This window comes from Streptomyces sp. AMJ-169, assembly GCF_055597585.1.
This window is the reverse complement of sequence record NZ_JBVLTJ010000007.1, coordinates 400,828-458,160: the sequence shown is the minus strand read 5'-3', so window position 1 is coordinate 458,160 and position 57,333 is coordinate 400,828. Positions and strand designations below refer to the sequence as shown.

Sequence of the window (57,333 nt, the reverse complement as noted above, 5' to 3'; positions counted from 1 at the left end):
GACGGTGGGTGCTGAACGGGCGTTGGAGTGGGGGTTGGTGGACCGTGTCGGCTGAGGACACGCCCTCTTTGTGAAGTGGGTCGGCTGAGGCCGCGCCCTCTTTTTGAAGTGCCCCTCGCGTCAGCTCCCGTACGCCGCCATGGATATCGAGGGCTCCCTTCATCAACTCCCGTACACCTCCGCAGCCCCCGCCACCCGCCCCAGCAACTCCCGGACCGCCGCGCCCACTTCCCCCACCTCCCACCGCCGCCCCCGCTCCACCCGAGGCCCGTGCCGCCAGCCGTCCGCGACGCTGATCACCCCGCCCTCCACCTCGAACACCCGCCCGCTGACCTCCCCCGAACTGGCCGACGCCAGCCACACCACCAGCGGGGACACATTGCCGGGGTGCATCGCGTCGAACCCCTCCTCCGGCGCCCGCATCCGCTCCGCGAACACCGCCTCGGTCATCGCCGTCCGCGCGGCCGGGGCGATGGCGTTGACGGTGACGCCGTACCGCGCCAGCTCGGCCGCCGCGACGAGCGTGAGCGCGGTGATACCGGCCTTGGCGGCGGCGTAGTTGCCCTGCCCGACGCTGCCCATCAGCCCTGCCCCGGAACTGGTGTTGACGATCCGCGCTGCCAACGGGCGGCCCTGCTTGGCCCGTTCGCGCCAGTAGGCGGCGGCGTGCCGGAGCGGCGCCGCGTGTCCTTTGAGGTCGACCCGCAGGACGAGGTCCCAGTCCTCCTCGGACATGGACACCAGCATCCGGTCCCGGTTGACCCCGGCGTTGTTGACCAGCGCGTCGAGCGCCCCGAACTCCTCAACCGCCCTGCGCACCAAGGCTTCCGCGTACCCCCAGTCGCTGACGTCCCCGAGGTCGGCGACGGCCGTGCCGCCGCGCGCGCTGATCTCGTCGGCGACCGCTTTCGCCGCCGCCCCCAGATCGTTGACGACAACTGCCGCTCCCTCGGCGGCCAATGCGAGCGCGTGTTCACGCCCCAGCCCTTGCCCGGCCCCCGTCACGACGGCGACTCGGTCCTGACAGATCATCACGCACCGTCCCCTTCCGAAGAGTTGAGCCCGAGCTGCCGCGCGATGAGCGCCCGGTGCCAGGCGGGCCCGCCCCAGTCCGCCGCGAGCGCCCACGCCCGCTTGGCGTACCGGTGCAGCTCGTACTCGGTGGTGTAGCCGATCGCGCCGTGGCACTGGATCGCCGCCCGTGCCGCCTTCCGTGCCGTCTCCGAGGCCAGCGACTTCGCCGCCGACGTCCGGACGTCGGCGTCGGTGGCCCCGGCCGCCTGCGCCCATCCGGCGGCCAGCACCGACGCCCGGGTGAACCGCAGCGCCACCGCGACATCCGCCAGCGCGTGCTTGACCGCCTGGAACGACCCGACGGGCGCCCCGAATTGGCGCCGCTCCCGCACATACGCGACGGTCAGCTCCAGCATGCGGGAGCTGAGCCCGACGAGGAGCCCGGACGTCGCCAGCACACCGCGCAGCCAGGCCGCGTGCGCCACCGCAGGGTCCTCGGTGAGCAGAACACCCCCTGTGCCAGGGGTGGTTATCCGGGCCAGGTCCCGGGTGCCGTCCACCGAAGTGAGCGGTTCGACGGTCAACTCCTCGCGCCGGAAGAGGACCAGACGGTTTCCTGTCGCTACGACGGCGAGGTCCGCGCGGGCCGCGAAAGGCACCGGTCCGTCCGCGAGTGACACGGTCAGCAGCGCCGACCCGCTCAACACCCCTTCCAGTAAAGGGAGTCCGGCCAGCAGCGGCGCCCCGACGGCGATCGTCTCGGCGGCCGGAACCGCCAGCCCGCTGTGCCCCAGCGTCTCCATCAGCGGAGTCAGGCAGTTCTCGTCCAGCCCCGCCCCGCCCGGCACCAGTGCCCCGAGCACCCCCGCCGACCCGAGCGCCCGCCACGCCGATCCGGCGTCCGGGAAAGGCTTCGCGAGCACCCCGGCCGCCGCCTCGGCGAGGGCCGCGTCCGCCTCGGACACGGAGAACCGCATCGACTCACCTCCTCGGCAGTCCGAGCAGCCGCTCGGCGACGATGTTCCGCTGGATCTCGTTGGTCCCGGCGTAGATCGGCCCGGCCAGCGAGAAGAGGAAACCCTTGCTCCAGGGCCCGGCCAACTCGGCCTCCGGGCCCAGCAGTTCGAGCGCCGTCTCGTGCAGCCGGACGTCCAGCTCGGACCAGAACACCTTGTTGAGACTGGACTCGGCGCCCGGCTCCCGCCCGTCGGCGACAGCCGTCACCTGCTCCAGCGTGAACCACTGATAGGCCTGCGCGTCGATCCACGCCTGGACCACCCGGTCCCGCAACTCCCCACGGGAGCGGGCGAGTTCGAGCAGCCGCTCGGCGGTGTGCAGGAACCGGCCGGGTGAGCGCAGCGTCAGCCCCCGCTCGGACCCCGTCGTCGCCATCGCGACTTGCCAGCCCTGCCCGGCCGCGCCGAGGACGTCCGCGTCCGGCACGAACACGTCGTCGAGGAACACGTCCGCGAACCCCTCGTCCCCGTCGAGCCGTTCGAAGCCCCGGACCGTCACGCCGGGCGCGTCCAGCGGCAGGAGGAAATAGGTGAGCCCGTGATGCCGCTCGGCCTGCGGATCGGTGCGGAACAGCCCGAAGAGATGGGTGCAGAACGCGCCCCGCGTCGTCCACGTCTTCTGCCCCGACAGCCGCCAGCCGCCCGGGACTTGGACGCCCCGGCTGCGGATCGCCGCCAGGTCGCTCCCGGCGCCGGGCTCCGACCAGCCCTGCGCCCACAGCTGTTCGGCCGCCGCCATCCGGGGCAGAACGCGCCGCCTCTGCTCGGGAGTTCCGTACGCGAAGAGGGTCGGGGCCAGCAGGAAGATGCCGTTCTGCGTGACGCGGGCCGGGGCGCCCGCGCGGTGGTACTCCTCCTCGAAGATCAGCCACTCCCACAGCGACGCGCCCCGGCCGCCGTACTCCTCGGGCCACGACACCGCAGACCAGCGTGCCGCGAACAGCTCGCGCTCCCAGGCGAGATGGGCCGCGAACCCCTCCCGGGTGTCCCCCGACGGCAGCGGCGGCGACGGCACATGCTCCGCAAGCCAGGCCCGCGCCTCCCGCCGGAACGCCTCCTCCTCGGGGCTCCACGTCAGATCCATCACTCACCGAGCCCGAACCGCTCCTGCCGGGCCACACCCGACAGGTTGACCTCGAACGTGAACCCCTGCTCGAAGCGGTAACTCCGCTTCACGTCCCACAGGTCGATCCCGTTGAACGCTTCCTTCGCCGCCCGGATCAGCGCCGGATGCTTCCCGGCGATCTCCCCCGCGACCTCCAACGCCCGCGCCCGCAGCCGTGGTTCGGGGACGACGTCCAACACCGAGCCGTAGCCCTGGAGTTCGGCCGCGCTCGCCGTCGCGCACGTGTACATCATCGCCCGCGCCCGCTGCGCCGGCACCAGCCGGGAGAGGTGCGTCGCCGCGCCCAGCGCGCCCCGGTCCACCTCCGGCAGCCCGAAGTAGGCGTCGTCGGCGGCGAGTACGAGATCCGCGGTGCCGGCCAGACCGACCCCGCCGCCCAGACAGAACCCGTGCACGGCCGTGACGACGGGCACCGGGCAGTCGTACACGGCGGCGAACGCGGCGGAGCAGGCGCGGTTCACCGCCACGATCGCGCTCGCGTCGGACCTCAACTCTTTGATGTCCACACCGGCGTTGAAGCCACGGCCCGCCGCGCGCAGGACGACGGCGTGTACAGCCGGGTCCCGGCCCAGGGCGGTCAGGGTCTCCGCGAGGGCCCACCAGCCCGACACCGGGATGGCGTTGACCGGAGGGCGGTCCATGACGACCTCCGCGACGCCTCGCCCGTCGACCGACGCCTTGACGAAGTCGCTGTCCATACGCGTCCTTTCACTCCGCACCGAGCCGCGCGAGCACCGACTCCGCCTCCGCGACGATCCGTTCGATCAGCTCCTTGCAGCTGGGCAGATCCTCGATCACCCCGGCGACCTGCCCGGACGCCAGCGTCCCCAGATCGATGCGGCCCTCGACCATCGACGCCCGCAGCATCACCGGGGTGTTGGCCGCCATCAGCACCTGGGACCAGCCCAGTTGATGACTCCGCCGCATGGCGAGCCCCTCGCGGACCATGTCGGCCCAGCGGACGCCGGAGGTCCGGTGAAAGCGGAAGGCGCTGCGCAGCGACCGCGCGGCCCGCCCCAACGCCCGCTCCCGCGACAGGCGTTCGGCGAGTTCCGTACGCAGCACCCGCTGCGGCACCCCGTCCAGGACGGACGTGACGACCGTCCCGTCCACGCCCCGCCGCAGGTACTCCGCCTTCACCGCCTCCGGCACCGTGCAGTCGCTCGTCAGCAGAAACCGCGTCCCCATCGCGATCCCCACGGCGCCCTGCGCGAGCGCCGCCACCAGCCCCCGCCCGTCCCGGAACCCGCCCGCCGCGATCACCGGAATGTCCACCGCGTCCACGACCTGCGGCAACAGGATCGACGTCGGCACACCCCCGGTGTGCCCGCCCCCCTCCGCGCCCTGCACGACCACCGCGTCCACGCCCCACGCCCGCACCTTCTCCGCGTGCCGCCGCGCCCCCACGGACGGGATCACGACCAGCCCGGCGTCCTTCAGCCGCCGCACCACCCGCTCGCGCGGCGCCAGCGCGAACGACGCGACCCGCACCCCCTCCGCCACCAGCAGCTCCCCGCGCTCCACCACATCCGGCGCGTCCCCGCGCAGATTCACCCCGAACGGCGCCCCGGTCCGCTCCCGCACCGCCCGTACCGCGGACCGGAGTTCGGCCCGCGACAGCGTCGCCCCGGCGAGAATCCCGAGCCCCCCGGCCTCGGCCGTCGCCGCCGTCAGCTCGGGCCCGCTGACGAACCCCATCCCCGTCTGCACGATCGGGTACCGCACCCCGACCAGCTCGCACAGCGCCGTACGCAGTGCCACAACAAGCCCTCCCCTCAAGCGCGTTGACTGCTCACGGAGACCACTTCACCGGTCATGTACGACGCGTAGCCGCTCGCGAGGAACACCACGACATTGGCCACCTCCCACGGCTCGGCCGCCCGCCCGAACGCCTCCTTGCCCGCCAGCTCCGCCAACAGCCTCGCGTCGGTGACCTTTTCGAGGAACGGATGCAGCGCCAGACTCGGCGCCACCGCGTTCACCCGGATGCCGTGCCCCGCGAGATCCAGCGCCGCGCACCGCGTCAGCGCCATCACCCCGGCCTTCGCGGCGGCGTAGTGCGCCTGCCCCTCCTGCGCCCGCCACCCCACCACCGACGCGTTGTTGACGATCACCCCCCGCCGCCCGGCGCGCACCATCCGCCGCCCGGCCGCCCGCACACACCGGAACGTCCCCGTCAGCCCGATGTCCAGCACCCGCCCCCACTCCCCGTCCGACATCTCAAGCACCGAACGCGTCCCCCCGAGCCCCGCGTTGTTCACCATCACCTCCACCCCGCCGAACTCCTCCGCGGCGTCCAGCAGTTGCTCGACCTGCTGCTCTACGGTCACATCGCAGACGACCGCCGCGACGCGCCCGGCGCCGAACTCCTCGGCCAGCGCCGCCCGCGCCGCGCCCAGCCGCCGCTCGTGCACATCCCCCAACACCACGCCCCGCGCGCCCTCTTCGAGACAGCGCCGCACGACGGCCGAGCCGATCCCCGCCCCGGCGGCGGCCGTCACCACCACGGTCCGCCCGGCCAGCAACCCATGACCGGGAACATACTCGGGCAGGTCCATCAGCCCCCCTGCTTGTCCGGAGCCGTAACGGCGCCCTACGGTAACCCACCAAGCATTTGTTTGGTATGAGCCGGAGCCGAGTTCCCGAGAGGACGAACATGGCCGACAAGACAGTGCAGTTGGAGCACTTCGCCGAGACCGTCGAGTCCGGCATGACGATCGGGATCGGCGGCTGGGGGTCCCGCCGCAAACCCATGGCCCTGGTCCGCGAACTGCTGCGCAGCGACGTCCGCGACCTCACCGTCGTCTCCTTCGGCGGCCCCGACGTCGGCCTGCTCTGCGCCGCCGGGAAGATCCGCAAGCTGGTCTACGGATTCGTCTCGCTCGACAGCATCCCCCTCGACCCCCACTTCCGCGCCGCCCGCGAGCACGGCACGATCGAGACCGCCGAGTACGACGAGGGCATGGTCGTCACCGGCCTGCGCGCGGCGGCCTCCCGCCTCTCCTTCCTCCCCACCCGCGCCGGCCTCGGCTCCGACGTCCTCACCATGAACCCCGACCTCACAACCATCAACTCCCCTTACGGCACAGAGGTGTACGTCGCGATGAAGGCGCTCCCGCTCGACGTCGCCCTCCTCCACGTCAACCGCGCCGACCCGGCCGGAAACGCCCAATACCTGGGCCCCGACCCGTACTTCGACGACCTGTTCGCCCGCGCCGCCGGCCGCACCTACGTCAGCGCCGAACGCGTCGTACCCGACCTGCTCGCCGAAGGGCCCGCCCAGACGCTGCTGATCAGCCGCATCTTCGTCACCGGTGTCATCGAGGCACCGGGCGGCGCGCACTTCACGTCGTGCGTGCCCGACCGGCCCCGGGACGAGGCGTTCCAGGCCCACTACGCGGCAGCCGCCAAGGACCCGGGCACGTGGGAGATGTTCCGCAAACGGTTCCTCGACGGCGGTGAGGCCGAGTACCGGCAGGCGGTCGCCGACTTCCACGCGGAGGAGGGGCGATGACCGCCACCCGGGCCGAAGTGTGCGCCACCGCCTGCGCCGACGCCTGGCGTGACGCCGGCGAGATCCTCGCCCACCCCGTCGGCCTGATCCCCGGCATCGGCGCCCGCCTCGCCCGCCGCACCACCGCCCCCGACCTCGTCCTCTCCGACGGCGAGGCCTACTACATGAGCGAACCCCCGCCGCTCGGCACAACTGCCGCCGAGGGAGGAGTGGTTGAAGGCTGGGTCCCCTTCGCCCGCATCTTCGAACTCCTGGAGAGCGGACGCCGGCACAGCATGATGGGGGCCAGTCAGATCGACCGCCACGGCAACCAGAACATCTCCGCGATCGGCGACTGGCGCCGCCCCGCCCGCCAGCTCATCGGCGTGCGCGGCGCCCCCGGCAACACCGCCAACCACCGCACCGACTACTGGGTGCCCCGCCACTCCGCGAAGGTGTTCGTGGAGAAGGTCGACATCGTCTGCGGCGTCGGCAACGACCGCGCCGGACAGCTGACGTTCCATCAACTAGGCCTGGTCATCACCGACTTGGCCGTCCTGGACTATGGCGACGACGGCCGGCTGCGCATCCGCTCCGTCCACCCCGGCGTCAGCGTCGACGACGTCCGCGCCCGCACCGGCTTCCCCCTCGACGCCACCGGCGTCACCGGGACCCGGCTGCCCGGACCGGCCGAACTGCGCCTGATCCGCGAGGAGATCGACCCCCAAGGGCTGCGCTACCGGGAAGTGCCCGTCACTCCGTGACGAGACCGCCGTACAGGATCGACAAGTACTGCTCGGCCACCGCCTCGTGGCGGAACTTTCCGCGCGGACGGTACCAGCGGACGCTGCACCACACCGTGTCGCGGATGAAGCGGTACGTCAGATGCGCGTCCACGTCGGCGCGGAACGCCCCTGACTCCTGGCCCGACTTGAGGACGCGCAGCCAGATCCGCTCGATCCCGCGGCCCCACTGGTCGACGTACTCGAAACCCGGGCGGGCGCCGAGCGTGCCCGACTCGTTCTGGTAGAGGGCGACGGCCTGCGGGGACTCGTGGATGACGGCGAAGGAGTGCGCGATCAGCCGGTCCAGGGCCTGCCTCGGATCGGCGGACTCCTTCTCGATCTCCGTGAAACGCGCGAGGAGCCGGCCGAGGAAACCGCGCAGGATCTCGTCCAGCATCTCCTCCTTCGAGCCGAAGTGGTGGTACAGGCTGCCCGAGAGGATGCCCGCCTCGTCCGCGATGTCCCGCACCGTCGTCTGCCGGTAGCCGCGCGTCGCGAACAGGCCCGCCGCGATCCCCAGCAGCTGCGCCCGGCGCTCCGAACTTGCTTTCGGGGCACCGTCGTTGACGGCCACCGTACGGGCGGGACGTCGTTCCGCCATGCTCGTTCCCTCCCACCCGATCTTGTGCGACGCACAGCATAACGACCCCGGCACCGACCAAGCATTTGCTCAAGTCACGCGTGCGGCGTGTGCTGAAGGAACGCCGGCCACTCCCCGCCCCCGTCCACGTTCAGCACCGCCCCCGTGACATGCGCCGCGAGCGGCGACGCCAGCAGGACGCACGCCGCGCCCACGTCCTCGGGCCGGGCGAACACCCCTCGCGGGATCGTCGCCGCCACCCGGGCGACCTGCTCCGGATCGCCGTAATGATCCATCGCCCCCGGCGTCGCGACCAGCCCGCAACTCACCGCGTTCACCCGGACTTTGGGCGCCCACTCCACGGCCAGCGAGGCCGTCAGACTCTCCAGCGCCGCCTTCGCCGCCCCGTACACGGCCGTCCCCGGACTCACCCGGCGCGCGCTGATCGACGTGATGTTGAGGACCACCCCGCCCTCCGGCTGCCCGTCGAACACCGGGAACACCGACTGGCAAACGTGCGCGGGACCAAGGAAGTTGAGCTCCATGACCTTGCGGTGCAGCCCTGGCGAGGCGGACGCGAAGGCGGCGTACGGAGCGCCCCCGGCGTTGTTCACCACCACGTCTATACGGCCGCGCCGCCCGGCCACGTCCGCGACCCACCGCCCGACCTGCTCCGGATCGCGGACGTCGACCCGCGTGAACCCCTCAGACGGAGCGGCCGGCGCGGTGCGGGCGCACACCTCGACCCGCGCGCCCGCCTTGAGGAACATCTCCGCGATCCCCGCCCCGACCCCGCGCGTCCCCCCGGTGACCAGGACGACCTTGCCCGACATGTCCAACTGGAGGGCCATGCCGCCAGGTTAGCCAGCAGCACCAAGCAAACGCTAGGTTCAGCGCGCCAGGAGCACACCCCCGAGCGAGTCAGAAGCGCACCCCCGAGCGAACCAAGAGCACCCCCGCCGGAAGCCCCCCCGCCGAAAACGCCCCCTCAGCTGATCTCCCGCTTAAGGATCTTCCCCGTAGACGTCATAGGCAACGCCTCCGCGAACTCCACCACCCTCGGGTACTTGTACGCCGCCAGCCGCTCCTTGCCCCAGCCGACCAGCTCCTCCTCGGTGACCTCGACCCCGGCCCGGCGCACGACGACGGCCTTGATCTCCTCACCGTGCGTGGTGTGCGGCACGCCGACGACCGCGACGAGCGAGACCGCCGGATGCTCCATGAGCAACTCCTCGATCTCGCGCGGGTAGACGTTGAAACCACCCCGGATGATCATGTCCTTGGCGCGGTCGACGATGTAGTACCAGCCGTCGGCGTCCTTGCGCCCCAGGTCACCGGTGTGGAACCAGCCGTCCTTGAGCACCTCGGCGGTGGCGTCGGGGCGCTTGTAGTACCCCTTCATCACGTTGTGGCCCTTGATCGCGATCTCGCCGATCGCGTCCGCGCCGCCCGTCACCTCCGAGCCGTCGCCGTCGACCAGCCGCATCCCGACGCCCGGCACCGGCACCCCGATCGACCCGGGCCGCGGCTCCTGCCCGAGCCGCGAGAACGACGCGACCGGCGAGGTCTCCGACAGCCCGTACCCCTCCAGGATCGTCACCCCGAACCGCTCCTGGAACGCCCGGTGCACCTCCTTCGGCAGCGCCGAGCCGCCCGAGACGGCGACCCGCAGATTCCGGGCCAGCCTCGTCACGTCCACCGAGTCGTCCAGCGCGCCCAGCAGCGCCCAGTACATCGTCGGGACCCCGCCGAAGAACGTCACGTCCTGCGCCAGCATCAGCCGCAGCGCCGCCGCCGGTTCGAAGCGGGGGAGCATCACGATCGTCCCGCCGTACGCGAGCGCGCCGTTCTGGATCACCGTCTGGCCGAAGGAGTGGAACAGCGGCAGCACGCACAGGAACGTGTCCGGGCGGTCCGCCGACGCGCCGAACAGCTCCGTGTCGATCGAGACGTTGTCCCGCATGTTCCGGTGCCGCAGCTCCGCGCCCTTGGGGCGGCCGGTCGTACCGGAGGTGTACAGGATGACCGCCGTGTCGTCCTCGTCGGTCCCGGCCGTCTCGAACACGGGCGCGCGGCCGGCCCACGGCAGCTCGCGCGCCGGGTCGACGATCAGCAGCTCCACCTCGGGCACCTCGCGCACGGCGGCCCGCGCGGCGTCGCCGATCGGCAGCTCGGGGGAGCCCTCGAACGCGATGAACGCCTTCGCGTCGGAGTCCTGGAGGTGGTACGCCACCTCGCGCGCCTTCAGCAGCACGTTCAGCGGGACGACCGTCGCGCCCGCCTTGAGGATGCCGTAGTAGGCGAACGTGAAGTAGGGCAGGTTCGGCATCGACAGCGCGACCTTGTCGCCCGGCCGCACGCCCCGCTCCACCAGCAGATTCGCGACCTGCGAGGCCGCCGCGTCGACCTGCGCGTACGTCAGCCGCAGCTCGCCGAAGACGATCGCGGTGCGCTCCGGATACCGTGCGGCGGAGCCTTCCAGGATGCCGGCGAGGTTGTATGCGGTCATGCCCCCGACACCGTCCACTGGTACGGCATACGGCCTCCATCGTCGCAGGAACTCGTGCACGGAACTGTGCACTTCCGGACGCTAGTTCAGCCGATCATGGTGCCGCAAGCACCCTGGGAGAAAGATTGCCCTGGTCAGAAGGGGGTTGTGGGGACAGCGGGGAGGGGCAGGGGAAGACCGCCCGGCGGGGTGAGGGGGTCGCCGGGCGGCGCCTGCTGCCGGTGGGCGGTCAGTGCGCGCCCAGGCCGCCTCCGCCGAAGGATCCGCTGCCGCCTCTGCTCCAGCGCCCGCGCTCCTTGTCGGCGGCGGTGCGGGTCTGCGAGTTCGAGAGCTGGTACGGGGTGAGGGGCCGGCCGCCCTTGGGGGTGCGCGGGACCTCGTCGGGCTCCCTGGTCTCCCGGATCTCATGGACGGCGCCGTCCGGCGGGAGATGCGGCTGCTCCTCGGGGCGCGGGCACGGGGGCTCGCGGTCCCTGATGCGTGCGCCCAGCCAGAAGGCGCCGGCCAGCATCGCCACGACGGCGATACCTACCGCGAACAGCGCCAGACTGAGCAGACCGCTCGGGGCGGCCAGCATGACGGATGCGGTGTTCATATCACCCGAATACCCCATGAAACGGATGCGAACCCTCTGAGAGGCGGGGGGCTCGCAGGGGGGCGCTGGGAGCGCTGAGGGCGCCTGAAGGCGAGGGCGCAAGGCCCGCTTCGGCCACCCGCTCACCCTCCCACGCCCCACCCCACCCGCACATTCCACCGCCCGCCCCGCCCACTGACCTCCACCCCCGTCAACGGCCCCGCATCCACCCGCCAGAACGCGCTCTCCGGCGCCCCCAGCACCCGCACGACCACCGCCCGTACGACCTCCGGTTCCACGACCGCCACCGTGCGCCCGGAGAACTCCGCCGCCGACGCCAGCCGCCCCTCGACCCGGTCGCACACCGCCCGTACCGACTCCCCGCCGTGCGGCGCCGCCCCGGGGTCGGCCAGCCAGGCGGCGAGCGCCTCCGGCTCGTGCGCGCCGACGTCCGCGAGGGTCCGGCCCCGCCAGCGCCCGGCGTCGAACCCGGCCCACTCCGGCACGTCCACCGGATCCAGGCCCAGCGCGGCGGCGGTCTCCCGGCAGCGGACGCTGGGGGAGCACCAGGCCCGCTCGGCCTGCGGTATCCCCTCCGCCGCCGCCCGCGCCGCGCGCAGCCCGGCGGGGTCGAGCGCGCAGCCGTCGTCGAAACGGGCCTCACGCAGGGCGGCCGTGAGCGCAGGGGTGACCAGGAGAAGCCGGCTCGTCACCGCGAGCCCCCTTTCTGACGGGCGGATCGACAACTGCCCCCATTCTGTCGGCCCCCACTGACAACGGCCCCCACTGGCAACGGACCCTGCGGCCGACGGACCCCGCGGCCGGCGGAAAGCGCCCCCGCCCACCACCTGCGGAGCCCCCACCCACCCCCCATTCCCAATTACTGCAACACGTTCTACCGTGTCCGCCGTCAGGCCCACCCCCTCAGGAGGCGCCGTGCACCTGGACCAGACCCCCGAACAGCTGCGCCTGCGCGCGGAGTTGCGCGCCTACTTCGCCGAACTGGTCCCCGACGACGCCTACGCGCGCCACGCCGACCCGGCCGCCGCGAAGCGCTTCTACCGAGAGACGATCCGCCGCCTGGGCACGGACGGCTGGCTCGGCGTGGGCTGGCCTAAGGAGTACGGCGGGCGGGGCCTCACCCCGGTCGAGCAGTTCGTGTTCTTCGACGAGGCCGCCCAGGCGGGCGTACCCCTGCCCCTGATGGCGCTCAACACGGTCGGCCCGACGATCATGAGCTACGGCACCGAGGAGCAGAAGGCGTACTTCCTGCCCCGGATCCTCTCCGGCGAGATCGACTTCGCGATCGGCTACAGCGAGCCGGGCGCCGGGACCGACCTCGCGGCGCTGCGGACGCGCGCCACGCGCGTGGGCGACGAGTACGTCGTCAACGGCCAGAAGATCTGGACGACGAACGGCGACACCGCGGACTGGGTGTGGCTCGCGGCCCGTACTGACCCGGACGCCCCGCCGCACAAGGGCATCACGATGCTGCTGGTGCCGACCGCCGACCCGGGCTACTCCTGCACCGTCATCCGCACCCTCGCCTCGCACGACACCACCGCCGGCTATTACGAGGACGTCCGCGTCCCCGTCACCCGCCGGGTGGGCGCCGAGAACCAGGGCTGGCGGCTGATCACCAACCAGCTCAACCACGAGCGGGTCACGCTCGCCGCGCACGGCACGATGGCGATCCGCGCGCTGCGCGACGTCCGGCGCTGGGCCGCCGGCACGGAGCTGACCGACGGCCGCCGCGTCATCGACCTCCCCTGGGTACGCCGCCGGCTCGCCCAGACCCACGTCCGCCTCGACGCCCTGAAACTCCTCAACTGGCAGATGGTCGCCGCCCTCCAGAACGGCACCCTCACCCCCCAGGACGCCTCCGCCGTCAAGGTCTACGGCTCCGAGGCCCGCCGTGACGCGTACGCCTGGCTCCTGGAGGTCGTCGCCGCCCCGGGCGCACTCCAGGAGGGCTCGGCCGGCGCCGTTCTGCACGGTGAGCTGGAGCGCGGCTACCGCTCGGCGGTGATCTTCACCTTCGGCGGGGGGAACAACGAGATCCAGCGCGAGATCATCTCGTGGATCGGCCTGGGGATGCCGAGGGTGCGGCGCTAAGGCCGGTTGCGGCCAAGTTTTTCAGTGGAAAACAAGCAAATGTAAGACATAAAGGAAACCGCAACTGGCGAGTAATGTACTGTAAGACTCAAGTAACCGTGTTAACATTCCCGGGTTCGGAGTGGCTCGCCGCAGGCTCCGATGCGCCCTCGTGGACATGGACGGAGAGTGCCGTGCCGAAACCCCACACCACTTCGGCAGGAGAACTTTCTCCGGCGTTTTCCCCTTCCCTTTGGCTCCTCCAGCGGCCCTCAAATACGTGCCTGACCTAAAAGACCGCCGAGAACCGTCTCGGCGGCGTCTACAGAAAGCATCAGGTGCGGGCTTATGGGGGGAACCGCACCCTTAGGGAGGTGAGGTAAGAAATGACCGAAACGATGGGCAGGTTATGCTCTCCGGCCGATGCGCTCCGCCCCGCGCCGGAGGAGGACAGGGTCGCCGAATTCAGGGCGAAGGTGCGGGCCGCGGGCCAGGAGTGGACCGGCAACGAGCCGGACGAACTGGTCGAGCTGCTGACCAAGGCGGCGGAAGGCGATCCGCGACTGGCCGCGATCGTGCGGGCCGGCGGCGACCTGTTGCAGGACCTCCTCGACGGACACCGGCGAAAAACCACCGCCGACGCCTCGCGTGATCTGGCGGGAGACCTCGCCGACGGTCATCCGCTGCCCCCGGACGTGCTCGAAGGACTCACCTCCCGATACCTCATCGCCGTGCTGCGGCTCGCGGACCCCGGCTGCCAGGTGGGCGAGTTACGCGCGGTGGCGGGGGAGGGCACGCTGCTGACGCACCGGGACGGCAACGTTGTCCTGTTCATGCCGGCGACCGGTCCGGGCAGCGGCGAGCGCTCGGTGGCGCGGCTGACCCAGTGGCTCGGCGGCAGGGGCTGGCTCGCGAGCGCGGAACGGGACCGGGAGAGTCTCGTCGACGGGTTCGACGAGGCGTCGTACGTGCTGCGGCTGGTGATGGCGGGGCTGCGGCCGAGCGGCGCGTACACGATCTCGGACGTGTGGGTGGAGTACGCGGTCACGGTGAACGAGCAGGCGCGCACCAGTCTGGCCGCGATGATCAGGCCGCTGCGGGCGCACAAGGCGCTGTGGGAGACGCTGGCCGCCTTCGTCGACTGCGACTACAGCAAGAACAAGACCGCCCGCAGCCTGTTCATCCACCGCAGCACGCTCGACTACCGCCTGCGGCGGATCGGGGACGTCACCGGCTGTGACCCGACCACCGGCAGAGGCGCGCAGATGCTGACCGCGGCGATGATCGCCGAGGCCTTGCAGAGCTGACCGGCCGAAGGCGTCTCACTCCCGGCCCGCCGCAGTGCTGCCGCCGGTCCGCCACAGATAGCTGCGCACCGAGACCGACGCGGCACGCATCGCCGCGCGGATGTCGTCGAGGTCCTCGCCGGCCAGCCGGCCGTGCGCCGAGGTCAGCGTGGGCAGCATCAGCCGGGCCGCCTCCAGCAGGCACTGCACCGCGTCCAGCTGCGCGCTGGCCGGCAGTCGGCTCAGGTCGTCGTACAAGGTCTGGATCAGGGCGTCCGGCTGGGCCGGTCCTCGAAGCTGCTCCACTGGTTGAGTCTCCTCCCCGGGGTACGAACAAGAACGGAATTCCGCAAAATTTGGATGGAATTCCGAGGCGGACGGAAACCGGCGGACCGCGTCGGTAAAACAGTGACAAAGAGTGAGGGCCGACTTAGGATCTTACTCCAGTGCTTCTCGCTCCGTGTTTCTCCGGTTATGGTCCCGGCCTGGCCGGCGGTAAGGAATGGATGGGTGCCATGGATATTGACCAGAACGGCCGTGAAGTGCCCCAGTCGGTCGGCGGCTGGGGTCTCAGCTCGGTCCAGGCCAGGATCCTGGAAGGGGTTGCGGCCGGCTCCTCCAGCGGCCGGCTTTCGCGGGAGCTGCATCTCAGTTCGAAGACCATCGACTATCACGTCCGCGTCATGTCCGACAAGCTCCAGGCACCGAATCGGGTCGCGTTAGTCTCACGGGCGTTCGTCCTTCAGATTCTGCGTACGGACGCCTGGCCCCCGCGCATTGTGTGCGAAGCGGATTGACGTTTCCCGCCCGTTCGCTTTACTCCGCCGATTTCCGGTCATCCCTCCACGTCCACGCCCATCTCCTCGGCGATACGGACCGCCTCGGCCAGGAGGGTCTCCACGATCTGTGACTCCGGGACCGTGCGGATCACCTCCCCCCTCACGAAGATCTGGCCCTTGCCGTTGCCGGCGGCGACGCCGAGGTCGGCCTCGCGCGCCTCGCCGGGCCCGTTGACGACACAGCCCATCACCGCCACCCGCAACGGCACCGGGAACCCCTCAAGTGCCGCGGTCACCCGCTCGGCGAGGGTGTGCACATCGACCTGGGCCCGGCCGCAGGACGGGCACGACACGATGTCGAGGCCCCGCGGCCGCAGCCCCAGCGACTCCAGGATCTGCGTACCGACCTTGACCTCCTCGACCGGAGGCGCGGAGAGCGAGACGCGGATGGTGTCGCCGATGCCCTCCGACAGCAGCGCCCCGAACGCGACCGCGGACTTGATGGTGCCCTGGAAGCGGGGGCCCGCCTCCGTCACCCCGAGGTGCAGCGGGTAGTCGCAGCGGGCGGCGAGCGCGCGGTACGCCTCGATCATCACCACCGGGTCGTTGTGCTTCACCGAGATCTTGAGGTCGGTGTAGCCGTGCTCCTCGAACAGCGAGCACTCCCACAGCGCCGACTCCACCAGCGCCTCCGGGGTCACCCCGCCGTGCTTGCGCAGCAGCCGCTTGTCCAGCGAACCGGCGTTCACCCCGATCCGGATCGGGACGTTCGCGTCCTGGGCGGCCCGGGCGATCGCGCCGACCTGGTCGTCGAACTGCCGGATGTTGCCCGGGTTGACCCGCACCGCGGCGCAGCCGGCGTCGATCGCGGCGAACACGTACTTCGGCTGGAAGTGGATGTCGGCGATCACCGGGATGCCCGACTTGCGGGCGATCGCCGGCAGCGCCGCCGCGTCGTCCGCCGACGGCACGGCGACCCGTACGATCTCGCAGCCCGCCGCGGTGAGTTCGGCGATCTGCTGGAGCGTGGCGTCGATGTCGGCGGTGGACGTCGTGGTCATCGACTGCACCGACACCCGCGCGTCGCCGCCGACCGGGACCGCGCCCACCATGATCTGGCGGGAGGTCCGGCGGGTGGCCACCGACAGCGGCGGGGCCTCGTCCTTGCGGCGTACGGGTATGCCCAGGTCTACGGTCGTCAATGTTCCTCCCCTGAGTGGACCGGCCGGCTGCCGGGATCGTCGAGGCCCGCCAACGCCGGTGCGGCGTCGAGGCCGGTCAGCAGCTCCGTCACGGCCCCGGTGACGTTCTGCGCGGTCAGCCCGCAGGCGGCGAGCACCTCGGCCCGGGAGCCGTGGCTGAGGAACCGCCTCGGGATGCCGAACTCGCGCAGCGGGGTGTGCACATCGGCGTCCCGCAGCGTCTGCGCGATCGCCGAACCGACGCCGCCCGCGCGGCTGTTGTCCTCGACCGTGATCGCGAGCCGGTGACGGCGGGCCATGTCGGCGAGCGCCGGGTTGACCGGGGTGACCCACCTCGGGTCCACCACCGTCACCCCGAAGCCCCGCGCCCGCACCCCGTCGGCGACGGTCAGCGCGAGCCCGGCCAGCGCGCCCACCGCGACGATCAGCACGTCCATCGAGCCTGACCGGCGCAGCACGTCGATCCCGTTGAACGTCGCGAGGGCCGGCAGGTCCTCCCCGGCGGGGCCCTTGGGGAACCGCAGCAGGGTCGGGCCCTCGTCCCACGCGACCGCCTCGGCCAGCAGCTCCGCCAGCCGGGCACCGTCCCTCGGCGCCGCGATCCGCAGGCCCGGCACGACCTGGAGCACCGACAGGTCCCACATGCCGTTATGGCTCGGCCCGTCGTCCCCGGTGACCCCGGACCGGTCGAGCACGAAGGTCACCGGGCGGCGGTGCAGCGCCACGTCCATCAGCAGCTGGTCCAGCGCGCGGTTGACGAACGTCGAGTAGATCGCCACCACCGGGTGCACCCCGCCCATGGACAGCCCGGCGGCCATCGTGACCGCGTGCTGCTCCGCGATGCCGACGTCGATCACCCGCTCCGGGAGCCTGCGTTGCAGCGGCAGCAGGCCGGTCGGCTCGGCCATCGCCGCGGTGATCGCCACGAGGTCGTCCCGCTGCCCGGCCAGCTCGACCAGGGCCTCGGCGAACACCGAGGTGAACGACCGGGCCGGCGTACCCAGCGGCTGCCCGGTGCGCGGGTCCGCCGGCCTGATCGCATGGCCCAGGTCCAGCTCGTTGGCCTCGGTGCGCGGATGGCCCTTGCCCTTGGCCGTGATCACGTGCACCACCACCGGCCGACCCAGCGCGTGGGCGCGACGCAGCGCGTCCTGGAGGGCCGGCACGTCGTGGCCGTCGACCGGGCCGAGGTAGGAGAGCCCGAGCTGTTCGAACACGGTCGGGGTGCGTCCGGCCCGCAGGTCGGCCAGGTGCTCGGCCAGCCCGCCGACCGTCGGCGCGTAGGACCGCTGGTTGTCGTTGAGCACGATGACGAGCGGCCGGTCCGGGCCGCCCGCGATGTTGTTGAGCGCCTCCCAGGCCATGCCGCCCGTCATCGCGCCGTCCCCGATGACCGCGACCGTCGCCCGGTCGCGTCGGCCGAGATGGGCGTCCGCCCTGGCCAGCCCGTCCGCGTAGGACAGCGCCGTCGACGCGTGGGAGTTCTCCACCAGGTCGTGCTCGGACTCCTCCCGGCTCGGATAGCCGGAGAGCCCGCCCGACTTGCGCAGCCGCCCGAACCCGTCCTGACGGCCCGTCAGGATCTTGTGTACATAGGACTGGTGCCCGGTGTCCCACAGCAACCGGTCGCGCGGGGACTCGAACACCGTGTGCAGCGCGATGGTCAGCTCCACCACACCCAGGTTGGGCCCGAGATGGCCCCCGGTGGCGGAGACCCGCTCGATCAGGAACGCGCGGATCTCCCCGGCCAGTTCACGCAGCTGACCGGCGCTCAGCTCACGCAGCCGCGCCGGGTCGCGCACGGTTTCCAGCATCGCCATGTCGAACAGCGCTCCTCAGTCTCGATCGGTCACGGCGCGTCCGCCACCCCGGTCAGCCGCGCGGGCGGGGAGAACACGATGTCCTCGGTCGCCACCCGCTCCACGGACGTGTCCGCGTACCCGAGTTCGGCGAGCCGGTCGAGCAGCTGGTCGACGAGGATCTCCGGCGCGCTCGCCCCGGCGCTCACGCCGACCGTGCGCACCCCGGCCAGCCACGCGGGGTCGAAGTGCGTGACGTCCGGCACCAGTTCGGCCCGGCCGCCGAGCCGGCGCGCCACCTCGACCATCCGGATCGAGTTGCTGGAGTTCGTCGAACCGACCACCAGCACCAGGTCGCACCGGTCCACGATGGCCCGGATGCCGTCCTGGCGGTTCTGGCTGGCGTAGCAGATGTCGTCCGTGGCGGGTCCGCGCAGGCCGGGGAAGCGGCGCCGGAGCACGGCGATGATGTCCTTGGTCTCGTCCACCGAGAGCGTGGTCTGGGTGAGGTAGGCGACCGGCGCGTCGGGCGGAAGGTCCAGCGCCTCCGCGTCGGCGACCGTCTCGATGATGACCGTCTGCTCGGGGGCGTGCCCGTAGGTGCCCTCGACCTCCTCGTGGTCCGCGTGCCCGACCAGCAGCAGCGTCAGCCCGTCGCGGGCGAACCGGCGGGCCTCCTGATGCACCTTCGCCACCAGGGGACAGGTCGCGTCGATCACGTCGAGCCCGCGGCTGTCCGCGTTCTGACGCACCCGCGGGGAGACGCCGTGCGCGGAGAAGACACACACCGCGCCCTGTGGCACCTCCTCCTCGGAGTCGACGAACCGGACCCCCCGGCGCTGGAACTCGCGCACCACATGGTGGTTGTGCACGATCTCCTTGCGGACATAGATCGGCGCGCCGTGCTGTTCCAGCGCGAGGTCGATGATGGCTATCGCCCGGCGCACGCCGGCACAGAAACTCCGCGGCTCGGCCAGCAGAACCTGCTTACCGCCACTCATTCTCACTCCGTGAGTAGAAACCGACTCCTTCTCAGGAAGTCCTTTCTGGCACTGATGCCGCTCAGCGGCTGCCAATCTGCAACGCAGTCTAATCCAGACCGTACGCCGCTCCCGCTAGGATTTTTCCTAAGCCGGGGAGGCTTTCCTTTAGGGTTTTTCCTAAGCCCGAAGATGATTACGCTCCGTCGTTGACAGCGCCTGGAGAGCTCGCTCAGGATGGAATGCGGCCCCGCATTCCGAAGCCTTGGAGGAGTGACCGTGTCAAACCTGGATGAACGTTCGAGTTCACCTCAAGCAGTCCTGGACCCTGAGGTGAAAATAGTCGGCCAGTACTACGACGACAAAACGGCAAGGCTCGTCCGCAAATACGGGCCCGGACCCAGGATTCACTATCACGTAGGTCACTACCCCGACGCGCGGACGCCGCTCGATCTCGACAGCGCGACGCCCGAGGCCATCCGCGACAGCATCCGCCGCCACCAGACGGCCCTGCTGCGCTTCGGCGCCGAGATCTGGGGCGCCGAACAGCGGCTGTCGGGCCGGATCCTGGACGTCGGCTGCGGTCTCGGCGGGGGCTCGCTCTTCTGGGCCGAGGAATTCGGCGCCGATGTCACCTCGGTCACCAACGCGCCCGAACACGCCCCGCTGGTCGAGGGGTTCGCGCAGGAGGCCGGCGTGGGCGCGAAGGTCCGCACACTCGTCTCCGACGCCATGCACCTCCCCATCGGCGGCGAACTCTACGACGCGGCCGTCGCCATCGAGAGCAGCGGATACTTCAACCGCCCGCAGTGGTTCCAGCGGCTCGCGCGCGTGCTGCGCCCGGGCGCCAGCGTGTGCATCGAGGAAGTCTTCATCACCCGCCCGCACGGGGCGGACGTGTGGGCCGAGTACTTCTACACGAAACCGGCCACGGTGCTCGACTACGCCGAAGCCGCGAAGGCCGCCGGTTTCGCATTGGTCGACGACGTCGACACCACGGCGCAGACCGCGCCCTTCTGGGACGAGAGCACCGCCTGGACGAAGGCGGTACTGGAGAACGACGACAGCCTTTCGGCGGTCGAGCGCAGGAATCTGCGGATCTCCCTGATGGCGAACCAGGCGCTGGGCACCGAATGGCGCGCGGGCGGCCTGAAGCTGGGCTTCCTGCGCTTCGAACTGAAGTGAGCGACGGGCGATCACACGGGCGCTCGGCTGGGACCGCCCAGCCGGGCGCAGTGGTTTGAGCGGCTTTCACAACGATACGGAGTTCCTCATGACCCAGTTCCCCGCTCCCATCGACGTCGCCGGCGTGTACGACGGGATCGGCCAGATCTACGGCTCCGCGTGGGGCCCCAACAAGCACTACGGCTACTGGGAGAACGACGCCGACGACAGCTCCGTCGAGGTCGCCACCGACCGGCTGACCGACATGATGATCGACGGCATCGCCGCCAAGGCCGGCCAGCGGGTCCTCGACATCGGCTGCGGCATCGGCCACCCCGCGTTCCGGCTGGTGCGCGCCACCGACGCGAACGTCCTCGGCATCTCCGTCAGCCACGTCCAGGTCGCGAAGGCCAACGAACTCGCGGCCGAGGCCGGGCTCGCCGACCGGGCGTCCTTCCAGTTCACCGACGCGATGGACATGGCCTTCCCTGACGGCTCGTTCGACGCGGCCTGGGCGTTCGAGTCGATGTGGCACATGCCCGACCGCGGCCAGGTGCTCGCCGAGACCGCCCGCGTCCTGCGCCCCGGCGGCCGGCTCGCCCTCGCCGACGTCATCGAGCGCGGCCCGGTCACCCCCGAGGGCCGCAAGGTCCTGGACCACATCTGCGCGAACTACGCGGTGAGTTCGCTGGGCACGATCGACGAGTACCGGACGGCGCTGGCCGCCAACGGGTTCGTCGACGTGGAGATCCGGGACATCAGCGACAACGTCGGCCGGACCCTCGACCTCATGGCCGACGCCGTGGAGACCGTCCGCGACAAGCTCGTCGCGCTGGTCGGCGAGGAACAGGCCGGCTCGCTCATCGACTTCATGCGGCTGTCCGCCGCCGCTCCGGAGAGCGGCTATCTGTTCCTGACCGCGGTGCGCGGCTGACCTGACGCCGCACTCGTTTCTGGCCCGCGCCATATCCCGGCGCGGGCCAAAAACATGACCCCGCCCCATCGAATCCGGCAAGCCGAAACGGCCCGCCGGTCGAAACCGGCGGGCCGTCACGCGATACCGCGACACCGAGAACCAGGTCAGCCCAGCCCCGCGGAAGCCAGCGTCCCGTCCGTGTCCCCCGACGCCACCCCGCCCCGCCGCACCCGCAGCTCGGTCAGCGCCCGCAGCGGGAACACCGGCCGGTGCCGTGGCGCCGCCCCCGGCGCCAGCTCCAGATCCGGCATCCGCGCGGCGATGGCCTGGACCGCGACCTCCAGTTCGAGGCGGGCGAACCCGGCGCCGAGGCAGAAGTGGATGCCGTGCCCGAACGCGAGATGCGAGGCGGACCCGCTGCCCGGACTGAACCCGGCCGGACACGCGTGCGCGCGGCTGTCGCGGCCCGCCGCCCCGTACAGCAGCAGCAGCCGGCTCCCCGCCGCCAGCCGGACCCCGCCGACCTCCACGTCATGAAGGGCGGTGCGGTACATGCCGGCCAGCGGACTGTCGAAGCGCAGCCCCTCCTCGACGAGGTCCCGGGTGGAGACCGTCCCGTCGACCACCTTGGCCCAGCCGTCAGGGGACCGGAGCTGCTGGAAGAAGATCGTGCCGAGCGCCTCGGCGCAGGTCATGTGCCCCGCGAAGATCAGCGTGGGGACCTGCACGGAGACCTCGTCGGGGGTGAGCGTGTTGCCGCCCTTGCCGTCGTGCAGCAGCTCACTGATCAGGTCGTCCTGCGGCGCGGCGAGCCGCTCCCGCACCAGCGAGCGGGCGAACGCCCCGAATTCCATCAGCCCGCGGGCGTATTCACGCAGCCGGTCGGGGTCGGTGTAGCTCTGCAACATCATCAGCTCGATGCGCTGCTCCGACCACAGGCGCAGGCGGTCGAGGTAGTCGTCCGGTATCCCCAGGCGCCGGCAGATCACTTCGAGGGCGTACGGGACGGCGAACTCCGTAATGAAGTCGAATTCCGGCTCGGCCGCGACCCGTTCGACGAGGCCGGCGGCGATCGTACGGACCGCGGGTTCGAACTCCCTGACCCGGGCCGGGGTGAATCCGACATTGAGCACGTCCCTGATCCGGGAGTGCTCGGGCGGGTCGAGCGAGCCGACGGCCAGCGCGCCGGCGCCGCGCCAGGTGCGCAGCATCCGGGTCACGTCCTCGGGCAACTCGACCTTGGCACGCGGATTGTGGTCACGTGCCGTGAAGTTCCGGTCGTCCCGGAGCACGGCGACCATGTCCTCGCGCCGGGTCACGCACCACGCGTCGAGCAACGGGGCGTAGAACACCGGATCCGTCTCGCCGATACCGGCCAGAAACGAATACGGGTCGTCGCGATGCACGCCGTACGGGTCGAACGACCTGTCCTCATGTAATTGCCCAGAATCAACTGACATAGCCATTCGGCCTCTCAGGCTTTCAGTGAATCGTTACCACGGCTACCGATCTCCGGTGCAGTCTAATCCAGACCTCCGGCCGTCTTCTCTAGGGTTTTTCCCAAAGCTGTTTGGGGTTTTTCCTAAGGTCGGAGTGGGGTGCGCGCCGCGTCGTTGACACGGCCGTGAGAGGTCGTTCAGGATGGCGTTCAGAAAGATCACGCTGATTTTCGGTGATGCAATTCGTGAACCCATGCGCTGAGTTCTGACCAGGAATTGGGAAGGCATGCGACCGGAGGAGATTCCCGATGAGCAGTCCGAAGTGCCGTCCGTCATGCGGCAGCAGGTCTCCGCACTGGAGCCGACCCTGGCCCGGATCTGCTCCTACCACCTAGGCTTCGCCGACGAACACGGTGACCCCAGCGCCGCGCAGGGCGGCAAGCTGACCCGCGCCTCCCTCATGACGACGGCGGCCGAAGGGGTCGGCCTGCGCCCCGAGGACGTGCGGTGCCAGGCGGCGGCGCTGGAGCTGCTGCACAACTCGACCCTGATCCACGACGACATCATCGACGCGGACGACCTGCGCCGCGGCCGTCCGGCGGCGTGGAAGGTGTTCGGCGCGAGTCTGGCGATCCTCGCCGGGGACGCGTTGCAGGCGCTCGCGCTGGAGATGGTCGTCGACGACACCGGACCCGGCCGCGCGGAGATCTCCAGCGCGTTCGCCGACGCCGTCCGGCTGGTGCTCGCGGGCCAGGCCCGTGAACTCACCGTCCGGCTGGGGGAGGGCACCGGCGTCGCGCAGTACGACCGGATCGTCGAGGAGAAGACGTCCGCGCTGCTGGAGTGCGCCCTGGTGACACCCGCGCTGCGGGCCGGCAGCCCGGAGCACGTGCTGAGCGCGCTGCGCGGCGCGGGCCGGCATCTGGGCCTCGGCTTCCAGATCCTCAACGACGTCGAGGACATCTGGGGCGACCCGGCGGTCACCGGCAAGCCCGTCCGCAGCGACATCCTGCGCCGCAACCCGAGCTTCCCGGTACTGGCGGCCCTGTCCGCCGACAGCCCGGCCGCCGCACGGCTCCGCACGCTGTGGCACGGCGACGGCACCACCGAGGCGCACCTCCAGGAGATGGCCGACCTCGTCGAGGAGACCGGCGGCCGGCGCACGGCCGAGAAACTCTCCCGCGGCCACCTCGACACGGCCCTGGAACACCTCGGCCGCGCCGCACTGACCCCGGCCGCGACCATTCAGCTGACCGCGCTGTTCGACCGCATCGTCCATCGCACGGCATGACCTGCTCCTGTACGTCGTGATCGTCCTCGACACGGCGGTCCGAACCTCGATCTCCGGCGGAGGCCGTCAGTGAGTACCCCAGCTCAATTGCCTTTCGAGCAGCCGAACGTGCTGCACGTCCCCCCAGAGCTGCGCACGCTCCAGTCCCGGGGCGCGGTCCACCGGGTGCGCACCGCCGAGGGCGGCGAGGCGTGGCTGGTCACCGGCCACGCCTGGGTGCGGCAGCTGCTCGACGACGACCGGCTCGGCCGCTCCAACCCCGACCCCGAGGCCGCGGCGAAGGACACCGGATCGGCGCTGCTCGCCAATCTGCTGGGCGACTTCGCCACCGACCACGCCCGGCTGCGCGCGCTCCTGGAACCGCACTTCTCGCCCGAGCGGATGCTGGCCCTGCGGCCCTACGTCGAGAAAGTGACCGGGCAGCTCCTGGACGCGCTGGCCGGGCAACAGCAGCCGGCCGACCTGCGCGAGGCGGTGGCGCTGTCGCTGCCGATCCAGGTGATGTGCGAGTGGCTGGGCGTGCCCCAGGAGGACAAGGACCGCTTCGGCGGCTGGACCCAGGACGCCGCCAACGTCGGCGACCCGGCCCGCTCCCGGCAGGGGCTGGGCGAACTGTTCGGCTACTGCCGGCAGCTCGTCGCCGACAAACGGCGGCATCCTGGCGACGACGTGATCTCCAGGATCTGCGCGACCGAGGGCATCAAGGACAACGAGGTCCTCGGGCTCACGGCGCTGCTGCTGTTCGGCGGCTACGAGACCACCGTGGCGCGCATCGGCTCCTGCGTGTCGCTGCTGCTGGCCGAACCCGGGCAGTGGCAGGCGCTGGTGGCCGACCCCGGCCTGATCCCCGCCGCGGTCGAGGAGACTCTGCGCAGGTCGATGCCGAACGCGCACAACGGCGGCATGCCCCGCTACGCGCTGACCGACTTCGAGATCGACGGGGTCGCCGTCCGGGCCGGCGACTTCGTGCTGCTGAACATCATCGCGGCCAACCACGACGAGAGCGCCTTCGCCGACCCCGGCCGCGTCGACCTCACCCGCGACACCACCGGCAGCCTCGTGTTCGGGCACGGCGCCTACGCCTGCGTCGGCGCGACGCTGGCCCGGATGCAGCTGGGGGTGGTGCTCACCCAGCTCGTCGCGCGCTTCCCGGCGCTGCGGCTGGCGGCCGGGGTGGAGGAGCTGAAGCTGCGCCACAACACGCTGATCGGCGGGTTGATCCAACTTCCGGTGACATGGTGATCGGGTCCTGATGCTGCACAAGATATCCACTGACGTCGTCACGAAGAGCCCGGACTCGGTCCGCGCCTATCTGCTGCTGATGCGCCTGGACAGGCCCACGGGGTACGTGCTGTACCTGCTCCCGGGCTTATGGGCCGTCGTCCTCGCCGCCGGCCGGCGCCCTGATCCGCTGACGGTGGTCGTCGTCGCCGTCGCCGCCGTACTGGTGCGCGGCGCGGCCTGCGCGGTCAACGACGTGGTCGACCGGGACGTCGACATCCGCGTCGCCCGCACCGTCACCCGGCCCGTCGCGGCGGGCACGATCAGCGTCGGCAACGCGCTGCTGTTCGCCGCCGCCCAGGGCGTGGTCGCGCTCGGCGTCCTGGCGGTCGCGAACACGGAGACCGCCGTGGTCGCCGCGGCCTCCTACCCGCTGATCGTCGCCTACCCCTTCATGAAACGCGTCTTCTTCTGGCCCTCGGCGTTCCTCGCGCTGGTCATGAGCGTCTACGTGCTGATCGGCTGGACGGCGGTGACCGGGAGCTACGACTACCCGCCCGCCGTGTACGCCCTCTACGCGTGCGGGGCGTTCTGGACCCTGATCCACGACGCGGTCTACTCCCACCAGGACAAGGAGTACGACCGCGACATCGGCGTCAAGTCCTCCGCCCTGCTGTTCGGCGCGGCCACCAAGGCATGGCTGGCGCTCTTCGCCCTGGTCAGCGTCGGCGGTGTGCTGTGGGCCGGCTCCGAGACGTCGATGGGGTGGGCGTTCTACCTGCTCGTCGCGGTCGCCGGAGTCTTCCTCGGCTCCCTCCTCGTGCGGGTGGACCTGGACGATCCGCAGTCGTGCTGGGACACCTTCGTCGCCAACACCTACTTCGGCTGGATCCTCCTCGCGGCCGTGCTCGCCGGGCAGTTCACATGAGGGGCGGGGAATCGATGTGGCAGGGGAGCGGCGTCGACCTGGACGCCTATCTGACCCGTGTGGGCTACCAGGGCGACATCGCCGCCGACCTCCCGACGCTGCGGCGGCTGCACACCGCGCACGTCGACCGGATCGCCTTCGACAACCTCGACGCGGTGCTGGGGCGGCCGGAGGTGCCGCTGGACCTGGACCGCGTCCAGGAGAAGATCGTGCGCCAGGGCCGCGGCGGCTGGTGCCTGGAACAGGTCGTGCTGATGGCGGCCGTCCTGGACCGCATCGGGTTCACGTTCACGGCGTTCGCCGGCCGGACGCGGATCCGCACCGGCAACAAGTTCGGGCCCGCCCTGCACGTCGCCCTGTGCGTGGAGCTCGACGGCGAACGCTGGCTGTACGACGTGAGTTTCGGCGCGCACGGCCCGCACGAGCCGATCCGGCTCGCGGAGCACGCGCGGCTGGACGGCGACTGGCCGTTCGACCTCGTACGCGAGCCCAGCGGTGAATATGTCCTGCGGTTCCTGCGCCCTGAAGGCCCGGCGGAGCTCTACGGATTCACCACGGACGTGCGCTACCCGTCGGACTTCGAGCTACTCAACCACTTCTGCCTGACGCACCCGCGCTCGCCGTTCAACCACCGGATGGTCCTCCAGCGCACCCGGCCCGAAGTGCGCCACCTCCTCGTCGGCAGCACGCTCACCGAACTGCGCCCCGCACAGCCGGCGACCGTCCGGGAGCTCGACGAGAAGGAGACGCTCCGCGCCCCCGAGGAGATCTTCGGGATCACCTTGGCACCGGGTGACGTCCAGGCGCTCAGGGAAATCTTGGACGGTCCATGATGCGTACCTTGCTGCTGGACAACTACGACTCCTACACCTTCAACCTGTACCAGCTGATCGCCGGCATCAACGGCCAAGAGCCGGTCGTCATGGTCAACGACGATCCCGAGCTGGCCGGTCTGCGGCTGGAGGACTTCGACAACATCGTCGTCTCGCCCGGCCCCGGCCGGCCGCAGAACCCCCGCGACGTCGGCCTCCTCGGCGATCTGCTGCGCCGCGCCACACTGCCCGTGCTGGGCGTCTGCTTCGGCCACCAGATGATCGCGCACCTCGCCGGAGCGTCGGTGGTCGCCGCACCCGAACCCAGGCACGGGCACCTCGCCAAGGTCTCGCACGACGGGGACCCGCTGTTCGCCGGGATACCGCGCGAGTTCGTCGCGGTCCGCTACCACTCGCTGTGCGTGCAGGAACCCCTGCCCGAGGAACTCGTCCCCACCGCGTGGGCGGACGACGGCGTCCTCATGGCGCTGCGCCACCGCGATCTGCCGCAGTGGGGCGTGCAGTTCCACCCCGAGTCGATCGCCTCCCAGTACGGGCGCGAGATCCTGCGGAACTTCGCCGACCTGACCCGCCGCACCCGGCCCCACGCACCACGGCCGCCCGCCCCCGCCAAGGACACGGCCGCCGCACGGTCCGACGACCCGCCCGCCACCCTGGAGCTCATCAGCACGGTCGTCCCGACCGCCGCCGACTCCGAGGCCGTCTTCCTCAGCCTCTTCGACGGCAACCCGTACTGCTTCTGGCTCGACAGCAGCCGGGTCGAGCGGGGACTGTCCCGGTTCTCCTTCCTCGGCGACACCTCGGGACCGCTCAGCGAGGTCCTCACCTACCGCACCGGCAGCGGAGCGGTGGACGTACGCGACGCGCACGGCGAACACACCGTCACCGGCAGCGTCTTCGACGTCCTCCAGCAGCGGCTGCGCGAGCGGCGCGTCCCCGCCACCGACCTGCCGTTCGACCTGACCGGCGGCTACGTCGGCTACTTCGGCTACGAACTCAAGGCCGAGTGCGGCGCCGAGGCCCGCCACACCGCTGAAACGCCGGACGCCGTCTGGATGTTCGCCGACCGCGTCGTCGCGATCGACCACCAGGAGGGACTGACCTACCTGGTGGCCGTCCACGACGAGCGCACCCGCCACGACGCGCAGGAGTGGGTGGCCCGCACCTCCGCGCTCCTCACCGGCCTGCACCCGGCCGCCGCCGATCCACCGGGCGAACCCGCCGCCGACCGGCCACCGGACGCCGAGGAACACCTCGGCCGCGACCGCGCCCAGTACCTCGCGGACATCGCCGAGTGCCGCACCCAGCTCAACCGGGGCGAGAGCTACGAGATCTGCCTGACCGACAAGCTGCACATGCCCTTCCACGACGACGACACCGCCTTCTACCTCAGGCTGCGCCGCGCGAACCCGGCACCGTACGCCGCGCTCCTGCGGCTCGGGGACGTCAGCGTCTTCAGCTCCTCGCCCGAGCGGTTCCTGCGCATCGAGCGGGACCGGACCGTCACCAGCAAGCCCATCAAGGGCACCGCGCCGCGCGACGCCGACCCGGTGCGCGACGCCGAACTCGCCGCCACCCTCGCCTCCAGCGCCAAGACCCAGGCCGAGAACCTGATGATCGTCGACCTCCTGCGCAACGACCTGGGCCGGGTCTGCGAGGTCGGCAGCATCGACGTCGACCCCTACCTGGCCGTCGAGAGCTACGAGACCGTGCACCAGCTGGTCTCCACCGTCCGCGGCAAGCTCGCCGACGGGGTCGGCGCGGTCGACTGCGCCCGGCAGTGCTTCCCGGGCGGGTCGATGACCGGGGCGCCGAAGCTGCGCACCATGGAGATCATCGACCGGCTGGAGACGGAGGCCCGGGGCGTCTACTCCGGCGCCCTCGGCTACTTCGGCCTCGCCGGCGCCGCCGACCTGAACATCGTGATCCGCACCGCCGTCCGCGTCGGCGACCGGCTGAGCATCGGCGCCGGCGGGGCGATCGTCCTCGACTCCGACCCGCAGGAGGAGTACGAGGAGATGCTGCTCAAGGCGGCGGCGTCGCTGCGCGCCTGGCGGGCGCCGACCGCACTGGACGTGGGCGGCCCCCAGCGATGAACACAGCGACGGACCACAGCGACCGCTGGTGGTGGGCCCCCGGCGCCGGATGGGTGGCGGCCGACGCCGGCGGGACGGTGCTGGCCGCCGACTCCTGGCTGGTGGACGAGGGCCGGGTGCGCGGACTCGACCGGCACGCCGCGCGCTTCGCCGCGGCCTGCCGCCGGTTCTCCGCGCCGGCGGCGCAGCGGGCGGACCGGTTCCTGCGGGCGGTCGCCGAGTCGCTGCCCGCGCACGGCCGCTGGTTCCCGCGCGCCGAACTCGTGGCGGCCGGACCGGACGTGCGGCTGCGGATGTGGCTGCGCCCCGCGCCCGCGCGCACCGCGACCGTCCGGCTGTGGACCGCGCCGGGACCCGACCTCCGGCGGCTGCCGGCCGTCAAGGGCGCCGACCTGGACCACCTGGCCTCCTTGCGCGCCGCCGCCGTCGAGGCCGGCGCCGACGAGGCGCTGCTGCTCTCGCCGCAGGGGCACGTCCTCGAAGGGTCGACGACGAGCGTCGTCTGGTGGCGCGGCGACACCCTGTGCGGGCCGCCGCCCGGACCCGGCCTGCTCCCCGGCGTCACCCGCGCCCTGCTCGGCGAACTCGCCGCAGAAGCAGGGCACCCGGTCGTCACCGAACAGGCCACCGCGCCGGACCTCGCCGGCCTGCCCGTCTGGACGCTGAACGCCCTGCACGGCATCCGGCCGGTCACCGAAGGGCTCGGGCAGTTCCGGGACACCGACGAGGCCGGGCGCTGGCAGGCGCGGCTGACGGCGCTCGCCGTCCCGGCCGCCCCCACGAAGGAGGGTTCCCGATGACCGCGGCCCCGTACGAGCGTGACTTGCTGGTGCAGCTGACGCGCCGCTGGGGGAAGCGGGTGGCCGTCAAGAAGGACGAACTCGACCTCGACGGGCACTTCGACGCGGCGCTGCCCGACTTCCCCGAACACCTCGTCCCCGTCCTCGCCCTGCCCGGCGCCGACCGGCTCGGCCGCGACGCCCGCGAGCGCATCCTGTCCGCCGCGTGGATCTCCTACAACGCCAAGACCGCCGCCATCGAGGACGAGATCATCCTCCCCGCCTGCCGGCTGATGCTCCAGGAACACATCCCCGTCCGCCGCGACGACGCCGCCGTCGACGCCCTGCACCAGACGATCGTCGACGAGCACTACCACATCCTGATGTGCCGCAACGCCGTCGGCGTCACCCGCAGACGCCGGGACATGGCGGACCTGCGGTTCGCGCCGGGCGGCTGGTCGGTCGTCCAGGGCCTGGACGCGGCCCGCGCCGGACTGTCCGGGTTCGACCGCGACATCGTGGAGATCGCCTTCTCGCTGGCCGCCGAGACGACGATCAGCGGGTTCCTCTCCGCGCTCGCCACCGCCGGGGAGATCCAGCCGATGAACCGGATCACCACCGATCTGCACCGGCGCGACGAGAGCGGACACGCCGTCGTCTTCCGCGAGTTGTGCGGATCGCTCTACCAGAGCCTGGACGGCGGGCAGCAGCGGATGTTCCGCGACGCGCTCGTCACCGGGCTCACCGCGTTCCGCGCCGCCGACCTGGACCCCTGGGTGACCGTGGCCGCCGAGGGCGGTTTCGAGATCGACACCGGCCAGCTCACCGAATGGGCCGCCGCCCGCCCCGTGCCCGCGCGCGACACCGGACCGCTGCAACTGCTCCTCGACGACCTGGGGATCAGCCACGACCTCGTCGAGATGGTCCAGCGCCGGCCATGAGAAGCGGACGAGAGATCATGACCCGCACCGGCGAAGCCGCCCACTGGCGCACCCTCGTCGCCCACCAGCGGCCCGAGTGGCCGAGCCCCGCCGAACTCGACGACGTCACCGGCCAGTTGGCGGCCTCGCCCGCACTGGTCACCCCCCAGGAATGCGACACGCTCACCGAACGGCTCGCCCAGGCCGCGCGAGGCGAGGCGTTCCTCCTCCAGGGCGGCGACTGCGCCGAACGCCTCGACCACCTCTCGACGCGGGCCGTCCACGCCAAACTGCGCCTCCTCCAGCAGATGGCCGCGATCCTCACGCACGCCTCGGCGCTGCCGGTCGTCACCGTCGGCCGGATGGCCGGCCAGTACGCCAAACCCCGCTCCCGCCCCACCGAGACCGTCGACGGACGCACCCTGCCGGTCTACCGGGGCGACGCGGTCAACGGCACCGCCTTCACCCCCGCCGACCGCCGCCCGGACCCGACCCGCCTGCTGCGCGCGTACGACGCCTCCCGCCGCACCCTCGACGTCCTGCGCACCTGCGCCGGCACCGAGCTGTTCGCCAGCCACGAGGGACTGCTCCTCGACTACGAGGCCGCGCTGACCCGCCCCGACCCGCGCTCCGGCCGCCGCTACGCCGGCAGCGGCCACCTGCTGTGGATCGGCGACCGCACCCGGCAGCCCGACGGCGCCCACGTCGCCTACTTCGCCACCGTCGCCAACCCGGTCGCGGTGAAACTGGGCCCCGCCACCACCCCCGCACAGGCACTCGCCCTGATCGACCGCCTCGACCCCGGACACCGGCCCGGCCGGCTGACGTTCATCGTGCGCATGGGCGCCGACCGGGTACGGGACCTGCTGCCGGAACTCGTGGAGAAGGTCACCGCCTCCGGCGCGCCCGTGCTGTGGGTGTGCGACCCGATGCACGGCAACACCTTCGAGGCGCCCGGCGGACACAAGACCCGACGGTTCGACGACATCCTCGCCGAGGTCGCCGGCTTCTTCGCGGTGCACCGCGCGCTCGGCACCCACCCCGGCGGCCTGCACGTCGAGCTGACCGGCGAGGACGTCACCGAATGCGTCGGCGCCAAAGTGGGCCTCGACGACCTGCACCGCCGGTACGAGTCGGCGTGCGACCCCCGCCTCAACCCGGACCAGGCGCTCGGACTGGCCTTGCGGACGGCCGAGCTGTCCACCCCAGGAGCACCGCGACCGACGACCACTGCGAGGACACGCGCATGAACCAGGACCCCGCCCCGCTGGAACTCGACGACGACTTCGTCCAGGACCCCTACGCGGTGTACGCGAAACTCGGCGCCGAAGGCTCCGCGCACCGCGTGATGATGCCCCCCGGAGTCCCCGTGTGCGGCGGACTGCCGGTCTGGATCATCACCGGGTACGACGCGGTGCGCGCCGCGCTGGCGGACCCGAGGCTGAGCACCGACCTGAACCGGATGGACGGGCTGTTCGCGCAGAACGTGCCCGACAGCAGCCGGCGGGCCGGTTTCTCCCCGGTCATCGCCAGCCACATGCTGAACTCCGACCCGCCGGACCACACCCGGATGCGCAAGCTGGTGAGCAAGTCCTTCACCAGCCGCGCCGTCGAGAGACTCCGGCCGCGCGTCGAGGAGATCACCGCCGGACTCGTCGCCGACCTCGAAGGCGGCGACACGGTCGACTTCCTCGACGCCTTCGCGTTCCCGCTGCCGGTCCGGGTGATCTGCCTGCTGCTGGGCGTGCCGGCCGAGGAGCAGGAGAACTTCAAGTCCTGGTCCAAGGCGCTCGTCTCCGGCGACTCCCCCGAAGCGGCCGTCGCCGCCACGACCGCGGTCGTCGACTACATCCGCGAACTCGTCGAGCGCAAACGCCGCACGCCCACCGACGACGTGCTCTCCGCCCTGGTCGCGGCACACGACGACGAGGGCCTGCTGACCGAGACCGAACTGGTCTCCACCGCCTACCTCATGTTCGTCGCCGGCTTCGAGACCACCCTCAACGCCCTGGGCAACGGCACGCTGCACCTGCTCCAGAACCTGGACCAGTGGGAGGCGCTGCGCGCGGACCGCTCCCTCCTGCCGGGCGCGGTCGAGGAGTTCCTGCGGCTGGAGAGCCCCCTGAAGCACGCCTCCTTCCGGTGCGCGGCACAGGACCTGACCGTCGACGGCACCGAGATCCCGGCCGGCGACTTCGTCCTGCTCGCGCTCGCCTCCGCCAACCGCGACCCGCTGCGCTTCACCGACCCGCACGCGCTGGACGTCCGCAGGCCCGCCGACGGCGGCCACCTCGCCTTCGGCCACGGCATCCACCACTGCCTCGGGGCGCCGCTGGCCCGGGTGGAGCTGCGGGTGGCGTTCGGCGCCCTGCTCGACGCCTTCCCCGGCCTGCGGCTCGCGGCCGACCCCGGGGACCTGCGGTGGCGCACCAGCACGATCATCCGCGGGCTCCACTCACTGCCGGTACGGCTCCATGCCGCCGGCGGCGCGTGACGTGAAACTCCCGGCCGCCATCCGGCCAGAAAGGTGTGGCTGACCACATGCTCATATGCGGGATCAAGGCATCGCACGACGGCGGCGTCGCCGTCATCGAAGACGGCCGCCTCCTCTTCAGCTACGAGATCGAGAAGCTGGGCAACGGCGAACGCTACAGCTCCCTCGGAGACCTGGAACGCGTGACGGAGATCCTCGCCGCCGAGGGACTGTCACCCGCCGACGTCGACCAGTTCGTGGTCGACGGCTGGTACACGAAAGACGCCGCCGGCGCGCCCGCCGTCAAGGTCAACTCCGGTGGCCGGCCGGTCCAGTTGCGGACCGCGCCCTACCTGGAGAGCCCCGGCGACGACGGGCCGCTCCAGCGCCACACCTTCAGCGGCCACGGCTTCGAGAGCTACGCCAGCTACACCCACGTCGCCAACCACCTCATCGGCACGTACTGTTCGAGCCCGTTCGCCGCCCGGGGCGAGGACGCGTTCGTCGTGGTCTGGGACGGACTCGTCACCCCGCGCCTCTACCACGTACGGGCCGCGACCCGCGAAGTCACCTTCGTCGAGGCCCTGATGCCCGTCTTCGGCAACAGCTTCGCGGCCTTCTGCTCGCGTTTCGAGCCGTACCTGCTCGACACCGACGACGTCACCTCGGACCGCTACATCCGCGCGCACCTCTCCGTCGCGGGCAAGGCCATGGCGTACGCGGCCAAGGGCCGGGTCGAGACCGGCGCCTTCGCCGTGTTCGACGACCTCATGGCCGAGTTCCGCGACCTCCCCGTCGACAAGGTCGGCATGCTGGGCGACAAGGTCGCCGCCAACCGCGACGAGCTGATGCCCGGCCTGACCAACGCCGACCTCATCGCCACCTACCAGGCCTACATCGGCCACCACCTCCTGGACCGGCTCACCGCGGCGGTGCGCGGCCGGTTCCCCGACGGCGCCCACAACCTCGTCCTCAGCGGCGGCTGCGCCCTCAACATCAAGTGGAACACCGCGATCCGGGCCACGCAGGTCTTCCGGGACGTCTTCGTGCCGCCCTTCCCCAACGACGCCGGCGCGGCGATCGGCACCGCCGCCTGCGAGCTGTTCCGGCGCGGCCGGACGGCCCTGGAGTGGGACGTCTACAGCGGACCGAAGATCACCACCGGCACCCTGCCCGCCGGCTGGCGCGCCCGGCCCTGCGACGAACGCCAGCTGGCCGCCCTCCTGCACACCGAGGACGAACCCGTCGTCGTCCTCTCCGGCCGCGCCGAACTCGGCCCGCGCGCCCTGGGCAACCGCAGCATCATCGCGCCCGCGACCAGCACCCGCATGAAGGACCGGCTCAACGACATCAAGAACCGCGCCTCTTACCGGCCCGTCGCGCCCATCTGCCTGGAGGACCGCGCCCCCGAGGTCTTCGACCCGGGCACCCCCGACCCCTACATGATCTTCGAGCACCGGATGCGGCCCGGCTGGGCCGAACGCGTCCCGGCGGTCGTCCACCTCGACGGCACCGCCCGGCTCCAGACCATCGCGAGGACCCAGGACACCGCCGCCGCCCGCATCCTCACCGCCTACGCCGAACTCACCGGAGTGCCCGTGCTATGCAACACGAGCGCGAACCTCGAGGGGCGGGGTTTCTTCCCCGACGTCGAGTCGGCCGCCCAGTGGGGCGGGACCCGCTACATCTGGTCCGAGGGGACGCTCTACACCAACCCCCGCGTGGAGTGACACCGCGTATGGTGCATCTGGCGTACCCTCTTCCGCCCACCTCGCACCCTGCGAAGTCGGCCCATAACTCGCCATACTGGACCCGTCGGAGGGGCGACGACGGGGGCGGCGGGGCGAGATGGCGGAGTCCAGGCTGATCCAGGAGCGGTACCGGCTGCTGGAGCTGATCGGGCGCGGCGGCATGGGCGAGGTGTGGCGGGCGCGGGACGAGTCGCTGGGGCGGCAGATCGCCGTCAAGTGCCTCAAACCGCCGGGCCCGCAAGCCGATCCGGGGTTCACCCGGGTGCTGCGCGAGCGCTTCCGCCGGGAGGCCCGGGTCGCGGCGGCGCTCCAGCACCGGGGGATCACCGTCGTCCATGACTTCGGCGACAGCGACGGCGTGCTGTTCCTCGTCATGGAGCTGCTCGACGGCCGCAACCTCTGCCAGCTGCTCGGCGAGCGCCGGCACCGGCCGCTGCCCGTCCCCGAGGTCGTCGAGGCCGCCGCCCAGCTCTGCGCCGCGCTCGCCTACACCCATCAACAGGGCATCGTGCACCGGGACTTGAAGCCCGCGAACGTCGTCCGCCTCACCGACGGCACGCTGAAGATCTGCGACTTCGGCATCGCCCGGCTCGCCCACGACATCGGCTTCACCGCCCGCCTCACCGGCACCGGCGTCGCCATGGGCACCCCGCACTACATGTCCCCCGAACAGATCGCCGGCACCGAGGTCGACCAGCGCAGCGACCTCTACTCCCTGGGCTGCGTCCTGTACGAACTCGCCACCGGAACACCGCCGTTCGACCTCGCCGACCCCTGGGCCATCCTCATCGGCCACCGCGACACCCCGCCCCGCCCGCCCCGCGAACACCGCCCCGAACTCCCCGCCTACCTCGACCGGGTCGTCCTGGACCTCCTGACCAAGAACCCCGCCGAACGCCCCCACGACGCCCACGAGATCGAACGCCGCCTGGTGCTGGGCCGCGGCTCTCCGGGGTACGTCCCGACGGTGGTGACGGTCCGCCCGGAGCGGCGGGGGCCGGGGCAACTTCCGTCCTGGACAAGGGGGATGAAGGCGGGGCACTTGGCAGTGGGGGGTGTGCGGGGAGGTGCGTTGGCGGAGGGGGAGGGGCTGGCGGGGGAGTGGGCGCCAAAGCCGGAGCTGGGGCTGGGGGCGGAGCCGGAGCCGGACTTGGAGTCGGAGTCGGGGCTGGAGTCGGGGTCGGGGTCGGGGTCGGGGTCCAAGCCTGAATCGCTGCCGAACCTCGAAGCCCTGGCCCGATCCCTCAGCCGCCAATCCCGCTGGCCCGAAGCCGTCGAAGCGCACCGCGCCCTCGCCGCCGAACGCGCCCGACTGCTCGGCCCCGAGCACCCCGACACCCTCGCCGCCCGCCAGGAGACCGCGTACGTCCTCGGCCGGCTCGGCCGGCACCTCGAAGCGCACCACGTCTATACGGCCGTCCTCGCCGCCCGCGAGCGCGCGCTGGGCGCCGACCACCCCGGCACCCTGCGCTGCCGCCACAACCTCGCCGTCAACCTCGGCCGGCTCGGCCGCCCGGCGCAGGCGTACCGGCTCGCCCGCGAGGTCGCCGACGCCCGCGCGTGCACCCTCGGGCCCGAGCACCCGGACACCTTGGTCAGCCGCTACGAAGTCGCCTGCGCGCTCGGCCAGTTGGACCGCTGGGCGGAGGCGCTGCACCTCTACCGCGAGGTCGCCGGGATCCGTGAACGCGTCCTGGGCGCCGGTCACTTGGACACCTTCGCCGCCCGCCACGAGACCGGCGTCAGCCTGGGCCGCCTCGGCCGCCCGGCCGAAGCCCTGGACGTGCACCGGGAGTTGGCGGCGGACCGCGCCCGCGTGCTCGGCGCCGAGCACCCCGACACCCTGCGCTCCCGGCACAGCGTCGGCGTGGGACTCGGCAGGCTCGGCCGCTGGGCGGAAGCCCTCGCCGAGGCCCGCGCCGTCCACGCGATCCGCGCCCGCACCCTCGGCGAGCACCACCCCGACACCCTGGTCAGCCGCCGCGAGACCGCCGTCGCCCTCGGCTGGCTCGGCCGCTGGGCCGACGCCCTCCAGGAGTACCGCGCGATCACCGAGGCCCGCACCCGCCTCCTCGGCCCCGACCACCCCGACACCCTCGCCGCCCACCGGGACGAGACCCGCCACACCCGGACCGCCGCCACACCCCGCCGGAGGGTGGGCGGCGCCTGATCACCCGTGCTACCAAGAGGCATGCCAGCACATCACGCGTACGACGCCGTCATCGTCGGCGGCGGTCACAACGGCCTCGTCGCCGCCGCCTACCTGGCCCGGGCCGGCCGGACGGTCCTGGTCCTCGAACGCCTCGGCCGCACCGGCGGCGCCGCGATCTCCACCCGCCCCTTCCCCGGCGTCGACGCCCGCCTCTCGCGCTACTCCTACCTCGTCAGCCTGCTGCCCCGGAAGATCGTCGACGACCTCGGCCTGACCGTCCGGCTCCAGGCCCGCGACATCTCCTCGTACACCCCCGCCGACCGCGCCGGCCGCCCCACCGGACTCCTCGTCGGCGGCGGCGAGCAACGCACACGGGAGGCGTTCGCGCGGCTCACCGGATCGGACCGCGAGCACGACGCCTGGCAGCGCTTCTACGGCATGACCGGGCACGTCGCCCGCCGCGTGTTCCCCACCCTCACCGAACCCCTGCCCGCCCGCGAGGAGTTGCGCCGCCGCGTCGACGACCAGGAGGCATGGCGCGCCCTCTTCGAGGAGCCGGTCGGCGCGGCGATCGAGGAGCGGTTCGCCGACGACCTCGTACGCGGGGTCGTCCTCACCGACGCCCTCATCGGCACGTTCGCCGACGCCCACGACCCCTCGCTGGCCCAGAACCGCTGCTTCCTCTACCACGTCATCGGCGGCGGCACCGGCGCCTGGGACGTCCCCGTCGGCGGCATGGGCGCCCTCACCGACGCCCTCGCCGACGCCGCCCGCAAAGCCGGCGCGGTCCTCGCCACCGGACACGAGGCGACCCGCATCGACACGGACGGCCGCAGCGCCGAGGTCACCTACCGCACCGCCGACGGCGAAGGCACCGTCACCGCCCGCCACGTCCTCGTGAACGCCTCCCCGCACACCCTCGCCCAGCTCACCGGCGCCGCCCCGCCGCCACCCGCCGAGGGCGCCCAGCTCAAGGTCAACATGCTCCTCACCCGCCTCCCGAAACTCCGCGACCCGGAGACCGACCCCCGCGAGGCGTTCGCCGGCACCTTCCACATCGCCGAGGGGTACGACGCCCTCGCCGCCGCCCACGCCCAGGCGGCGGCGGGCGCCCTCCCCGCCGCGCCGCCCGCCGAGATCTACTGCCACTCCCTGACCGACCCGACCATCCTGGGCCCGGAGCTGACGGGCCATCACACCCTCACCCTCTTCGGCCTGCACACCCCGGCGCGGCTGTTCCGGGACGACAACGAGGGCACCCGCGAGGAACTTCTCCGGCGCACCCTGGCCCAGTTGGACGCCCACCTCGCCGAACCCCTCCTGGACTGCCTCGCGTCGGATGCCGACGGCCGCCCCTGCATCGAGGCGAAGACCCCGCTCGACCTGGAACGCGACCTGCGGCTGCCCGGCGGCAACATCTTCCACCGCGAGCTGTCCTGGCCGTACGCCCAGGAGGGGACCGGGCGTTGGGGCGTCGAGACGGCTCAGGCGAACGTCTATCTCTGCGGGGCGGGGGCCGTGCGCGGGGGAGGGGTGAGCGGGGTGCCGGGGCACAACGCGGCGATGGCGGTGCTCGAACAGCAGATCTGATGATCCCTCAGTTTTTCAGCTGACGGTCTGTCAGGAAACCTCTTCCCTCATCCGCCCGGCTGCGGCATCCTGCGCCCCATGCAGACGGAGCTGAGCAACCAACTGGGAGTCGAGCACGCCCTTTTCGGCTTCACGCCGTTCCCCGCCGTCGCCGCGGCCATCAGCCGGGCCGGCGGCTTCGGCGTGCTCGGCGCGGTCCGCTACACCGCACCCGACGACCTCAAGCGCGACCTCGACTGGCTGGACGCGCACGTCGACGGCCGTCCGTACGGGCTCGACGTCGTCATGCCGGCCAAGAAGGTCGAGGGCGTGAGCGAGGCCGACGTCGAGGCCATGATCCCCGAAGGGCACCGGCAGTTCGTGCGGGAGACGCTCGCCAAGCACGGGGTGCCCGAGCTGGCGGAGGGCGAGGCGTCCGGGTGGCGGATCACCGGGTGGATGGAGCAGGTCGCCCGGACCCAGCTGGACGTCGGCTTCGAGTATCCGGTCAAACTCCTTGCCAACGCGCTGGGTTCACCGCCGGCCGACGTCATCGACCGCGCGCACAGCCAGGGCGTCCTGGTCGCCGCGCTCGCCGGGAGCGCCCGGCACGCGCGGAAGCACCAGGAGGCGGGCATCGACATCGTCGTCGCGCAGGGCTACGAGGCCGGCGGGCACACCGGTGAGATCGCCTCGATGGTCCTGACTCCAGAGGTGGTTGACGCCGTCGCGCCCTTGCCGGTGCTCGCCGCCGGCGGGATCGGCGGGGGTGCCCAGGTGGCCGCCGCCCTCGCCCTCGGCGCGCAGGGCGTCTGGCTCGGCTCGCTCTGGCTGACCACCGAAGAGGCCGAGCTGACCTCCGCCGCGCTCACCCGCAAGCTCCTCGCCGCCGGCTCCGGCGACACCGTCCGCTCCCGCGCCCTCACCGGCAAACCCGCCCGCCAGCTGCGCACCGGATGGACCGACGCGTGGGACGACCCGGCGGGCCCGGGCACCCTGCCGATGCCCTTGCAGGGCCTGCTCGTCGCCGAGGCCGTCTCGCGGATCCAGAAGTACGAGGTCGAACCGCTGCTCGGGACGCCCGTCGGGCAGATCGTCGGCCGGATGACCGAGGTCCGCAGCGTCCAGGCGGTCGTCGACGACCTCACCCGCGGTTTCGAACGGGCCGTGGACCGGATGCTGCGCATCGCCGGAAGGGACGCCCGATGACCGGATTCTGGACCCAGGCCGCCGAACACCCCGGACGGCTCGCCCTGACAGCCCCCGACGGCGAGCGGTGGACCGCCGGGCGCCTGCACGCGCAGGCCAACCAGCTCGTCCACGGACTGCGCGCCGCGGGCCTGGAGCGCGGCGACGCCTTCGCCGTCGTCCTCCCCAACTCCCCGGAGTTCTTCGCGAGTTACCTCGCCGCGACGCAGGCCGGCTTCTATCTCGTCCCGGTCAACCACCACTTCGTGGCCCCCGAGATCGCCTGGATCGTCGCCGACTCCGGCGCGAAGGTCCTCATCACCCACGAACGCTTCGCCGCCGAGGCCGCCCGCGCCGCCGACGAGGCCGGCCTGCCCCCGGACCACCGGTACGCCGTCGGTACGGCCGAGGGCTTCCGGCCGTACGCCGAACTCCTCGCAGGACAGCCCGAGTCGGCGCCAGAGGAGCGCACCCTCGGCTGGGTCATGAACTACACCTCCGGGACGACGGGACGCCCGCGCGGCATCCGCCGGCCGCTGCCCGGCAAGCTGCCCGAAGAGGCCTACCTGGGCGGCTTCCTGGGCATCTTCGGCATCCAACCTTTCGGTGACAACGTCCACTTGGTGTGCTCGCCGCTCTACCACACCGCCGTGCTCCAGTTCGCGGGCGCCTCCCTGCACATCGGGCACCGGCTCGTCCTCATGGACAAGTGGACGCCGCAGGAGATGCTGCGCCTCATCGACGACGAGAAGTGCACCCACACGCACATGGTCCCCACCCAGTTCCACCGCCTCCTCGCCCTCCCCGAGGACGTCCGCGCCCGCTACGACGTCTCCTCCCTGCGGCACGCCGTCCACGGCGCCGCGCCCTGCCCGGACCATGTGAAACGGGCGATGATCGACTGGTGGGGCACCTGTGTCGAGGAGTACTACGCGGCCAGCGAGGGCGGCGGCGCCTTCGCGACCGCCGAGGACTGGCTGAAGAAGCCCGGCACGGTCGGAAAGGCCTGGCCCATCAGCGAGCTGGCGATCTTCGACGACGACGGCGAACGGCTGCCGCCCGGCCAACTCGGCACCGTCTACCTGAAGATGAACACCGGCGGGTTCGCCTACCACAAGGACGAGAGCAAGACCCGCAAGAACCGCATCGGCGACTTCTTCACCGTCGGCGACCTCGGACTCCTCGACGAGGACGGCTACTTGTTCCTGCGCGACCGCAAGATCGACCTCATCATCTCCGGCGGCGTCAACATCTACCCGGCCGAGATCGAGTCCGCGCTCCTCGCCCACCCGGCCGTCGCCGACGCCGCCGCCTTCGGAATCCCGCACGACGACTGGGGCGAGGAGGTCAAGGCGGTCGTGGAAGCGGCCCCTGGACACACCCCGGGCCCCGATCTCGCCGCCGCCCTCCTCGACCACTGCGCGGCCCGCCTCGCCGGGTACAAGCGCCCCAAGTCCATAGATTTCATCGCCGAGTTGCCCCGCGACCCCAACGGCAAGCTGTACAAGAGGCGGTTGCGGGAGCCGTATTGGGAAGGCCGCTGAGCGGTGCACGAGGCTGCCGGAGCATACGGGACACCGCGCCGCGCGGCCGGTCCACTGGCGTAGTCGATCTCCCGTCGGGTAGGAAGGGCTTGCCGTCGAGAGTGGAAGAGGTGGACCGTGACAGACGCGACCAGCGGGGGCATGCTCGGACCGGAGTTCTTCGTGCCGGGGAGTTCGTCGTTCACCCAGTTCCTCGCGGAGCACCGCGAGGAACTGCTGCCCACCCGCGCGCCCCTCCCGCCCGGCGTCGTCGCCGACCCCGGCAAGGTCCCGCACGGCACCACCGTGCTCGCCCTCACCTACCGCGACGGCGTCCTCATGGCCGGCGACCGCAGGGCCACCATGGGCAACGTCATCGCCCGGCGGGACCTGGAGAAGGTGTACCCGGCCGACGACCACGCGGCGGTGGCCTTCGCCGGCACCGTCGGCCTCGCGCTCGACCTCGTCAAGCTCTACCAGGTCGAGCTGACGCACTTCGAGAAGGTCGAGGGCATCCCCATGACCCTCAACGCGAAGGCGACCCGGCTGTCCACGATGGTCCGCCAGAACCTCGCCCAGGCCATGCAGGGCCTCGTGGTGGTCCCCCTGCTCGCCGGCTACGACATCGCCGACCGCGGCCCGGGCCCCAAGGGCCGCATCTTCGGCTACGACGTCACCGGCGGCCTCTTCGAGAAGAGCGACTTCCACGCCGAGGGCTCCGGCTCCCCGCACGCCAAGGGCGCCCTGAAGAAGCTGTACCGCCCCGGCATGACCCGCGACGAGGCCGCGCTCACCGCGATCCACGCCCTCTTCGACGCGGCGGACGACGACAGCGCGACCGGCGGCCCCGACGTGAACCGGGGCATCTTCCCGGTCGTCGTCTCGGTGACGGAGGACGGCTACCACCGCCTCCCGCAGTCGGAGACCGAGGCCCTGACCCGGCAGATGCTGGCGGGCCGGGCCCAGACGCCGGACGGCCCGGTGGCACCGCTGGAGTAGAGGGGCCGCTGGGGTGGACAGGACTGCTGAGGCGAGCGGGGCCGCTGGGGCGCGGGGCTTCCCGAGCCGGCCGCCCTTCGAGCCGGCCCCCGACGCCGCGGCCCCGCCGGGCCGGCCCCCGACTTGACCCCGCCCCGCCCCCGGCCGAAGATCATGCCCATGACGCCCGGACACGCCAGCACCACCGTCGACGGAGTACTGCGGCGCAGCGCCACCCGCACCCCCGCCCGCGCCGCGATCGAGTACGGCGACCGCGTCTGGACCTACGGGGAACTGGACGAGGCGGTCTCCCGGGCCGCCGCCGTCCTGCTCGCCGAGGGCGTGCGGCGGGGGGAGCGGGTCGCCGCCTACGGCCACAACTCCGACGCCTACGTCATCGCCTTCCTCGCCTGCGCCCGCGCCGGACTGGTCCACGTCCCCGTGAACCACCACCTCACCGGCGCCGACCTCGGCTACCTCCTCACCCAGTCCGGCAGCGCCCTGGTCCTCACCGACCCCGCCCTCGCGGACCGACTCCCGCCCGGCGTACGCCAGTTGCCGCTCAGGGACACACCCGGCTCCCTCCTCGACAGGCTCCCGCGGACCCCGCCGTACGAGGGCCCCGAGGCGCGCACCGACGAGCTGGCGCAGCTGCTGTACACCTCCGGTACGACGGCCCGGCCCAAGGGCGCGATGATGACGCACCGGGCGCTGGTGCACGAGTACCTGAGCGCGATCGCGGCCCTCGACCTGAGCGCCGGCGACCGGCCCGCGCACGCGCTGCCGCTCTACCACTCCGCGCAGCTGCACGTCTTCCTGATGCCCTACCTCGCCGCCGGGGCGAGCGGCGTCATCCTCGACGCGCCCGACGGGGACACGATCTTCGACCTGGTCGAACAGGGCCGCGTGGACAGCCTGTTCGCCCCGCCGACCGTGTGGATCGGCCTCGCGAACCGGGACGACTTCGCGACCCGGGACCTCGGCGGACTGCGCAAGGCCTACTACGGCGCGTCCGTCATGCCGGTCCCGGTGCTGGAGCGGCTGCGGGCGCGGCTGCCGAAGCTCGGGTTCTACAACTGCTTCGGACAGAGCGAGATCGGGCCGCTCGCGATGGTCCTCGCCCCCGACGAGCACAAGGGCCGCATGGACTCCTGCGGGCGGACCGTGCTGTTCGTCGAGGCGAGGGTGGTCGGCGAGGACGGCGCGGAGGTGCCCGACGGGACGCCCGGGGAGATCGTCTACAAGTCCCCGCAGCTGTGCGAGGGTTACTGGGACGAGCCCGAGGAGAGCGCCGAGGCGTTCCGGGACGGCTGGTTCCACTCCGGCGACCTCGCGGTGCGCGACGCCCACGGCTACTACACGATCGTCGACCGCGTGAAGGACGTCATCAACACCGGGGGAGTGCTCGTCGCCTCACGGCAGGTCGAGGACGTCCTGTACACCCACCCCGGGGTCGCCGAGGCGGCCGTGGTCGGGCTGCCCGACGCGACGTGGATCGAGGCGGTCACCGCCGTCGTCGTCCCCCGCGGCGACGTCACGGAAGCCGAACTCCTCGCCCACGTACGGGAGAAGCTCGATCACTTCAAGGCGCCCAAGAGGGTGCTGTTCGTGACCGAGCTGCCCAGGAACGCGAGCGGGAAGATCCTCAAGCGGGAGCTGCGGGAGCGGTTCGGGGACGCAGGTCCACGATCCGCTTGATCTTCCCCACCGACCGCTCCAGCGTCTCCGGGTCGACGATCTCCACGGCCACCGACACCCCGATCCCGTCCTTCACCGCGCCCCGGATCGCCACGGCCGCCGCCTCCCGCTCCCCGGGCGTCGCGTCCGGGCGCGCCTCCGCCCGTACGGTCAGCGCGTCCAGCCGGCCCTCGCGGGTCAGCCGGAGCTGGAAGTGCGGGGCGACGCCCGGAGTGCGCAGGACGATCTCCTCGATCTGGGTCGGGAAGAGGTTCACGCCGCGCAGGATCACCATGTCGTCGCTGCGGCCGGTGACCTTCGCCATCTGCCGGAACGCGCGGGCCGTGCCGGGCAGCAGCCGGGTGAGGTCGCGGGTGCGGTAGCGCACGACCGGCATGGCCTCCTTGGTGAGGGAGGTGAACACGATCTCGCCCTCCGCGCCCTCGGGCAGCACCTCACCGGTGATCGGATCGACGACCTCCGGAAAGAAGTGGTCCTCCCAGACGTGCAGCGCTCCCTTCGCCTCGACGCACTCCTGCGCGACCCCGGGCCCGATCACCTCCGAAAGACCGTAGATGTCGACGGCGTCGATCCCGCACCGCTCCTCGATCTCCCGGCGCATCTCCTCGGTCCACGGTTCGGCGCCGAAGATCCCGATCTCCAGGGAGGTGCCGCGCGGATCGACGCCCTGCCGCTCGAACTCGTCGAGCAGCGTCAGCATGTACGACGGCGTGACCATGATGATCCGCGGTTCCAGGTCCCTGATCAGCTGGACCTGCCGGCCCGTCATACCGCCGGACGCGGGCACGACCGTGCAGCCGAGCCGCTCCGCGCCGTAGTGCGCGCCGAGGCCGCCCGTGAACAGCCCGTACCCGTACGCCACATGGACGACGTCCCCCGGCCCGCCGCCCGCCGCGCGGATCGAGCGGGCCACCATGTCCGACCACATCGACAGGTCGGCCTCGGTGTAGCCGACGACCGTGGGCAGCCCGGTCGTCCCGCTGGAGGCGTGCAGCCGCCGGATGTCCCGCCGGTCCACGGCGAACATCCCGTACGGGTAGTGCTCGCGCAGATCGGCCTTGGTGGTGAACGGGAACAGCCGCAGGTCGTCGAGCGAACGGCAGTCCTCGGGCCGTACCCCGGCCTTGTCGAAGGAGTCCCGGTAGAACGGCACCCGCTCATAGACCCGCCGCAGGGTCTCCCGCAGCCGCTCCAGTTGCAGCTCCCGCAACTCCTCAGCCCCGAGCCGCTCACCCGCGTCCAGCATGTTCCACCCGCCTCGATCGCCGCTTTGCGATCAAGTAATCCAGCCGGGGGCGGGCCTCGCAAGTGAACGATCCGGTGGTTTCCGGACAGAAATCAAGCCGCCGCTACCCGTCCGCCTCCGTCGCCACCTCCCTGGCCCACCGGTAGTCCGCCTTCCCGCTCGGCGAGCGGCGGATCGTCTCGGCGATGACCAGCTGCCGGGGCACCTTGTACCCGGCGAGGCTGACCCGGCAGTGCGTCTGTACGTCGCTCAACGTCAACTCCTGTACGCCCGGCCGGAGTTGGACCACCGCCGCGACATGGCTGCCCCAGCGCGGGTCGGGGACGCCGGCGACCAGGGCGTCGTACACGTCCGGGTGGGCCTTCAGGGCGTGTTCGACCTCCTCCGGGTAGACCTTCTCGCCGCCCGTGTTGATGCACTGGGAGCCCCGGCCCAGGACGGTCACCACGCCGTCCGTGTCCACCGTCGCCATGTCGCCCAGCAGGACCCAGCGGACACCGTCGCGGGTGAAGAAGGTCTCGGCCGTTTTCCGCGGGTCGTTGTAGTAGCCCAGGGGGACGTGCCCGCGCTGCGCCACCCGGCCCACCTCGCCCGGGGGCACCGGCTCGTACGTCGCCGGATCGACCACCTGGGTACGGGAGTTGACCCGCACCCGGAAACCCCGCTCCAGGCTCGCGTCGTCGGTCGCGGTGCCGTTGAAGCCGGACTCGGAGGAGCCGAAGTTGTTGAGCAGCACGGCGTTCGGCAACAGGACGCGGAACTGCTCGCGGACCGGGTCGGACATGATCGCGCCGGACGAGGAGACGCTGAAGAGGGACGAGCAGTCGGTGCCGCGCAGCGGGCCGGCGAGAGTGTCGAGCAGCGGGCGCAGCATCGCGTCGCCGACCAGGGAGACGGCGTTGACCTTCTCCCGGGCGATCGTGCGCAGCGCGTCCTCGGGGGTGAACTTGCGGTGCAGGACGACGCGTTGGCCGAAGTTGAAGCCGATGAACGCGGTCAGGGTGGAGGTGCCGTGCATCAGCGGCGGCATGGGGAAGAAGGTGATCCCCGATCCGCCCGCCGCGACCCGCTCCGCCAGTTCCTCCGGCTTTTTCACCGGCTCCCCGGTCGGCGCGCCCCCGCCCAACCCGGCGAAGAACAAGTCCTCCTGACGCCACATCACCCCCTTCGGCATCCCCGTCGTGCCCCCGGTGTAGATGATGAACCGGTCGTCCGGCGACCGCTCGGGAAACTCCCGCCCGTCCGCCTCCGGCAGCTGCGCGAAGTCGTCCCCGAGCTGCCCCTCGCCCACTCTCAGCAGCAGCCGCAACCCCGGCGTACGCGGCAGCGCCGCCCGCACCCGGTCCTCGAACTCCGTGTCGAAGACCAGCCCGACGAGGTCGGCGTCCCGGTACAGATACACCAACTCGTCTTCCACGTACCGGTAGTTGACGTTCACCGGCACGACCCGCGCCTTCAGACAGCCGAGCGCCGTCTGGAGGTACTCCACACCGTTGTAGAGATGCAGCCCGACATGCTCGCCCGGCCGCACCCCGCGCTCCAGCAGCTGACGGCCGATCCGGTTGGCCGCCGCGTCCAACTCCGCGTACGTCAGCCGCCGTTCGGCGCCCGAGCCCGGCAGGTCGAAGTACGCGAGCGCCGCACGCCCCGGGACCGCGTCGACGACCGACTCGAACAGGTCGGCAAGGTTGTACTCCACCGCTCCTCCTGACCTCGGCTCGCCGGTCATCAGAGCAAAGGGGGCCACAACTGGGAAGGCTCACGGCCGAGAAATCTGACTGACTGTCAGAAAGTCGCCGGCCGCCCCTTGAAGTGCCCACCCGGCTCCTGCAACCTGTTCCACCGAAGGCCGAGTCGGGGAGAAACCTATGAGCGGTACCGAACACCTCACGGTCACCCGCGAGGGCGCCACCCTCGTCCTCACCCTCAACCGCCCCGAGGCGAGGAACGCCCTCTCGCTGCCCATGCTGGTCGGCCTGCACGACGGCTGGCTGGAGGCCGACGCGGACGACAGCGTCCGCTCGGTCGTCTTCACCGGCGCCGGCGGCACCTTCTGCGCCGGCATGGACCTCAAGGCCCTCGCCGGCGACGGCATCGTCGGCGAGCACTACCGCGACCGCCTCAAAGCCGACCCCGACCTGCACTGGAAGGCGATGCTGCGCCACCACCGCCCGCGCAAACCGGTCATCGCCGCCGTCGAGGGCCACTGCGTCGCCGGCGGCACCGAGATGCTCCAGGGCACCGACATCCGCGTCGCGGCCGAGTCCGCGACCTTCGGCCTGTACGAGGTGAAGCGCGGCCTCTTCCCGATCGGCGGCTCAACTGTCCGGCTCCAGCGGCAGATCCCGCGCACCCACGCCCTGGAGATGCTGCTCACCGGCCGCCCCTACACCGCCCGCGAGGCCGCCGCGATCGGCCTGATCGGACATGTCGTGCCCGACGGCACCGCCCTGGCCAAGGCCCTGGAGATCGCCGAACTGGTCAACGCCTGCGGCCCGTTGGCGGTCGAGGCGGTCAAGGCGTCCGTGTACGAGAGCGCCGACCTCACCGAAGCCGACGCGCTCGCCGCCGAACTCCGGCGCGGCTGGCCGGTGTTCGACACCGAGGACGCCAAGGAAGGCACCCGCGCCTTCGCCGAGAAACGCGCCCCTGTCTACAAGCGGGCCTGACCGAAGGGAAGTTCACCGTGCCGGAAGTCCTCAAGGCCCCGCTCGTCGTGGAGTTCCCCTTCACCCGCTCCCTCGGCCCCGTGCAGCGCGCCTTCCTCACCGGCCTGCGCGAACGCGTCGTCCTCGGCGTCCGCGCCACCGACGGCCGGATCCTGGTCCCGCCGGCCGAATACGACCCCGTCACCGCCGCCGAACTGCGCGACCTCGTCGAGATCGCCCCCACCGGCACCGTCACCACCTGGGCTTTCAACCACCGCCCCCGCCGGGGACAGCCCCTGGACACCCCCTTCGCCTGGGCCCTCGTCCGCCTCGACGGCGCCGGCACCGCCCTCCTGCACGCCGTCGACGCACCCGAGGTCCACACCGGCATGCGGGTCCGGATCAGATGGGCCGAGGAGCGGACGGGCGCCATCACCGACATCGCCTGCTTCGAGCCGTACGCCGGTCCGACGCCCGAACTCACCGGCCACACCGGCGAGTTCGAGAATCCGGTCACCGGCGTCGTCGCCCCCGCCCGGCTCGACTACACCTACTCGCCCGGCCGCGCCCAGACCGGCTACCTCGCCGCGCTCGCCGAGCGGCGCACGGTCGGTGAGCGCTGCCCCCGCTGCCGTAAGGTCTACGTACCGCCGCGCGGCGCCTGCCCCACCTGCGGGGTCGCGACCGCCGAACAGGTCGAGGTCGGCCCACGCGGCACGGTCACCACCTTCTGCATCGTCAACATCAAGGCGAAGAACCTGGACATCGAAGTCCCTTACGTCTACGCCCACATCGCCCTCGACGGCGCCGACCTCGCCCTGCACGCGCGGATCGCCGGCCTGCCCTACGACCAGGTCCGCATGGGCCTGCGCGTCGAGCCGGTCTGGACGCAGGGCGCCCGCTTCCCCGACCACTACCGGCCCAGCGGCGAACCGGACGCGGACTACGAGACCTACAAGGAGCAGATGTGACCCGGGACATCGCGGTCGTCGCCTTCGCCCAGACCGGCACCCGGCGCACGACGGAGGAGTCCTCCGAGGTCGAGCTGCTCATGCCGGTCCTGCACGAGGTCCTCGACCGCACCGGCCTCAAGACCGCCGACATCGGCTTCACCTGCTCCGGCTCCAGCGACTACCTCGCCGGCCGCGCCTTCTCCTTCACCCTCGCCCTCGACGGCGTCGGCGCCTGGCCCCCCATCTCCGAGTCGCACGTCGAGATGGACGGCGCCTGGGCCCTGTACGAGGCCTGGACGAAACTCCTCACCGGCGACGCCGACACCGCGCTCGTCTACGCCTACGGCAAGTCCTCGCCCGGCACCGTCCGCGACGTCCTCACCCGCCAGCTCGACCCCTACTACGTCGCCCCCCTGTGGCCCGACGCGATCGCGCTCGCCGCCCTCCAGGCGCAGGCCCTCATCGATGCGGGCGACACCGACGAACGCGCCCTCGCCGGGATCGCCGCCCGCAGCCGCCGCGCCGCCACCCTCAACCCCCATGCCCAGCAACGCGGTTCACATCCGCAGGGCGACTACGTGGTCCGGCCGCTGCGGGCCGGAGACTGCCCGCCGGTCGGCGACGGGGCCGCCGCCGTGATTCTCGCCGCCGGGGACAGGGCCCGCGCGCTGTGCGACCGGCCCGCCTGGATCCGCGGCGCCGACCACCGCATCGAGGCCCACTCCCTGGGCGTGCGCGATCTCACCGACTCGCCCTCCACCCGGCTCGCCGCCGAGAAGGCCGGAGTCTTCGAACGGCCGGTGGATACGGCCGAGTTGCATGCGCCCTTCAGTTCCCAGGAGGTGGTGCTGCGCAAGGCGCTGAAGCTCGACGACAGTGTCCGCGTCAACCTCTCCGGCGGCGCGCTCGCCGCCAACCCCGTCATGGCCGCGGGGCTCATCCGCATCGGCGAGGCCGCCGCCCGTGTCCACCGGGGCGAGGCCGACCGCGCCCTCGCCCACGCCACCTCGGGGCCCTGTCTCCAGCAGAACCTGGTCGCCGTACTTGAGGGGGACCTCCGATGAGCAAGGAACCCGTGGCCGTCGTCGGCGTCGGCCAGACCAGGCACGTCGCCGCGCGCCGGGACGTCTCCCTCGCCGGACTCGTCCGCGAGGCGGCCCAACGCGCGCTGACCGACGCCGAGTTGACGTGGGCCGACATCGACGCCGTCGTCATCGGCAAGGCGCCCGACTTCTTCGAGGGCGTCATGATGCCCGAGCTGTACCTCGCCGACGCGCTCGGGGCGGTGGGGAAGCCGATGCTGCGCGTGCACACCGCCGGCAGCGTGGGAGGCTCAACAGCCCTTGTCGCGGCGGGACTTGTCGCCTCCCGCGTCCACACCACCGTCCTCACCCTCGCCTTCGAGAAACAGTCCGAGTCCAACGCCATGTGGGGGCTCTCCCTGCCCATCCCCTTCCAGCAGCCCCTGCTGGCCGGCGCGGGCGGCTTCTTCGCCCCGCACGTGCGCGCCTACATGCGGCGCAGCGGCGCCCCCGACACCATCGGCTCCCTCGTCGCCTACAAGGACCGCCGCAACGCCCTCAAAAACCCTTACGCCCACCTCCACGAGCACGGCCTGACCCTGGAGAAGGTCCAGTCCTCGCCCATGCTGTGGGACCCCATCCGCTACTCCGAGACCTGCCCCTCCTCCGACGGCGCCTGCGCGATGATCCTCACCGACCGTACGGGCGCGGCCCGTTCACCCCGGCCGCCCGCCTGGCTGCACGGCGGCGCCATGCGCAGCGAACCCACCCTCTTCGCCGGCAAGGACGCCGTCTCCCCGCGCGCCGGGAGCGACTGTGCCGCCGACGTCTACCGTCAGGCCGGCATCACCGACCCGCGCCGCGAGATCGACGCCGTCGAGATGTACGTGCCGTTCTCCTGGTACGAGCCCATGTGGCTGGAGAACCTCGGCTTCGCCGCGGAGGGGGAGGGCTGGAAGCTCACCGAGTCGGGCGTCACCGAACTCGGCGGCGACCTCCCCGTCGACATGTCCGGCGGCGTCCTGTCCACCAACCCCATCGGCGCCTCCGGCATGATCCGCTTCGCCGAGGCCGCCCTCCAGGTCCGCGGCCAGGCCGGAGAACACCAGGTCGACGGCGCCCGCAAGGTCCTCGGCCACGCCTACGGCGGCGGCGCCCAGTTCTTCTCCATGTGGCTCGTCGCGGCCACCGCCCCCACGTCCTGAAAGGGACGTACGACGTGCACTGTCGGCGCCTGCGGCCGATCGCTAGGCTGGCCCGCGGACGACGGAACCGGGAGGAGCACGGACGTGGCCGAGAGCACCATCCAGCAGCCGTTCGCGGGCTGGGACAAGCCGGAACTCGATCTGAGCAAAGCCGAGTGGCAGCCCGGAAGCCGCGGGCGGGGGGATGTCCAGATCGCCTTCGTCGAGGGATTCATCGCGATGCGCAACAGCGGCCGGCCCGAGAGCCCGTCCCTGATCTTCACGCCCGCGGAGTGGGGCGCGTTCGTGTCGGGGGCCCGCGAGGGCGAGTTCGACCTCACCTGACAGGACGGGGCGGGCCCACGGGGTCCGCCCCCGCGCGAAGTTCGCCCCGAGATGTCCATACCGCTCACCTGAGCCGACCCGCTTTTCTGCCGGAGGTCCGGGGGTTGCCCCCAGGGAAGACACAGCGGCAACCCCGTACGATGGCCGTATGTCGTTCCTCCGCCGCCGCAGCGCGACCCCCGCCGGGCCTGAATTCGACGTACTGGCCATGGACCCGGGCGACTGGCCCGGGAACCTCGGCGCCGGTCTCCTCCCCGCCCCGGACGGCACCTGCCAGGGCGTCTTCCTGCGCTACGACCTCTTCGGCGGGCGCGGCCCCGCGATGATCATCGGCAACCTCCCCGAGGGCTCCCCGGCCCGCGAGACCGCCGACGGCGAGATCCCCTTCGAGGTCGCCCAGCTGCTCCTCGCGCTGGAGAACGACGAGGAGGTCACCGTCACCGGCACCGAGGACATCCCCGTCATGCAGGGCGACAACCTCCTCATCGTGCGCCGCCTGAAACTCTCCGAAGGCCGCATCTCCTGCGTCCAGTTCGACCGCAGCGACAACGTCCTGGTGACCATCGCCGCCTGGGACCGCCCCATCACCGACGACCTCTACGCCCTGCTGAAACCACTCCCGGCGGAGCTCTTCCAGCAGGGCTGAGACAGCAGGGCTGAGCGGCTACTTCCGGACCGACGGCACCACATCCACATCGGCCGCGCGCACGAACGCGACCCGGTGCCCGTACTGGATCTCGTAGTACACGTCCTTGCCGGTGACGACCCGGTGCGCGGCGGTGTCGAAGGTCACCGAGTAGAAGTACTCGGACGGCACCTTCGCACCGACCACGTACGCCTGCCCCCGCGGCAGCGTGTACGGCAGCGGCGACACCTCCTGCACGGGGACGCCCTTCGGATACGCGGACGCCTCCGGGTAGGCCCGCCCGTACACCGGCACCGAGGCCCGTCCCGGCTTCGCCACCGCGACGAGCCCCGCCGAGCGCACGGCCGCCGCCCCCTTGTCCGGGTTCTTGAACCAGGCCTTCTGCCCGAGGTACCAGATCGCCGTCCAGTCACCCCGCCGGTCCGCGACGGCGTAGCTCTGGCCCGTCGAGACGCGCGACGACAGGTCGTTGACACCGGTCGTGGGCGCCGTACCGATCCCGATGTCCTTGACCAGCGGGTACGAATCGCCGGGCCCCGAGTACAGCCGGACCTCGCTGGAGCCGTGCGCCGCGCAGGGCTCGCCCTTGGTCTCGCAGCCCGTGTACACCGGCCGGTTCGCCGCGTAGTCGGGGCGGATCGTCACCAGTCCGCCCAGCTGGCTCTGGTCCGCGCGGATCGGGGCGCCCAGCAGCTCGAAGTAGTGCCGCCAGTCCCAGTACGGGCCCGGGTCGGTGTGCATCCCCGGGATCGTCGACGCCGTCGTGCCGGGCACGTTGTCATGGCCCAGGATGTGCTGCCGGTCCAGCGGGATGTCGAACCGCGCCGCCAGATAGCGCACCAGGCGGGCCGAGGCGCGGTACATCGCCTCCGTGTACCAGGCGTCCGGGCGGGCCAGGAAACCCTCGTGCTCCAGGCCGACCGAGCGCGCGTTGACGTCCCAGTTGCCCGCGTGCCAGGCCACGTCCTTCGTCCTCACGTGCTGCGCGATGTGACCGTCCGTCGAACGCAGCGTGTAGTGCCACGACACGTACGTCGGGTCCTGGATCAGGTTCAGGACCCCGGCCCAGGCGCCCTCCGTGTCATGGATGACGATGTACCGGATTCTCTGGGACGCCGGGCGGTCCGCCAGATCGTGGTTGCCGTAGTCGTTGTTCCCGAACTGCTGGTAGGGCGCCGGGATCCACTCGCAGGACACCTTCGCCGGGCACTCCGTGCCGTCCGCCGCCGACGCCCGCAGCCCCGAGTGCGCCAGCTGCGCCCGCTCGGGCCGCACATCGGGACGCGCGGCCAGCGCCACCCGCTCACCGGAGTCCGTCGCCCGCTCCTCGCCGGCGCGCAGCACCTCGTACACGTCATCCGCGTACGCGGCGGCGGTCGCCGTGTCGTCGGCGCCGGAGAAGCGGGCCACCGCGCCGTACCACTGCGCCGGGTCCGCGCTCAGGGGTTCGCCCAGGTCGTGCTGGGCGTCGGCCAGGAGGGCGGCGCCGCCCTCGATGTTCGCCGCCGGGTCCGAGCGCAGGGCGTCGGCGCTCAGACCGGTCAGGCCCGCCGCCTTGTTCAGGGTCGTCAGACGGGGCGGCAGGCCCTCCGCCGGGGTCGGGCGCTCGGTGAGGTCCAGGGCGGCGCGGGCGCTGTCGCCGCGCGGGTCCTCGGTGCCCCTGGTGTGATGCTGGCCGGCCGCCGCGAGCGCCGTGCGGGCGTCCGTCAGGTGCATCGGGCCGTAGCCGCCGGTCACGCTCGGCGCGCCCGCGTGGGTGTCCCAGCGGGACTGGAGGTAGGAGACGGCCAGCAGGACGCTGCGCGGCACGTGATAGGCGCCGGCCGCCTCGGTGAACGCCTCCTGGAGCGGGTGGCGCGGCGCCGCCGGGGCCGGGGCGGCGCCCAGCAGCGGCAGCAGCAGAGCCGCCGACGCGAGGGCGCCGGCGGCTCGGGGGACACGTCTGGAACGGGCGGGGGAAGGTGGGCGCACGAGGGGTCTCCTGTGGGGATCGGGGAGCGGACACGGCTTTCGTACCGATGAGCCGACAGTCCGTCAAGCATGCCCGTACACAGGTGGTTCGCCCTGATTCGCCGCGCCTGTCATCTCTTCAGGGACCGCGGGCGCGCCGCCGCTCTGGCGCGCCCGCGGCCCCTGCCGCCAGGTGGTCTCAGCGGGTGCCGACCGCCGCGCGCACGGCACCCCGGGCGAGCTGCGCGTCGTCGTGCAACCGGCGCAGCAGCAGCCGCTGTTCCTCGCCCGACGGCAGGGCGCCCGGGTGGGCGGAGACCGGGGGCGGGTCGTTCAGGGCGCGCTGCACCGCCGTCTCGTAGGTCCGGATCTCCCGCGTCAGCACCAGCATCAGATTGACCAGGAACGCGTCGCGCGCCGCCGGGCCCGCCGCCTGGGCGAGCTGGCTGATGTGCCGGCGGGCCTCCGGGTCCGCGCCCAGCACCGACCACAGCACCGCCAGGTCGTAGCCCGGCAGGTACCAGCCCGCGTGCTCCCAGTCGACCAGCACCGCGCCCGCCGGGGACAGCAGCATGTTCGACAGCAGCGCGTCACCGTGGCAGAACTGGCCCATCCCCTGCCGGCCCGCGGTCTGCGCGATGCCGTGCAGCAGCTTCTGGAGGTCACCGAGGTCGCGGTCGGTGAGCAGCCCCAGCTCGTGGTCGCGGCTGATGCGGGCCGCGTAGTCCAGCGGCGCGTCGAACGTGCCGGCCGGGGGCCGCCAGGTGTTCAGCCGGTAGATCGCGCCCAGCGCCGCCCGCACGTCCTGGCGCGGCGGCGGCTCGACGGGGTGGCGCTGGAGGGCCGCCACCCGGCCCGGCATCCGCTCGATGACGAGGACGCCCGCCTCCGGGTCGGCCGCGATCAGCCGCGGCGCCCGCACCGGCGGCCGGTGCCGGACGAACGTGCGGTAGGCCGCTATCTCGTGCCGGCTGCGCTCGGTCCACACCGGCGAGTGGTCCAGTAAACACTTCGCGACGGCCGGCTTGCGCCCCGTCGTACCGACGAGCAGCACCGAACGGCCGCTGCGGCGCAGCACCTGCACGGGAGCGAACTCCGGGCAGATCCGGTGCACCGCCGCGATCGCCGCGCGCAACTGCGTGCCCTGGGGGCCGGACAAGTCGAGTCTCCCGCTGAGCGGAGGGGTACCGGCGCCCGCCGGACGGCGGGGCCGGCCCACGCCCGGAGCGCCGGCCGCGGGCCGGGAGGGGTCCAGGAAGGGGCCGCTCTGGCGGGGGTACGGCGGCCGTGGCGGGGCGGACACGGAGGACGATGCTGCGTACATGGGAGGACAGATCCCTTCGTGTGCCTGCGACGACAGTGCGCCTCCCGGCCCGGCCGCCGGGTGCACCCTGGGGAGTGTTCCCCGGGCGGCCGGGTCGGGGTGGCGCTTTCCTACCTGACACCCGGACGGCGGTGGCACACCATGTGGCGGACCCTGGCGAACCCTGGCGAATAGTCGCCCGGCAAGAAACCCCGGGCTACTGTCAACTCAGCCGAGAACCTGGGGGCTTGACGTGAGCGGAGAACCCAACACCCGCCTGGCGGACCTGTTCGGCCTGGCCGGCTGGTCCAAGGGCGAACTCGCGAGACTGGTGAACCGGCAGGCGGCGGCCATGGGCCACCCCCAGCTGTCCACCGACACCTCGCGGGTGCGGCGGTGGATCGACACGGGCGAGATCCCGCGCGATCCGGTGCCGCGGGTGCTGGCGGCCCTGTTCACCGAGCGTCTCGGCCGTGTCGTGACCATCGAGGACCTCGGTCTGGTCCGGCACGGGCGCCCGGGGAAACGGCTGAGCGGCGGGAGCGCGGAGCGCCCCGACGGGGTGCCGTGGACGCCCGACCGGACGGTCGCGTTCCTCACCGAATTCACGGGAATGGACCTCATGCTCAACCGACGCGGCCTGGTGGGCGCGGGCGCCGCGCTCGCCGCGGGCTCCGCCCTCAGCACAGCCATGTACGACTGGCTGCACACCGACCCCATCCTCTCCGCCGATGCCCCCGTACTCGACCACCCGACGAACGTCGACCCCGCCGGATTCGACCGCTACGAGGCCGCCCCCATCGGGGCCGAGGAGATCGAGGCGCTGGAACGCTCCGTGGAGGTGTTCCGCGCCTGGGACGCCGCCCGCGGCGGCGGCCTCCAGCGCAAGGCGGTGGTCGGCCAGCTCAACGAGGTGGGCGGTATGCTCGCCTACCGCCACCCCCCGCACCTCCAGCGCCGCCTGTGGGGCGTCGCCGCCAACCTCGCCGTCCTCGCCGGCTGGATGTCCCACGACGTCGGCCTCGAACCCACCGCCCAGAAGTACTTCCTCATCGCCGCGCACGCGGCCCGCGAGGGCGGCGACCGCCCCCGCGCCAGTGAGGCACTGTCGCGCGCGGCCCGCCAGATGATCCACCTGAACCGGCCCGGCGAAGCCCTCGACCTGATGAGACTGGCCCAGTCCGGCGCGGGACCCGACACCCTGCCGCGCACCCGGGCCATGTTCCGCACCGTCGAGGCCTGGGCGCTCGCCGCCGAGGGCAAGGGCCAGGCCATGCGCCGCACCCTCGGCGAGGCCGAGGAGCTCTTCGCCGCCGACAAGGGCGACGTACCCCCGCCGAGCTGGATGCAGCTGTTCAACGAGGCGGACCTGTACGGCATGCAGGGCCTCGCCTACCGCACGCTCGCCGAGCACGAGCCGGGCGCCGCCGGGCAGGCGCGCTACTTCGCCGACCGGGCCATCGCGCTGCGCGGCGACCCCCAGCAGCGGTCGAAGATCTTCGACTACCTGTCGGTCGCCTCCGCCGCCTTCATCGAGGGCGCCCCAGACCGGGGCGAGCACTACGCCCGGCTCGCGCTCGCCTCCATGGGCGCCAACTCCTCGCTGCGCACCTGGGACCGGCTCGCCGACATGTACCGGCTCACCGCGCGGTACGCGGGCGATCCGAAGGTCAGCGCCCTGCGGGAGGAGATCAAGCAGGCGCTGCCGAGGTCGAAGGGGGGACGGGGAGGGGGGGCTTCGGGGCTGGCATAGGGCTACGACGGCTCTGTGGGGCTGCGGCTTTATGGCCTACGGCTTTATGGCCTACGGCTTTATGGCGTCACCCGCGCCGCCAGTACGCACGCCGCGTCCTCGCGGGTGGCGCCCGGCCCCTCGTGCG

General features: G+C 71.9%; 52 protein-coding genes (2 of these 52 cut by a window edge). 31 read left to right on the top strand and 21 right to left on the bottom strand.

The features are described 5' to 3' along the window. Positions 1–55, top strand: the end of a protein-coding gene (locus ACYUD3_RS20440; RefSeq protein WP_470971858.1) for an enoyl-CoA hydratase/isomerase family protein. 965 nt of this gene lie to the left of the window's left edge; 55 of the gene's 1,020 nt are visible here — the last part of the coding sequence; the start codon falls outside the window, past its left edge; it ends in the stop codon at positions 53–55. 107 nt (positions 56–162) lie between these two features. On the opposite strand, the gene ACYUD3_RS20435 is transcribed toward ACYUD3_RS20440, so the two are convergent. From ACYUD3_RS20435 to ACYUD3_RS20410, 6 genes are read right to left on the bottom strand one after another with little or no spacing between them, the layout of a single operon-like run. Then, positions 163–1,032 carry an SDR family oxidoreductase gene (locus ACYUD3_RS20435; protein WP_470971856.1) on the bottom strand — a complete coding sequence of 290 codons (870 nt, stop codon included), beginning with the start codon at positions 1,030–1,032 and terminating at the stop codon, positions 163–165. Then, entirely contained in the window at positions 1,032–1,991 is a 960-nt protein-coding gene (locus ACYUD3_RS20430) for an acyl-CoA dehydrogenase family protein (RefSeq protein ID WP_470971854.1), read from the bottom strand. Before ACYUD3_RS20430 ends, ACYUD3_RS20435 begins: the two co-directional genes overlap by 1 nt. 4 nt (positions 1,992–1,995) lie before the next feature. After that, positions 1,996–3,114, bottom strand: a complete 1,119-nt coding sequence (locus tag ACYUD3_RS20425) for an acyl-CoA dehydrogenase family protein (RefSeq protein ID WP_470971852.1) — start codon at positions 3,112–3,114, stop codon at positions 1,996–1,998. Next, positions 3,114–3,854 (bottom strand): enoyl-CoA hydratase family protein, encoded by a 741-nt coding sequence (locus ACYUD3_RS20420; RefSeq protein WP_470971850.1) that lies wholly within the window; start codon positions 3,852–3,854, stop codon positions 3,114–3,116. Before ACYUD3_RS20420 ends, ACYUD3_RS20425 begins: the two co-directional genes overlap by 1 nt. Before the next feature lie 10 nt (positions 3,855–3,864). Then, entirely contained in the window at positions 3,865–4,911 is a 1,047-nt protein-coding gene (locus tag ACYUD3_RS20415) for an NAD(P)H-dependent flavin oxidoreductase (protein WP_470971978.1), read from the bottom strand. A 20-nt stretch (positions 4,912–4,931) separates the two neighbouring features. After that, positions 4,932–5,714 (bottom strand): SDR family oxidoreductase, encoded by a 783-nt coding sequence (locus ACYUD3_RS20410; RefSeq protein ID WP_470971848.1) that lies wholly within the window; start codon positions 5,712–5,714, stop codon positions 4,932–4,934. A gap of 98 nt (positions 5,715–5,812) precedes the next feature. Here ACYUD3_RS20410 and ACYUD3_RS20405 point away from each other — a divergent pair, with 98 nt between their 5' ends. Next, positions 5,813–6,670 carry a CoA transferase subunit A gene (locus tag ACYUD3_RS20405; RefSeq protein ID WP_470971846.1) on the top strand — a complete coding sequence of 286 codons (858 nt, stop codon included), beginning with the start codon at positions 5,813–5,815 and terminating at the stop codon, positions 6,668–6,670. Further along, a complete protein-coding gene (locus ACYUD3_RS20400; RefSeq protein WP_470971844.1) occupies positions 6,667–7,413 on the top strand; it encodes a CoA-transferase subunit beta in 747 nt (248 codons plus the stop codon). Before ACYUD3_RS20405 ends, ACYUD3_RS20400 begins: the two co-directional genes overlap by 4 nt. Here the strand turns inward: ACYUD3_RS20400 and ACYUD3_RS20395 are convergent. The 5 genes from ACYUD3_RS20395 to ACYUD3_RS20375 form a co-directional block, all read right to left on the bottom strand. After that, entirely contained in the window at positions 7,403–8,035 is a 633-nt protein-coding gene (locus ACYUD3_RS20395) for a TetR/AcrR family transcriptional regulator (RefSeq protein ID WP_470971842.1), read from the bottom strand. The two genes, ACYUD3_RS20400 and ACYUD3_RS20395, sit on opposite strands and share 11 nt — an antisense overlap. Before the next feature lie 74 nt (positions 8,036–8,109). Beyond that, on the bottom strand, positions 8,110–8,865 hold the full coding sequence (locus ACYUD3_RS20390; RefSeq protein ID WP_470971840.1) for an SDR family oxidoreductase: 756 nt from the start codon (positions 8,863–8,865) through the stop codon (positions 8,110–8,112). Positions 8,866–9,002: 137 nt separating this feature from the next. Continuing rightward, entirely contained in the window at positions 9,003–10,523 is a 1,521-nt protein-coding gene (locus ACYUD3_RS20385; protein ID WP_470971839.1) for a long-chain-fatty-acid--CoA ligase, read from the bottom strand. A 229-nt stretch (positions 10,524–10,752) separates the two neighbouring features. Further along, positions 10,753–11,118, bottom strand: coding sequence for a DUF6479 family protein (locus ACYUD3_RS20380; protein ID WP_470971837.1), 366 nt, complete (start codon positions 11,116–11,118; stop codon positions 10,753–10,755). A gap of 122 nt (positions 11,119–11,240) precedes the next feature. Further along, on the bottom strand, positions 11,241–11,810 hold the full coding sequence (locus tag ACYUD3_RS20375) for a histidine phosphatase family protein (protein WP_470971835.1): 570 nt from the start codon (positions 11,808–11,810) through the stop codon (positions 11,241–11,243). Positions 11,811–12,033: 223 nt separating this feature from the next. Here ACYUD3_RS20375 and ACYUD3_RS20370 point away from each other — a divergent pair, with 223 nt between their 5' ends. Next, complete coding sequence (locus ACYUD3_RS20370) at positions 12,034–13,212, top strand: acyl-CoA dehydrogenase family protein (RefSeq protein ID WP_470971833.1); 1,179 nt, start codon at positions 12,034–12,036, stop codon at positions 13,210–13,212. Between the two features lie 365 nt (positions 13,213–13,577). Beyond that, positions 13,578–14,498, top strand: a complete 921-nt coding sequence (locus ACYUD3_RS20365) for a PucR family transcriptional regulator (protein WP_470971831.1) — start codon at positions 13,578–13,580, stop codon at positions 14,496–14,498. A gap of 15 nt (positions 14,499–14,513) precedes the next feature. On the opposite strand, the gene ACYUD3_RS20360 is transcribed toward ACYUD3_RS20365, so the two are convergent. Continuing rightward, entirely contained in the window at positions 14,514–14,783 is a 270-nt protein-coding gene (locus tag ACYUD3_RS20360) for a hypothetical protein (protein ID WP_470971829.1), read from the bottom strand. Positions 14,784–14,992: 209 nt separating this feature from the next. Between ACYUD3_RS20360 and ACYUD3_RS20355 the strand changes: the two genes are divergently transcribed. After that, complete coding sequence (locus tag ACYUD3_RS20355; RefSeq protein ID WP_470971827.1) at positions 14,993–15,274, top strand: LuxR C-terminal-related transcriptional regulator; 282 nt, start codon at positions 14,993–14,995, stop codon at positions 15,272–15,274. Between the two features lie 38 nt (positions 15,275–15,312). On the opposite strand, the gene ispG is transcribed toward ACYUD3_RS20355, so the two are convergent. From ispG to ispH, 3 genes are read right to left on the bottom strand one after another with little or no spacing between them, the layout of a single operon-like run. Further along, the gene (gene ispG / locus ACYUD3_RS20350) at positions 15,313–16,458 is read right to left on the bottom strand and encodes a flavodoxin-dependent (E)-4-hydroxy-3-methylbut-2-enyl-diphosphate synthase (RefSeq protein WP_470971825.1); all 1,146 of its coding nucleotides are present in this window, start codon (positions 16,456–16,458) and stop codon (positions 15,313–15,315) included. Then, positions 16,455–18,278, bottom strand: coding sequence for a 1-deoxy-D-xylulose-5-phosphate synthase (locus ACYUD3_RS20345; RefSeq protein ID WP_470971823.1), 1,824 nt, complete (start codon positions 18,276–18,278; stop codon positions 16,455–16,457). Before ACYUD3_RS20345 ends, ispG begins: the two co-directional genes overlap by 4 nt. Positions 18,279–18,307: 29 nt before the next feature. Further along, a complete protein-coding gene (gene ispH / locus ACYUD3_RS20340) occupies positions 18,308–19,258 on the bottom strand; it encodes a 4-hydroxy-3-methylbut-2-enyl diphosphate reductase (RefSeq protein ID WP_470971821.1) in 951 nt (316 codons plus the stop codon). Between the two features lie 258 nt (positions 19,259–19,516). Here ispH and ACYUD3_RS20335 point away from each other — a divergent pair, with 258 nt between their 5' ends. Both ACYUD3_RS20335 and ACYUD3_RS20330 read left to right on the top strand, forming a co-directional pair. After that, positions 19,517–20,422, top strand: a complete 906-nt coding sequence (locus tag ACYUD3_RS20335; RefSeq protein WP_470971820.1) for an SAM-dependent methyltransferase — start codon at positions 19,517–19,519, stop codon at positions 20,420–20,422. Positions 20,423–20,510: 88 nt separating this feature from the next. Beyond that, positions 20,511–21,335, top strand: coding sequence for a methyltransferase domain-containing protein (locus ACYUD3_RS20330; RefSeq protein ID WP_470971818.1), 825 nt, complete (start codon positions 20,511–20,513; stop codon positions 21,333–21,335). Between the two features lie 146 nt (positions 21,336–21,481). Here ACYUD3_RS20330 and ACYUD3_RS20325 read toward each other — a convergent pair whose 3' ends face one another. Next, positions 21,482–22,723, bottom strand: coding sequence for a cytochrome P450 (locus tag ACYUD3_RS20325; RefSeq protein WP_470971816.1), 1,242 nt, complete (start codon positions 22,721–22,723; stop codon positions 21,482–21,484). Positions 22,724–23,042: 319 nt separating this feature from the next. Here ACYUD3_RS20325 and ACYUD3_RS20320 point away from each other — a divergent pair, with 319 nt between their 5' ends. The 16 genes from ACYUD3_RS20320 to ACYUD3_RS20245 all read left to right on the top strand — a co-directional run bounded on the left by ACYUD3_RS20320 (position 23,043) and on the right by ACYUD3_RS20245 (position 44,156). Next, the gene (locus tag ACYUD3_RS20320) at positions 23,043–24,047 is read left to right on the top strand and encodes a polyprenyl synthetase family protein (protein ID WP_470971815.1); all 1,005 of its coding nucleotides are present in this window, start codon (positions 23,043–23,045) and stop codon (positions 24,045–24,047) included. Between the two features lie 87 nt (positions 24,048–24,134). After that, on the top strand, positions 24,135–25,289 hold the full coding sequence (locus tag ACYUD3_RS20315; RefSeq protein WP_470971813.1) for a cytochrome P450: 1,155 nt from the start codon (positions 24,135–24,137) through the stop codon (positions 25,287–25,289). A gap of 10 nt (positions 25,290–25,299) precedes the next feature. Then, on the top strand, positions 25,300–26,196 hold the full coding sequence (locus ACYUD3_RS20310) for a UbiA family prenyltransferase (RefSeq protein WP_470971812.1): 897 nt from the start codon (positions 25,300–25,302) through the stop codon (positions 26,194–26,196). Between the two features lie 14 nt (positions 26,197–26,210). Continuing rightward, positions 26,211–27,029, top strand: coding sequence for an arylamine N-acetyltransferase family protein (locus ACYUD3_RS20305; RefSeq protein WP_470971810.1), 819 nt, complete (start codon positions 26,211–26,213; stop codon positions 27,027–27,029). Then, positions 27,029–29,125 (top strand): aminodeoxychorismate synthase component I, encoded by a 2,097-nt coding sequence (gene pabB, locus ACYUD3_RS20300; RefSeq protein WP_470971976.1) that lies wholly within the window; start codon positions 27,029–27,031, stop codon positions 29,123–29,125. The genes ACYUD3_RS20305 and pabB overlap by 1 nt, the downstream gene beginning before the upstream one ends. Continuing rightward, positions 29,122–29,925: an aminotransferase class IV gene (locus ACYUD3_RS20295; RefSeq protein ID WP_470971808.1), complete on the top strand. Its 804-nt coding sequence runs from the start codon at positions 29,122–29,124 to the stop codon at positions 29,923–29,925. The genes pabB and ACYUD3_RS20295 overlap by 4 nt, the downstream gene beginning before the upstream one ends. After that, positions 29,922–30,845, top strand: a complete 924-nt coding sequence (locus ACYUD3_RS20290; protein WP_470971806.1) for an AurF N-oxygenase family protein — start codon at positions 29,922–29,924, stop codon at positions 30,843–30,845. Before ACYUD3_RS20295 ends, ACYUD3_RS20290 begins: the two co-directional genes overlap by 4 nt. 17 nt (positions 30,846–30,862) lie before the next feature. Further along, positions 30,863–32,074 (top strand): 3-deoxy-7-phosphoheptulonate synthase class II, encoded by a 1,212-nt coding sequence (locus tag ACYUD3_RS20285; RefSeq protein WP_470971804.1) that lies wholly within the window; start codon positions 30,863–30,865, stop codon positions 32,072–32,074. Beyond that, positions 32,071–33,318 carry a cytochrome P450 family protein gene (locus ACYUD3_RS20280; protein WP_470971802.1) on the top strand — a complete coding sequence of 416 codons (1,248 nt, stop codon included), beginning with the start codon at positions 32,071–32,073 and terminating at the stop codon, positions 33,316–33,318. The genes ACYUD3_RS20285 and ACYUD3_RS20280 overlap by 4 nt, the downstream gene beginning before the upstream one ends. Positions 33,319–33,365: 47 nt before the next feature. Next, positions 33,366–35,027: a carbamoyltransferase N-terminal domain-containing protein gene (locus ACYUD3_RS20275; RefSeq protein WP_470971800.1), complete on the top strand. Its 1,662-nt coding sequence runs from the start codon at positions 33,366–33,368 to the stop codon at positions 35,025–35,027. A gap of 118 nt (positions 35,028–35,145) precedes the next feature. Continuing rightward, entirely contained in the window at positions 35,146–37,218 is a 2,073-nt protein-coding gene (locus ACYUD3_RS20270; protein ID WP_470971798.1) for a serine/threonine-protein kinase, read from the top strand. A gap of 21 nt (positions 37,219–37,239) precedes the next feature. After that, entirely contained in the window at positions 37,240–38,790 is a 1,551-nt protein-coding gene (locus ACYUD3_RS20265; RefSeq protein WP_470971796.1) for a phytoene desaturase family protein, read from the top strand. Between the two features lie 78 nt (positions 38,791–38,868). Continuing rightward, positions 38,869–39,978, top strand: a complete 1,110-nt coding sequence (locus ACYUD3_RS20260; protein WP_470971794.1) for an NAD(P)H-dependent flavin oxidoreductase — start codon at positions 38,869–38,871, stop codon at positions 39,976–39,978. Next, positions 39,975–41,501: an acyl-CoA synthetase gene (locus tag ACYUD3_RS20255; RefSeq protein ID WP_470971792.1), complete on the top strand. Its 1,527-nt coding sequence runs from the start codon at positions 39,975–39,977 to the stop codon at positions 41,499–41,501. The genes ACYUD3_RS20260 and ACYUD3_RS20255 overlap by 4 nt, the downstream gene beginning before the upstream one ends. A gap of 141 nt (positions 41,502–41,642) precedes the next feature. Next, entirely contained in the window at positions 41,643–42,479 is an 837-nt protein-coding gene (gene prcB, locus ACYUD3_RS20250; RefSeq protein ID WP_470971974.1) for a proteasome subunit beta, read from the top strand. Between the two features lie 159 nt (positions 42,480–42,638). After that, positions 42,639–44,156 (top strand): fatty acyl-CoA synthetase, encoded by a 1,518-nt coding sequence (locus ACYUD3_RS20245; RefSeq protein ID WP_470971790.1) that lies wholly within the window; start codon positions 42,639–42,641, stop codon positions 44,154–44,156. Here the strand turns inward: ACYUD3_RS20245 and paaK are convergent. Both paaK and ACYUD3_RS20235 read right to left on the bottom strand, forming a co-directional pair. Further along, the gene (gene paaK / locus ACYUD3_RS20240) at positions 44,104–45,402 is read right to left on the bottom strand and encodes a phenylacetate--CoA ligase PaaK (RefSeq protein WP_470971788.1); all 1,299 of its coding nucleotides are present in this window, start codon (positions 45,400–45,402) and stop codon (positions 44,104–44,106) included. The genes ACYUD3_RS20245 and paaK overlap by 53 nt on opposite strands. 103 nt (positions 45,403–45,505) lie before the next feature. After that, positions 45,506–47,101: an acyl-CoA synthetase gene (locus ACYUD3_RS20235; protein WP_470971786.1), complete on the bottom strand. Its 1,596-nt coding sequence runs from the start codon at positions 47,099–47,101 to the stop codon at positions 45,506–45,508. 169 nt (positions 47,102–47,270) lie between these two features. On the opposite strand from ACYUD3_RS20235, the gene ACYUD3_RS20230 reads away from it, so the two are divergent. The 6 genes from ACYUD3_RS20230 to ACYUD3_RS20205 all read left to right on the top strand — a co-directional run bounded on the left by ACYUD3_RS20230 (position 47,271) and on the right by ACYUD3_RS20205 (position 52,200). Further along, positions 47,271–48,071, top strand: coding sequence for a crotonase/enoyl-CoA hydratase family protein (locus tag ACYUD3_RS20230; protein ID WP_470971784.1), 801 nt, complete (start codon positions 47,271–47,273; stop codon positions 48,069–48,071). 17 nt (positions 48,072–48,088) lie between these two features. Continuing rightward, entirely contained in the window at positions 48,089–49,021 is a 933-nt protein-coding gene (locus ACYUD3_RS20225; RefSeq protein ID WP_470971782.1) for a Zn-ribbon domain-containing OB-fold protein, read from the top strand. Beyond that, positions 49,018–50,067 carry a thiolase domain-containing protein gene (locus ACYUD3_RS20220; RefSeq protein WP_470971780.1) on the top strand — a complete coding sequence of 350 codons (1,050 nt, stop codon included), beginning with the start codon at positions 49,018–49,020 and terminating at the stop codon, positions 50,065–50,067. Before ACYUD3_RS20225 ends, ACYUD3_RS20220 begins: the two co-directional genes overlap by 4 nt. Then, a complete protein-coding gene (locus ACYUD3_RS20215) occupies positions 50,064–51,230 on the top strand; it encodes a thiolase domain-containing protein (RefSeq protein ID WP_470971779.1) in 1,167 nt (388 codons plus the stop codon). Before ACYUD3_RS20220 ends, ACYUD3_RS20215 begins: the two co-directional genes overlap by 4 nt. An 84-nt stretch (positions 51,231–51,314) precedes the next feature. Then, positions 51,315–51,554 (top strand): DUF397 domain-containing protein, encoded by a 240-nt coding sequence (locus ACYUD3_RS20210; protein ID WP_470971777.1) that lies wholly within the window; start codon positions 51,315–51,317, stop codon positions 51,552–51,554. A 148-nt stretch (positions 51,555–51,702) separates the two neighbouring features. Next, positions 51,703–52,200 (top strand): hypothetical protein, encoded by a 498-nt coding sequence (locus ACYUD3_RS20205; RefSeq protein ID WP_470971775.1) that lies wholly within the window; start codon positions 51,703–51,705, stop codon positions 52,198–52,200. A gap of 18 nt (positions 52,201–52,218) precedes the next feature. On the opposite strand, the gene ACYUD3_RS20200 is transcribed toward ACYUD3_RS20205, so the two are convergent. After that, positions 52,219–54,171, bottom strand: a complete 1,953-nt coding sequence (locus ACYUD3_RS20200; protein ID WP_470971773.1) for an N-acetylmuramoyl-L-alanine amidase — start codon at positions 54,169–54,171, stop codon at positions 52,219–52,221. Positions 54,172–54,349: 178 nt separating this feature from the next. Continuing rightward, positions 54,350–55,474 (bottom strand): aminoglycoside phosphotransferase family protein, encoded by a 1,125-nt coding sequence (locus ACYUD3_RS20195; protein ID WP_470971771.1) that lies wholly within the window; start codon positions 55,472–55,474, stop codon positions 54,350–54,352. Between the two features lie 232 nt (positions 55,475–55,706). Between ACYUD3_RS20195 and ACYUD3_RS20190 the strand changes: the two genes are divergently transcribed. After that, a complete protein-coding gene (locus ACYUD3_RS20190) occupies positions 55,707–57,206 on the top strand; it encodes a DNA-binding protein NsdB (protein WP_470971770.1) in 1,500 nt (499 codons plus the stop codon). Positions 57,207–57,265: 59 nt separating this feature from the next. Here ACYUD3_RS20190 and ACYUD3_RS20185 read toward each other — a convergent pair whose 3' ends face one another. Next, positions 57,266–57,333, bottom strand: the 3' end of a protein-coding gene (locus ACYUD3_RS20185; protein ID WP_470971769.1) for a PP2C family protein-serine/threonine phosphatase. The gene runs 1,279 nt beyond the window's last position; the window shows 68 of its 1,347 coding nt (coding positions 1,280–1,347); its start codon lies off the right edge, out of view — the gene reads right to left on this strand; the stop codon is at positions 57,266–57,268.

Bases quoted from the DNA above. Each gene is read 5' to 3' on its own strand.
- ACYUD3_RS20435 (WP_470971856.1), bottom strand. From the start codon at position 1,032: ATGATCTGTCAGGACCGAGTCGCCGTCGTGACGGGGGCCGGGCAAGGG.
- ACYUD3_RS20430 (WP_470971854.1), bottom strand. From the start codon at position 1,991: ATGCGGTTCTCCGTGTCCGAGGCGGACGCGGCCCTCGCCGAGGCGGCG.
- ACYUD3_RS20425 (WP_470971852.1), bottom strand. From the start codon at position 3,114: ATGGATCTGACGTGGAGCCCCGAGGAGGAGGCGTTCCGGCGGGAGGCG.
- ACYUD3_RS20420 (WP_470971850.1), bottom strand. From the start codon at position 3,854: ATGGACAGCGACTTCGTCAAGGCGTCGGTCGACGGGCGAGGCGTCGCG.
- ACYUD3_RS20410 (WP_470971848.1), bottom strand. From the start codon at position 5,714: ATGGACCTGCCCGAGTATGTTCCCGGTCATGGGTTGCTGGCCGGGCGG.
- ACYUD3_RS20405 (WP_470971846.1), top strand. From the start codon at position 5,813: ATGGCCGACAAGACAGTGCAGTTGGAGCACTTCGCCGAGACCGTCGAG.
- ACYUD3_RS20400 (WP_470971844.1), top strand. From the start codon at position 6,667: ATGACCGCCACCCGGGCCGAAGTGTGCGCCACCGCCTGCGCCGACGCC.
- ACYUD3_RS20395 (WP_470971842.1), bottom strand. From the start codon at position 8,035: ATGGCGGAACGACGTCCCGCCCGTACGGTGGCCGTCAACGACGGTGCC.
- ACYUD3_RS20390 (WP_470971840.1), bottom strand. From the start codon at position 8,865: ATGGCCCTCCAGTTGGACATGTCGGGCAAGGTCGTCCTGGTCACCGGG.
- ACYUD3_RS20385 (WP_470971839.1), bottom strand. From the start codon at position 10,523: ATGACCGCATACAACCTCGCCGGCATCCTGGAAGGCTCCGCCGCACGG.
- ACYUD3_RS20380 (WP_470971837.1), bottom strand. From the start codon at position 11,118: ATGAACACCGCATCCGTCATGCTGGCCGCCCCGAGCGGTCTGCTCAGT.
- ACYUD3_RS20365 (WP_470971831.1), top strand. From the start codon at position 13,578: ATGACCGAAACGATGGGCAGGTTATGCTCTCCGGCCGATGCGCTCCGC.
- ACYUD3_RS20355 (WP_470971827.1), top strand. From the start codon at position 14,993: ATGGATATTGACCAGAACGGCCGTGAAGTGCCCCAGTCGGTCGGCGGC.
- ACYUD3_RS20345 (WP_470971823.1), bottom strand. From the start codon at position 18,278: ATGGCGATGCTGGAAACCGTGCGCGACCCGGCGCGGCTGCGTGAGCTG.
- ispH (WP_470971821.1), bottom strand. From the start codon at position 19,258: ATGAGTGGCGGTAAGCAGGTTCTGCTGGCCGAGCCGCGGAGTTTCTGT.
- ACYUD3_RS20330 (WP_470971818.1), top strand. From the start codon at position 20,511: ATGACCCAGTTCCCCGCTCCCATCGACGTCGCCGGCGTGTACGACGGG.
- ACYUD3_RS20320 (WP_470971815.1), top strand. From the start codon at position 23,043: ATGCGACCGGAGGAGATTCCCGATGAGCAGTCCGAAGTGCCGTCCGTC.
- ACYUD3_RS20310 (WP_470971812.1), top strand. From the start codon at position 25,300: ATGCTGCACAAGATATCCACTGACGTCGTCACGAAGAGCCCGGACTCG.
- ACYUD3_RS20305 (WP_470971810.1), top strand. From the start codon at position 26,211: ATGTGGCAGGGGAGCGGCGTCGACCTGGACGCCTATCTGACCCGTGTG.
- pabB (WP_470971976.1), top strand. From the start codon at position 27,029: ATGCGTACCTTGCTGCTGGACAACTACGACTCCTACACCTTCAACCTG.
- ACYUD3_RS20295 (WP_470971808.1), top strand. From the start codon at position 29,122: ATGAACACAGCGACGGACCACAGCGACCGCTGGTGGTGGGCCCCCGGC.
- ACYUD3_RS20290 (WP_470971806.1), top strand. From the start codon at position 29,922: ATGACCGCGGCCCCGTACGAGCGTGACTTGCTGGTGCAGCTGACGCGC.
- ACYUD3_RS20285 (WP_470971804.1), top strand. From the start codon at position 30,863: ATGACCCGCACCGGCGAAGCCGCCCACTGGCGCACCCTCGTCGCCCAC.
- ACYUD3_RS20280 (WP_470971802.1), top strand. From the start codon at position 32,071: ATGAACCAGGACCCCGCCCCGCTGGAACTCGACGACGACTTCGTCCAG.
- ACYUD3_RS20275 (WP_470971800.1), top strand. From the start codon at position 33,366: ATGCTCATATGCGGGATCAAGGCATCGCACGACGGCGGCGTCGCCGTC.
- ACYUD3_RS20270 (WP_470971798.1), top strand. From the start codon at position 35,146: ATGGCGGAGTCCAGGCTGATCCAGGAGCGGTACCGGCTGCTGGAGCTG.
- ACYUD3_RS20265 (WP_470971796.1), top strand. From the start codon at position 37,240: ATGCCAGCACATCACGCGTACGACGCCGTCATCGTCGGCGGCGGTCAC.
- ACYUD3_RS20260 (WP_470971794.1), top strand. From the start codon at position 38,869: ATGCAGACGGAGCTGAGCAACCAACTGGGAGTCGAGCACGCCCTTTTC.
- ACYUD3_RS20255 (WP_470971792.1), top strand. From the start codon at position 39,975: ATGACCGGATTCTGGACCCAGGCCGCCGAACACCCCGGACGGCTCGCC.
- prcB (WP_470971974.1), top strand. From the start codon at position 41,643: ATGCTCGGACCGGAGTTCTTCGTGCCGGGGAGTTCGTCGTTCACCCAG.
- ACYUD3_RS20245 (WP_470971790.1), top strand. From the start codon at position 42,639: ATGACGCCCGGACACGCCAGCACCACCGTCGACGGAGTACTGCGGCGC.
- paaK (WP_470971788.1), bottom strand. From the start codon at position 45,402: ATGCTGGACGCGGGTGAGCGGCTCGGGGCTGAGGAGTTGCGGGAGCTG.
- ACYUD3_RS20230 (WP_470971784.1), top strand. From the start codon at position 47,271: ATGAGCGGTACCGAACACCTCACGGTCACCCGCGAGGGCGCCACCCTC.
- ACYUD3_RS20215 (WP_470971779.1), top strand. From the start codon at position 50,064: ATGAGCAAGGAACCCGTGGCCGTCGTCGGCGTCGGCCAGACCAGGCAC.
- ACYUD3_RS20205 (WP_470971775.1), top strand. From the start codon at position 51,703: ATGTCGTTCCTCCGCCGCCGCAGCGCGACCCCCGCCGGGCCTGAATTC.
- ACYUD3_RS20195 (WP_470971771.1), bottom strand. From the start codon at position 55,474: ATGTACGCAGCATCGTCCTCCGTGTCCGCCCCGCCACGGCCGCCGTAC.